Annotated in this window: 54 protein-coding genes (1 of these 54 cut by a window edge); 39 read left to right on the forward strand and 15 right to left on the reverse strand. The window is 70.5% G+C overall.

What is annotated here, in order from left to right; translation table 11 throughout:
- Both NVV32_RS00275 and NVV32_RS00280 read left to right on the forward strand, forming a co-directional pair.
- A protein-coding gene (locus tag NVV32_RS00275) for a phosphoketolase family protein (RefSeq protein ID WP_422390964.1) crosses the window boundary here: on the forward strand, positions 1-503 show its final stretch. 1,882 nt of this gene lie to the left of the window's left edge; only the last 503 of its 2,385 coding nucleotides appear in the window; the start codon falls outside the window, past its left edge; its stop codon occupies positions 501-503.
- 34 nt (positions 504-537) lie between these two features.
- The gene (locus NVV32_RS00280) at positions 538-1,002 is read left to right on the forward strand and encodes an SRPBCC family protein (RefSeq protein ID WP_055766033.1); all 465 of its coding nucleotides are present in this window, start codon (positions 538-540) and stop codon (positions 1,000-1,002) included.
- A 188-nt stretch (positions 1,003-1,190) separates the two neighbouring features.
- On the opposite strand, the gene NVV32_RS00285 is transcribed toward NVV32_RS00280, so the two are convergent.
- Positions 1,191-1,892: a FadR/GntR family transcriptional regulator gene (locus tag NVV32_RS00285; protein WP_422390965.1), complete on the reverse strand. Its 702-nt coding sequence runs from the start codon at positions 1,890-1,892 to the stop codon at positions 1,191-1,193.
- A gap of 139 nt (positions 1,893-2,031) precedes the next feature.
- Here NVV32_RS00285 and NVV32_RS00290 point away from each other — a divergent pair, with 139 nt between their 5' ends.
- The 3 genes from NVV32_RS00290 to NVV32_RS00300 are packed head-to-tail and all read left to right on the forward strand — an operon-like array spanning position 2,032 to position 6,168.
- Positions 2,032-3,396, forward strand: a complete 1,365-nt coding sequence (locus tag NVV32_RS00290; RefSeq protein ID WP_055766027.1) for an SLC13 family permease — start codon at positions 2,032-2,034, stop codon at positions 3,394-3,396.
- A gap of 40 nt (positions 3,397-3,436) precedes the next feature.
- Positions 3,437-4,660 carry a CaiB/BaiF CoA transferase family protein gene (locus NVV32_RS00295; RefSeq protein WP_055766024.1) on the forward strand — a complete coding sequence of 408 codons (1,224 nt, stop codon included), beginning with the start codon at positions 3,437-3,439 and terminating at the stop codon, positions 4,658-4,660.
- Complete coding sequence (locus NVV32_RS00300) at positions 4,657-6,168, forward strand: carboxyl transferase domain-containing protein (RefSeq protein ID WP_422390966.1); 1,512 nt, start codon at positions 4,657-4,659, stop codon at positions 6,166-6,168. Before NVV32_RS00295 ends, NVV32_RS00300 begins: the two co-directional genes overlap by 4 nt.
- A 30-nt stretch (positions 6,169-6,198) precedes the next feature.
- Here NVV32_RS00300 and NVV32_RS00305 read toward each other — a convergent pair whose 3' ends face one another.
- A complete protein-coding gene (locus tag NVV32_RS00305; RefSeq protein ID WP_055766018.1) occupies positions 6,199-7,308 on the reverse strand; it encodes a GTP pyrophosphokinase in 1,110 nt (369 codons plus the stop codon).
- 65 nt (positions 7,309-7,373) lie between these two features.
- Between NVV32_RS00305 and NVV32_RS00310 the strand changes: the two genes are divergently transcribed.
- Positions 7,374-8,243, forward strand: coding sequence for an alpha/beta hydrolase (locus NVV32_RS00310; RefSeq protein WP_422390967.1), 870 nt, complete (start codon positions 7,374-7,376; stop codon positions 8,241-8,243).
- A gap of 60 nt (positions 8,244-8,303) precedes the next feature.
- Here NVV32_RS00310 and NVV32_RS00315 read toward each other — a convergent pair whose 3' ends face one another.
- The 3 genes from NVV32_RS00315 to NVV32_RS00325 are packed head-to-tail and all read right to left on the reverse strand — an operon-like array spanning position 8,304 to position 10,712.
- Entirely contained in the window at positions 8,304-9,092 is a 789-nt protein-coding gene (locus NVV32_RS00315) for an isocitrate lyase/PEP mutase family protein (RefSeq protein ID WP_422390968.1), read from the reverse strand.
- Positions 9,085-9,726 (reverse strand): alpha/beta hydrolase, encoded by a 642-nt coding sequence (locus NVV32_RS00320; RefSeq protein ID WP_422390969.1) that lies wholly within the window; start codon positions 9,724-9,726, stop codon positions 9,085-9,087. Before NVV32_RS00320 ends, NVV32_RS00315 begins: the two co-directional genes overlap by 8 nt.
- An 8-nt stretch (positions 9,727-9,734) precedes the next feature.
- The gene (locus NVV32_RS00325) at positions 9,735-10,712 is read right to left on the reverse strand and encodes a ring-cleaving dioxygenase (protein WP_422390970.1); all 978 of its coding nucleotides are present in this window, start codon (positions 10,710-10,712) and stop codon (positions 9,735-9,737) included.
- Positions 10,713-10,874: 162 nt separating this feature from the next.
- On the opposite strand from NVV32_RS00325, the gene NVV32_RS00330 reads away from it, so the two are divergent.
- From NVV32_RS00330 to NVV32_RS00350, 5 genes are all read left to right on the forward strand, one after another.
- The gene (locus NVV32_RS00330; RefSeq protein WP_055766007.1) at positions 10,875-11,357 is read left to right on the forward strand and encodes a PGPGW domain-containing protein; all 483 of its coding nucleotides are present in this window, start codon (positions 10,875-10,877) and stop codon (positions 11,355-11,357) included.
- 177 nt (positions 11,358-11,534) lie between these two features.
- Positions 11,535-12,455 carry a carbohydrate kinase family protein gene (locus NVV32_RS00335; RefSeq protein WP_055766002.1) on the forward strand — a complete coding sequence of 307 codons (921 nt, stop codon included), beginning with the start codon at positions 11,535-11,537 and terminating at the stop codon, positions 12,453-12,455.
- 46 nt (positions 12,456-12,501) lie between these two features.
- Positions 12,502-13,029 (forward strand): YbhB/YbcL family Raf kinase inhibitor-like protein, encoded by a 528-nt coding sequence (locus NVV32_RS00340; protein WP_422390971.1) that lies wholly within the window; start codon positions 12,502-12,504, stop codon positions 13,027-13,029.
- Positions 13,030-13,162: 133 nt separating this feature from the next.
- Positions 13,163-13,972 carry an HAD family hydrolase gene (locus NVV32_RS00345; RefSeq protein ID WP_422390972.1) on the forward strand — a complete coding sequence of 270 codons (810 nt, stop codon included), beginning with the start codon at positions 13,163-13,165 and terminating at the stop codon, positions 13,970-13,972.
- A complete protein-coding gene (locus NVV32_RS00350; protein ID WP_422390973.1) occupies positions 13,950-14,795 on the forward strand; it encodes a glycerophosphodiester phosphodiesterase family protein in 846 nt (281 codons plus the stop codon). Before NVV32_RS00345 ends, NVV32_RS00350 begins: the two co-directional genes overlap by 23 nt.
- A gap of 241 nt (positions 14,796-15,036) precedes the next feature.
- On the opposite strand, the gene NVV32_RS00355 is transcribed toward NVV32_RS00350, so the two are convergent.
- The 3 genes from NVV32_RS00355 to NVV32_RS00365 form a co-directional block, all read right to left on the reverse strand.
- A complete protein-coding gene (locus NVV32_RS00355; protein ID WP_422390974.1) occupies positions 15,037-16,503 on the reverse strand; it encodes a glycoside hydrolase family 43 protein in 1,467 nt (488 codons plus the stop codon).
- Between the two features lie 159 nt (positions 16,504-16,662).
- Entirely contained in the window at positions 16,663-17,664 is a 1,002-nt protein-coding gene (locus tag NVV32_RS00360; protein WP_082471161.1) for a phosphotransferase, read from the reverse strand.
- Between the two features lie 28 nt (positions 17,665-17,692).
- Positions 17,693-19,021, reverse strand: coding sequence for a uracil-xanthine permease family protein (locus NVV32_RS00365; protein WP_082471160.1), 1,329 nt, complete (start codon positions 19,019-19,021; stop codon positions 17,693-17,695).
- Positions 19,022-19,118: 97 nt separating this feature from the next.
- On the opposite strand from NVV32_RS00365, the gene NVV32_RS00370 reads away from it, so the two are divergent.
- Together NVV32_RS00370 and NVV32_RS00375 are read left to right on the forward strand one after the other, a co-directional pair.
- Positions 19,119-19,973: an SDR family NAD(P)-dependent oxidoreductase gene (locus NVV32_RS00370; RefSeq protein WP_055765993.1), complete on the forward strand. Its 855-nt coding sequence runs from the start codon at positions 19,119-19,121 to the stop codon at positions 19,971-19,973.
- Positions 19,970-21,337 (forward strand): aldehyde dehydrogenase family protein, encoded by a 1,368-nt coding sequence (locus NVV32_RS00375; RefSeq protein WP_055765990.1) that lies wholly within the window; start codon positions 19,970-19,972, stop codon positions 21,335-21,337. Before NVV32_RS00370 ends, NVV32_RS00375 begins: the two co-directional genes overlap by 4 nt.
- A 22-nt stretch (positions 21,338-21,359) precedes the next feature.
- On the opposite strand, the gene pgm is transcribed toward NVV32_RS00375, so the two are convergent.
- On the reverse strand, positions 21,360-22,991 hold the full coding sequence (gene pgm, locus NVV32_RS00380; protein ID WP_055765987.1) for a phosphoglucomutase (alpha-D-glucose-1,6-bisphosphate-dependent): 1,632 nt from the start codon (positions 22,989-22,991) through the stop codon (positions 21,360-21,362).
- Positions 22,992-23,100: 109 nt separating this feature from the next.
- Between pgm and NVV32_RS00385 the strand changes: the two genes are divergently transcribed.
- On the forward strand, positions 23,101-23,268 hold the full coding sequence (locus NVV32_RS00385; protein ID WP_157365700.1) for a hypothetical protein: 168 nt from the start codon (positions 23,101-23,103) through the stop codon (positions 23,266-23,268).
- Positions 23,269-23,365: 97 nt separating this feature from the next.
- Complete coding sequence (locus NVV32_RS00390) at positions 23,366-24,601, forward strand: glycerate kinase (protein WP_422390975.1); 1,236 nt, start codon at positions 23,366-23,368, stop codon at positions 24,599-24,601.
- Here NVV32_RS00390 and NVV32_RS00395 read toward each other — a convergent pair.
- The 3 genes from NVV32_RS00395 to NVV32_RS00405 all read right to left on the reverse strand — a co-directional run bounded on the left by NVV32_RS00395 (position 24,598) and on the right by NVV32_RS00405 (position 29,182).
- The gene (locus NVV32_RS00395; RefSeq protein WP_422390976.1) at positions 24,598-26,121 is read right to left on the reverse strand and encodes a long-chain-fatty-acid--CoA ligase; all 1,524 of its coding nucleotides are present in this window, start codon (positions 26,119-26,121) and stop codon (positions 24,598-24,600) included. The genes NVV32_RS00390 and NVV32_RS00395 overlap by 4 nt on opposite strands.
- A 145-nt stretch (positions 26,122-26,266) precedes the next feature.
- Positions 26,267-27,730, reverse strand: a complete 1,464-nt coding sequence (locus tag NVV32_RS00400; protein WP_422390977.1) for a peptide MFS transporter — start codon at positions 27,728-27,730, stop codon at positions 26,267-26,269.
- A complete protein-coding gene (locus NVV32_RS00405; RefSeq protein ID WP_422390978.1) occupies positions 27,731-29,182 on the reverse strand; it encodes an amidase in 1,452 nt (483 codons plus the stop codon).
- Positions 29,183-29,281: 99 nt separating this feature from the next.
- Here NVV32_RS00405 and NVV32_RS00410 point away from each other — a divergent pair, with 99 nt between their 5' ends.
- From NVV32_RS00410 to NVV32_RS00425, 4 genes are all read left to right on the forward strand, one after another.
- Entirely contained in the window at positions 29,282-29,608 is a 327-nt protein-coding gene (locus NVV32_RS00410) for a rhodanese-like domain-containing protein (RefSeq protein WP_422390979.1), read from the forward strand.
- Entirely contained in the window at positions 29,605-30,543 is a 939-nt protein-coding gene (pheA, locus tag NVV32_RS00415) for a prephenate dehydratase (RefSeq protein ID WP_422390980.1), read from the forward strand. The genes NVV32_RS00410 and pheA overlap by 4 nt, the downstream gene beginning before the upstream one ends.
- A gap of 71 nt (positions 30,544-30,614) precedes the next feature.
- Positions 30,615-31,589 carry a DNA topoisomerase IB gene (locus NVV32_RS00420; RefSeq protein WP_422390981.1) on the forward strand — a complete coding sequence of 325 codons (975 nt, stop codon included), beginning with the start codon at positions 30,615-30,617 and terminating at the stop codon, positions 31,587-31,589.
- A gap of 93 nt (positions 31,590-31,682) precedes the next feature.
- Positions 31,683-32,030 carry a hypothetical protein gene (locus tag NVV32_RS00425; RefSeq protein ID WP_055765965.1) on the forward strand — a complete coding sequence of 116 codons (348 nt, stop codon included), beginning with the start codon at positions 31,683-31,685 and terminating at the stop codon, positions 32,028-32,030.
- Here the strand turns inward: NVV32_RS00425 and NVV32_RS00430 are convergent.
- Positions 32,027-33,160: a diacylglycerol/lipid kinase family protein gene (locus NVV32_RS00430; protein WP_055768932.1), complete on the reverse strand. Its 1,134-nt coding sequence runs from the start codon at positions 33,158-33,160 to the stop codon at positions 32,027-32,029. The two genes, NVV32_RS00425 and NVV32_RS00430, sit on opposite strands and share 4 nt — an antisense overlap.
- A 67-nt stretch (positions 33,161-33,227) precedes the next feature.
- Here NVV32_RS00430 and serS point away from each other — a divergent pair, with 67 nt between their 5' ends.
- Together serS and NVV32_RS00440 are read left to right on the forward strand one after the other, a co-directional pair.
- Positions 33,228-34,508, forward strand: a complete 1,281-nt coding sequence (serS, locus tag NVV32_RS00435; RefSeq protein ID WP_055765961.1) for a serine--tRNA ligase — start codon at positions 33,228-33,230, stop codon at positions 34,506-34,508.
- A gap of 44 nt (positions 34,509-34,552) precedes the next feature.
- The gene (locus NVV32_RS00440) at positions 34,553-35,389 is read left to right on the forward strand and encodes an HAD family hydrolase (protein ID WP_422390982.1); all 837 of its coding nucleotides are present in this window, start codon (positions 34,553-34,555) and stop codon (positions 35,387-35,389) included.
- 143 nt (positions 35,390-35,532) lie between these two features.
- Here NVV32_RS00440 and NVV32_RS00445 read toward each other — a convergent pair whose 3' ends face one another.
- Both NVV32_RS00445 and NVV32_RS00450 read right to left on the reverse strand, forming a co-directional pair.
- Positions 35,533-36,162 carry a hypothetical protein gene (locus tag NVV32_RS00445; protein ID WP_422390983.1) on the reverse strand — a complete coding sequence of 210 codons (630 nt, stop codon included), beginning with the start codon at positions 36,160-36,162 and terminating at the stop codon, positions 35,533-35,535.
- A 143-nt stretch (positions 36,163-36,305) separates the two neighbouring features.
- Entirely contained in the window at positions 36,306-36,872 is a 567-nt protein-coding gene (locus NVV32_RS00450; protein WP_055765953.1) for an inorganic diphosphatase, read from the reverse strand.
- Positions 36,873-37,055: 183 nt separating this feature from the next.
- Between NVV32_RS00450 and dacB the strand changes: the two genes are divergently transcribed.
- The 18 genes from dacB to NVV32_RS00540 all read left to right on the forward strand — a co-directional run bounded on the left by dacB (position 37,056) and on the right by NVV32_RS00540 (position 55,872).
- Complete coding sequence (gene dacB / locus NVV32_RS00455) at positions 37,056-38,495, forward strand: D-alanyl-D-alanine carboxypeptidase/D-alanyl-D-alanine endopeptidase (protein WP_422390984.1); 1,440 nt, start codon at positions 37,056-37,058, stop codon at positions 38,493-38,495.
- A gap of 80 nt (positions 38,496-38,575) precedes the next feature.
- Positions 38,576-39,706 (forward strand): zinc-dependent metalloprotease, encoded by a 1,131-nt coding sequence (locus NVV32_RS00460; RefSeq protein WP_422390985.1) that lies wholly within the window; start codon positions 38,576-38,578, stop codon positions 39,704-39,706.
- Entirely contained in the window at positions 39,699-40,802 is a 1,104-nt protein-coding gene (gene tilS / locus NVV32_RS00465; RefSeq protein ID WP_422390986.1) for a tRNA lysidine(34) synthetase TilS, read from the forward strand. The genes NVV32_RS00460 and tilS overlap by 8 nt, the downstream gene beginning before the upstream one ends.
- Positions 40,803-40,805: 3 nt before the next feature.
- Positions 40,806-41,357, forward strand: a complete 552-nt coding sequence (gene hpt, locus NVV32_RS00470; protein WP_055765946.1) for a hypoxanthine phosphoribosyltransferase — start codon at positions 40,806-40,808, stop codon at positions 41,355-41,357.
- 177 nt (positions 41,358-41,534) lie between these two features.
- Positions 41,535-43,592: an ATP-dependent zinc metalloprotease FtsH gene (gene ftsH / locus NVV32_RS00475; RefSeq protein ID WP_055765943.1), complete on the forward strand. Its 2,058-nt coding sequence runs from the start codon at positions 41,535-41,537 to the stop codon at positions 43,590-43,592.
- A gap of 66 nt (positions 43,593-43,658) precedes the next feature.
- The gene (gene folE / locus NVV32_RS00480; RefSeq protein ID WP_055765939.1) at positions 43,659-44,276 is read left to right on the forward strand and encodes a GTP cyclohydrolase I FolE; all 618 of its coding nucleotides are present in this window, start codon (positions 43,659-43,661) and stop codon (positions 44,274-44,276) included.
- A 13-nt stretch (positions 44,277-44,289) separates the two neighbouring features.
- Positions 44,290-45,201 carry a dihydropteroate synthase gene (gene folP / locus NVV32_RS00485; RefSeq protein WP_422390987.1) on the forward strand — a complete coding sequence of 304 codons (912 nt, stop codon included), beginning with the start codon at positions 44,290-44,292 and terminating at the stop codon, positions 45,199-45,201.
- Positions 45,198-45,695 (forward strand): dihydroneopterin aldolase, encoded by a 498-nt coding sequence (folB, locus tag NVV32_RS00490; protein WP_422390988.1) that lies wholly within the window; start codon positions 45,198-45,200, stop codon positions 45,693-45,695. The genes folP and folB overlap by 4 nt, the downstream gene beginning before the upstream one ends.
- Positions 45,692-46,186, forward strand: coding sequence for a 2-amino-4-hydroxy-6-hydroxymethyldihydropteridine diphosphokinase (folK, locus tag NVV32_RS00495; RefSeq protein WP_422390989.1), 495 nt, complete (start codon positions 45,692-45,694; stop codon positions 46,184-46,186). Before folB ends, folK begins: the two co-directional genes overlap by 4 nt.
- Before the next feature lie 6 nt (positions 46,187-46,192).
- The gene (locus tag NVV32_RS00500) at positions 46,193-46,678 is read left to right on the forward strand and encodes a DUF3180 domain-containing protein (RefSeq protein WP_055765929.1); all 486 of its coding nucleotides are present in this window, start codon (positions 46,193-46,195) and stop codon (positions 46,676-46,678) included.
- Positions 46,671-47,186: a PH domain-containing protein gene (locus tag NVV32_RS00505; protein WP_422390990.1), complete on the forward strand. Its 516-nt coding sequence runs from the start codon at positions 46,671-46,673 to the stop codon at positions 47,184-47,186. The genes NVV32_RS00500 and NVV32_RS00505 overlap by 8 nt, the downstream gene beginning before the upstream one ends.
- The gene (locus tag NVV32_RS00510; protein WP_422390991.1) at positions 47,183-49,003 is read left to right on the forward strand and encodes a PH domain-containing protein; all 1,821 of its coding nucleotides are present in this window, start codon (positions 47,183-47,185) and stop codon (positions 49,001-49,003) included. Before NVV32_RS00505 ends, NVV32_RS00510 begins: the two co-directional genes overlap by 4 nt.
- Positions 48,990-49,931 (forward strand): Rossmann-like and DUF2520 domain-containing protein, encoded by a 942-nt coding sequence (locus NVV32_RS00515; RefSeq protein WP_055765920.1) that lies wholly within the window; start codon positions 48,990-48,992, stop codon positions 49,929-49,931. The genes NVV32_RS00510 and NVV32_RS00515 overlap by 14 nt, the downstream gene beginning before the upstream one ends.
- A gap of 185 nt (positions 49,932-50,116) precedes the next feature.
- Positions 50,117-51,049 carry a pantoate--beta-alanine ligase gene (gene panC, locus NVV32_RS00520; RefSeq protein ID WP_422390992.1) on the forward strand — a complete coding sequence of 311 codons (933 nt, stop codon included), beginning with the start codon at positions 50,117-50,119 and terminating at the stop codon, positions 51,047-51,049.
- Between the two features lie 103 nt (positions 51,050-51,152).
- Positions 51,153-52,610: a lysine--tRNA ligase gene (gene lysS, locus NVV32_RS00525; RefSeq protein WP_422392072.1), complete on the forward strand. Its 1,458-nt coding sequence runs from the start codon at positions 51,153-51,155 to the stop codon at positions 52,608-52,610.
- A 2-nt stretch (positions 52,611-52,612) separates the two neighbouring features.
- A complete protein-coding gene (locus tag NVV32_RS00530; RefSeq protein WP_055765913.1) occupies positions 52,613-52,825 on the forward strand; it encodes a hypothetical protein in 213 nt (70 codons plus the stop codon).
- 81 nt (positions 52,826-52,906) lie between these two features.
- The gene (locus NVV32_RS00535; RefSeq protein WP_422390993.1) at positions 52,907-53,242 is read left to right on the forward strand and encodes a histone-like nucleoid-structuring protein Lsr2; all 336 of its coding nucleotides are present in this window, start codon (positions 52,907-52,909) and stop codon (positions 53,240-53,242) included.
- 122 nt (positions 53,243-53,364) lie between these two features.
- Complete coding sequence (locus NVV32_RS00540) at positions 53,365-55,872, forward strand: ATP-dependent Clp protease ATP-binding subunit (RefSeq protein ID WP_055765906.1); 2,508 nt, start codon at positions 53,365-53,367, stop codon at positions 55,870-55,872.
- Positions 55,873-55,960 lie beyond the last annotated feature (88 nt).

Raw genomic sequence — 55,960 nt, forward strand, 5'->3', positions numbered from 1 at the left:
TCCCGACCCTCGAGGTGATCGCCGCGGCAGGCCTGCTGACGGCAGGGATACCCGGGCTGAAGATCCGCGTGGTCAACGTCGTCGACCTCATGCGCCTGCAGGACTCCACCGAGCACCCGCACGGCCTGTCCGCACGCGAGTTCGATACCCTGTTCACCACGTCGAAACCGGTCATCTTCGCCTACCACGGCTATCCCTGGCTCATCCACCGGCTCACGTACCGGCGGAACAACCACCCGAACCTGCACGTTCGGGGCTATAAGGAGGAAGGCACGACGACGACGCCGTTCGACATGGCGATGCTGAACCAGATCGACCGGTTCCAGCTGGCCATGGACGTGATCGACCGCGTGCCGACCCTCGGAGCGACCGAAGCGCGGTTCCGCCAGGACCTGCAGGACCAGCGGCAGCGTGCCTGGCAGTACACGCGCGACGCCGGGAAGGACCTGGAGTCCATCACCGGCTGGACGCTCGACGAATCTTCGCCGGACGACGCGAAGTAAAACCCGTCGCCCACAACGAGAAGGAGCACGCTGAATGACCGACACGAGCATTTCCGCAACCCGGACCATCGACGCACCCGCCGGCACCATCTTCCATTTCCTGTCCGACCCCGCGCATCACGCGGCCCTCGACGGGTCCGGCATGGTGCAGTCGGACAGCAAGTCCGACCGCATCACCGGCTCCGGGCAGGTGTTCACCATGAACCAGACGTGGGACAAGATGGGGGGCGACTACCAGACGGACAACCACGTGATCGGCTACGACGAGAACAAGCTCCTCGCCTGGAAGACGGCGCCGGCGGGTGAGGAGCCCCCGGGATGGGAGTGGGTCTGGCGCTTCGAGGCGACCGGCCCCGGGTCGACGGACGTCTCGGTCACCTACGACTGGTCCGCGGTCACCGACAAGGAGCTGCTGAAGACCATCGGCTTCCCCGCGGTGTCGCAGGACGCCCTCGAGGGTACGCTCGCGAATCTCGCGGCGCAGGTCTCCGAGGCCTGATCGTCCCTCCGCACGGACGACGGCGGCCGGTCCCCTTCCGGGGGCCGGCCGCCGTCGCGAGCGGGTCGGCATCGATCGCCCCGAGCGAGCGGCGTCCGCCGGCCCGAGCGGCCCACCGATCCGCCGGGGCAGGATGTCGGCTGGAGGCATCGGTGCGGACCGCGGCCGCTTCCAGCCCGAGGTCTCCGCTATTTCAACAGCGCGACATCCGAGACGAGCTCGATGTGCCGCTGCATCGCCGCGGCTGCGGCGGCTGCGTCCTGCGCCCGGATGGCATCGGCGATACCCCGGTGCGAGGCGAGCGACTGCTCGGGCCGGCCCGGCTGTGCGAGGGACTCGAGGCGGGTCTCCAGGACCATCTCCCCGATGAACGCCATGAGTTGCGCCATGACCGGGGAGTGCGCCGCGGCCGTGACGGCCTGGTGGAAGAGCTCGTCCCCGTGCGCGCCGCGGTCGCCGTCGTCGATCTCCGCCTGCATGGCCGCCAGGGCGGCGTCGATCGCGGCGAGGTCCGTCTCCGTGCGCCGTTCCGCGGCGAGGGCTGCGAGCTTCACCTCGAGGGTGCTGCGCGCCTCGACGATGTCGGGGAGCCTGCTCCGGTGCTCCCGGAGGCCCTTGATGACGCTGGCCACGCTCGCACGATGCCGCAGGACCGCCCCGGTGCCGTGCTGGACGTCGATCACGCCGAGCACCTCGAGCGCCACGAGCGCCTGCGCGAGGGTGGCGCGGGAGACGCCGAGCCGCTCGGCCAGGTCCCGTTCCGCCGGCAGCAGGTCCCCGGGCTGGAGTCTGGCCGATTCGATGTAGCCCAGGAGCTGTTCGACGAGTTGCTCGTACAGCCGCGGCCGTGCCAGGCGCCCCAGTGGTTGCGGGTTGGCGGCGTCGCTCATTCTGACTCTCCCCGGGGTAGTGGTGCGCTCATGCTACCGGCCAGTGATTGACAGGGACACCCACTCTCCTACAGGCTAGGCCAGTGATCCTGTGCCACAGGTCACACCCCGCCCGTCCGTCGCACGCTGGAGGATCACGATGTCCGCTCCGCTCCTATCGATCATCATCCTCGCGGCGATGTTCCTGATAGCCACCCTGCTCCCGATCAACATGGGGGCCCTCGCCTTCGTCGGAGCCTTCCTGCTGGGAGCCGTCGTCCTCGGCATGGAGACCGACGACATCATCGCCGAGTTCCCCGGCGGCCTGTTCCTCACCCTGGTCGGGGTCACCTACCTGTTCGCGATCGCGCAGAACAACGGCACCATCGACCTGCTCGTCAACGCCGCCGTCAAACTGGTCCGCAACCGCGTGGCGCTCATCCCCTGGGTCATGTTCCTCATCACCGCCGTGATCACGGCGGTGGGGGCGCTCGGCCCGGCCGCCGTCGCCATCATGGCCCCCGTGGCGCTGGGCTTCGCCGCCCGCCACAAGATCTCCCCGCTGCTCATGGGCATGATGGTCGTGCACGGCGCGCAGGCCGGCGGATTCTCGCCCATCGCGGTATACGGCGTGATCGTCAACGACATCGTCGGCGAGTCCGGATTCGAGTCCAGCCCGCTGGCCGTCTTCCTCTCCAGCTTCATCTTCAACCTCCTGATCGCCGTGGTCCTGTTCATCGTCCTCGGCGGCCGCAGCCTCCTGACCTCCCGTATGGGCCAGTTCGTCGAGGAGGCCGCCGAGGCCCGTTTCAGCGCGAGCCCCGGGATGCGCCGGGCGGACGTCGCCTACAAGGGCACGGGCAGCGGCACGTACGGCCCGCGTGATCCCGCGGGCGACGGCGTCGTCGCCACCAAGTCGCGCGAGGACCGCATCTCCCAGCCGATGACCATCCTCGGCCTGATCGCCCTCGCCGTGATCGCCCTCGGATTCAAGGTCGACGTCGGGTTCGTGGCCATCACGATCGCCGTGGTCCTCGCCCTCATCTCGCCGAAAGCCCAGAGCGGAGCGGTCAACAAGATCGCCTGGTCCACCGTGCTGCTCATCTGCGGGATGCTCACCTTCGTCGGCGTCCTGACCGAGGCCGGGACGATCGAGTACGTGTCCGACGGTGTCGCGGGCCTCGGAGCGCCGCTGCTCGCCGCACTCCTCATCTGCTACATCGGGGCCGTGGTCTCCGCCTTCGCGTCGTCGACCGCGATCCTCGCCGCCCTGATCCCGCTGGCCATCCCGTTCCTCGAGACCGGTGCCGTGAGTGCGGTCGGCGTCGTCTGCGCCCTCGCGGTGTCCTCCACGATCGTCGACGTCTCGCCGTTCTCCACCAACGGCGCGCTGGTCCTGGCCAACGCACCGGAGGGGACGGACAAGGACCGCTTCTACAAGCAGATCCTCGGGTACGGCGCGATCGTCGTCGTCGCCGGACCGATCATCGCCTGGCTCGTCCTCGTGGTGCCCGGCTGGCTCTGATCATCGCCGTCCACGTCCCGTCCCCGACCCGGAGGTTCCCATGAGCGCCGACCCAACCACCCACGACGCCGCCGGGCGGGGCGGACCCCTGGCCGGCCGCCTCGTCGTCGATCTCAGCCGGGCCCTCGCCGGACCGCACGCGGGCATGATGCTCGGCGACCTCGGGGCACGCGTCATCAAGGTCGAGACGCCGGGAACCGGCGACGACACCCGGGGCTGGGGCCCGCCCTTCGTCGGTCCCGAGGACGACCGCCAGTCCACCTACTTCCTGTCCTGCAACCGCAACAAGGAGTCCATCGCGCTGGACCTCAAGAGCGACGACGGACGCGGGGTCCTGACGGAACTGCTGCGGCGCGCCGATGTGGTGATCGAGAACTTCCGGACGGGAGTGCTCGACCGTCTGGGGTTCTCGACGGACGCGATGCTCGAGCTCAACCCGGGCCTCGTGATCCTCTCGATCACCGGATTCGGTCATGACGGTCCGGAGGCGAAGCGCAGCGGCTACGACCAGATCGTCCAGGGCGAGGCCGGGCTCATGTCCCTCACGGGGGCGGACCCGGAGAACCCGCAGCGGGTCGGCGTGCCCATCGCCGACCTGCTCTCCGGCATGTACGGGGCGTACGGGGCGGTCGCCGCCCTCCTCGAACGCGAGCGGACGGGCCGTGGCCAGGTGGTGCGCACGTCACTGCTCGCCTCGATCATCGGCGTCCACGCCTTCCAGGGCACGCGGACCACCGTGGCCGGCGAGGTCCCGCAGGCACAGGGCAACCATCATCCGTCGATCGCCCCCTACGGACTCTTCAGCTGCCGCGGCGGCAAGGTGCAGATCAGCGTGGGGAGCGAGAAGCTGTGGGCGGCGTTCACCACGGCCTTCGGCATCGACGCCACCAGGCCGGACTTCGCGACGAATGCGGACCGCGTGGGCCACCGGGACCTCCTGATCGGCGTCATCGAGGACGCCTTCTCCGCCTACGAGGCGGAGCCGCTGCTCGAGAAGCTGAACGCGGCGGGGATCCCCGCAGGGAAGGTCCGCACGCTCGACGAGGTGTACGCGTGGGAGCAGGTCCACTCGCAGGGCCTCCTCACCACCGTGCAGCACCCCGTGCTCGGGGACATCGACCTGCCCGGGGCGCCACTGCGGTTCTTCGACGGACCGGTCGAGACCACGCTCACGGAGCACGCGGCACCGCCACTGCTCGACGGCGACGGCGAGGCGATCCGCGCCTGGCTCGCACGCCCCGTCGCGGAGGACGCACGGGCGTGAGCGGGGAGACCCGACGACCGCATCTCACGGCGCGGGAACTGATCGATGCGGTGCTCGACGCCGGATCCTTCACCTCCTGGGACGCGCCGGTGACGGGACCCCCACCGGGAGCGGGAGCGGGCTACGCGGAGGAGCTGCGGCGGGCGCGCGAGAAGAGCGGCGCGGACGAGTCGGTCCTCACGGGGGAGGGGCTGATCCACGGCCGGCGCGTCGCCGTCATCGTCTCCGAGTTCACCTTCCTCGCCGGGTCGATCGGGAGCGCGGCCGCACACCGCATCACGGCTGCCGTGCAGCGGGCGACGGCGGAGGGCCTGCCGCTGCTCGCGGGTCCCGCTTCGGGCGGGACGCGCATGCAGGAGGGGACCCCCGCGTTCCTCTCGATGGTGGACATCACCGGTGCGGTCCGTGCCCACCGCCAGGCGGGCCTGCCCTACCTCGTCTACCTCCGGCATCCGACGACGGGCGGCGTGATGGCGTCCTGGGGATCGCTCGGTCACGTCACCGTCGCCGAGCCCGGGGCGCTCCTCGGCTTCCTCGGACCGCGCGTGTACGAGGCACTGTACGGCGCCCCGTTCCCGCCGGACGTGCAGACCGCGGAGAACCTGTTCGACAAGGGACTGATCGACGCCGTCGTGCCGCCCGGACAACTCGCGGGCATCGTGGATTCGGCCCTGACCGTGCTGCTCGCGGACTCGTCGGCGGTTCCCGCCGTGCCGTCGACGGCGTCCGTCCGCCCCGGCGCGCAGTCCGCCTGGGAGTCCATCCTCATCTCGCGGAACCGGCGGCGCCCGGATCTCCGCCGCCTGCTCGCCTACGGAGCGCGGGACGTCCTCCCGCTCAACGGCACGGGTCAGGGCGAGAAGGATCCGGGCCTGCTGCTGGCGCTGGCACGCTTCGGCGAGCAGCCCTGCATCGTCCTCGGGCACCAGCGGCCGCGCCGGGAGGGCGAGTCGGCCATGGGTCCGGCGTCGCTCCGGGAAGCGCGCCGCGGCATGAAGCTCGCCGAGGAACTCGGGCTGCCCCTGCTCACGGTCATCGACACCGCCGGCGCCGATCTCTCGAGGGAGGCGGAGGAGGGCGGACTCGCCGGGGAGATCGCGCGGTCCCTCCACGACCTCATCGGCCTCGCCTCACCCTCGGTCTCGGTGCTCCTCGGCCAGGGAGCCGGTGGTGGGGCGCTCGCGCTGCTGCCCGCGGACAGCACCATCGCCGCCCAGCACGCCTGGCTCTCGCCGCTGCCGCCCGAGGGGGCCAGCGCCATCGTCCACCGCACGGTGGACCGTGCTCCCGAGATGGCGGAGGCGCAGGGCGTGAAGGTCGCGGTCCTCGTGGAGCGGGGCGTCGTCGATCACGTGGTGGACGAGCGGCCGGACGCGGCCGAGGAGGGCCGGGCATTCTGCGAGCGGATGGCCAGGGCGATCGAGTACGAGCTCGCGCGGGTCAGGGGCCTGCCCACGGAGGACCGGCTGGGCCGGCGGGCCGGGAAGTACAGGGCAGGGGGCGGCTGACCGTCATCCGACCCCTGCGACGGCAGGGTCCTAACCGCCCGGGTGCTGGGCCCGGTAGATCTCCATCTGGCGGTGCCTGCGCTGCAGGCTGTCGCGGCGGGAGGTGCTCTCGGCATCCTTCGGTTCCGCGGTGAGCTCGATGTGGCGTTCGCCGTAGTGCCACAGCAGCATGTCGTCCAGGAGGCGGTCCGGGCCCGGGGAGTACCGGTGGTCGAGGGCCTTCCGCACCGTCGTGATGGTGTCCGCCTGCAGCAGCGCGACGAGTTCCAGCGTGGTGCGCAGCCCGTGCGCGGCCAGGAGTTCTGCCGCCCACCCCCAGTTGTCGTCCGATTTCCGGTCCACGTGGGGGAGCAGGGTCTGCCAGATGTCACGGATCCGGTTCGGGGTCAGGGGTGCGCTGCCCTCACCGTCCTCGTCCCAGAACCCGGTCACCGTCTCGTAGCGCTCGTGCAGCTCCGCGAACGCGGACTCCACGGTCTCGAGCATGGCCGCCGTGCCGGTGAACTGCCGGTCGAAGTAGGGGCTCCACGCCTTCGGGTTGGAGGCCTTGAAGCGGATGTCGTGCTCGATCTCGGACCAGGCGTGGGCCAGGACCGTGCGGACCTGCACCTCGAAGAGGTAGCTGCCGGCGGCCTTCGTCTCGGGGTCCACGGCCTGCTGGAAGGCCCGCACCACGTCATTGTGGATGGTGCGCATGATGAGGTGGCGGCTCGAGTACCCGTAGGTGCCTGACTCGATGGAGCCGATGTCCTTCTCCCGGTCACCGCGGCAGTCGAACTCGTTGCGCTGGCGCTTGAGCAGGTTCGCGGCGAGGTCCACCTCGTGCGGGAGCGTGGTGATGATCCGCACGCCCACGAGGTCCGTGAGGTTGCGCATCGGATCCGGGAAAACCAGGGTCGGCGGTGCGCCGACCTCGGTGGAGGGCAGGGTGCGCGAGGCCTTGTCGCGGAAGGACTCGACCGTCTTGGTGCGCGCCGTGACGAACAGCGGCTTGAGGTCGGTGCCCTCGAAGATGGCCGCGATGCTGTCCCGCATGGCGGTGGTGACCCGGTCCAGGGCTGGCCGCACGCGTTCGAACTCGCGCGTATGCGCCTCGACCCCGGGCCGCAGCCGCTCGTCGAGATCATCCCATGCGCCCATGCACCATGCCTTTCCGAGGAGAGCCTTCATCGTAGCCAACCCGGCCGACCGTTACGCTGTCGCCTGTGCATCCGGTTGACCCTGTGGGGCGTCGCTCCGTCCTCGCCCTCCTCGCGGCCGCCGCCGCGGGCGTCCTCGCCGCCTGCGGCATCAGGAACGGGCCGAAGATCCCACCGGTCACTGCGCAGCGCTTCGCGTACGGGAGTGATCCGAGCCAGTTCGCCGACCTCTACCTCCCGGCTGACGGTGCCACGGTGACCGGGGTGATCGTCATCATCCACGGTGGATACTGGCGTTCCACCTACGGCGCCGAGCTGGGCGAGCCGCTGGCCCAGGACCTGGTGACCCGCGGCTACGCCTGCTGGAACCTGGAGTACCGCCGCGCGGGCAACGGCGGTGGCTGGCCGGAGACGTTCGACGACGTCGCGGCGGGGATCGACCATCTCGCGGTCGCCGCTTCGGAGCACGGCCTGGACCTGGGCTCCACGACGGCCCTCGGCCACTCCGCCGGCGGCCACCTCGCGGTGTGGGCGGCCGGGCGTGCGGGACTTCCCGCGGGTGCGCCCGGCGCGGGGACACCGACGGTCCCGCTCACCGCCGTCGTCAGCCAGGCCGGGGTGCTCGACCTCGCCGCAGCTCGGGACCTCGGGCTCAGCGACGGCGCCGTCGAGAACCTGCTCGGCGAGCCGGAGGACACGGAGCGCTACCGCCTCGCCGATCCGATGTCGGCGGTCCCGCTTCCCGTGCCCGTGGTCGCCGTCCACGGCAGGAAGGACACCACGGTACCGTCCAGTCAGTCGGAGGCCTATGTCCGGGCGGCGACGGCGGCGGGCGGCACCGCGGACCTCGTCATGGTGCCAGGGGACCACTTCGCGATCATCACGCCGGGCTCAAAGGCGTGGGACGCCGTCGTCGCGCAGCTGCCGCGGACCTGAGGGACGGAAGGACCCCGGCCCGCCGGTGGAGGCGGACCGGGGTCCTGTGGGACCTGCGCCCTAGTTGAGCGGCAGCGTGCCCTCGGGCAGCTGACCGTCGGCGAGCAGCTCGCGCGCGGAGTTCGCGAGGGCGGTCAGCGCGACGCGCTGCGTCCACGGACCGTAGGAGATCCGGGCGACACCGAGCTCCTGCAGGCGTGACGGCGCGAGGCTGCCCGGCACGTTGATGACGCTGAGCCGCTGGGGTCCGAAGGCCTCCACGAGCGTCGTCACGGCGTGCTCGTCAAGGAGCCCGGGCACGAAGACGTTCGTGGCACCGACCGCGAGGTAGGCCTTGCCGCGCTCGACCGCGTCGGCCAGGACCTCGGCAGGGTCGCGGTCGCCGGCCTTCACGAAGGCATCGGTGCGGGCGTTCAGCACGAAGTCGATGCCCTCGGCGCGGCCGGCTGCGATGACGGCTTCCATCTGCGCGACGGCGTCGGCGAGGGGACGCATCTGGTCCTCGATGTTCGCGCCCACGATCCCGACGCCGATCGCCCGGCGGACGGTGTCCCCGGGATCGCCGTACCCCGATTCCAGGTCCGCCGAGACCGGCAGGTCGGTGGCGGCGGCGATCCGGCCGACGGCGGCGATCATCTCCTCCACGGGGATGTTCTCGCCGTCCTCGTAGCCGAGCGAGGCCGCGATGGAGTGGCTGGCCGTCGCCAGGGCCGTGGTTCCCGGGATGTCCGCGATGGTCTTCGCGCTGATCACGTCCCACACGTTGACCACCTGCAGGATCTCGGGGGCGGAGTGCAGGCTGGCGAGTGCTGTGGCCTTGGCGGACAGGGCGCTGGGTGCTTCAGTCATGGGTGACCTTCCGGGTGAGCGAGGTGATCCAGGCGGCTGCGCCGTCGACCTCGGTGGGGTGGATGCCGTGCCCGCCTTCGCGGACGTTCCGGCGTACTTCGGCGCCGCGGCTCTCGAGGATCGATCCCACGCGGACCGCACTGTCCAGGGGCGCCATGGCGTCTGCCGAGCCGTTGAAGAGGGCGATCGACGACCCGGACAGGTCCGTGTCGATGCTGCGTCCCTCCAGCGGGTACATCCCTGAGAACGCGACGGCGTCGGCCACCATTCCCGGGTGGAGCAGGGCCGTGGCGAGCGCGATGTTCGCGCCGTTCGAGAAGCCGACGGCGATGAGCCGGCGGTCCCCGAGCGCGTAGTGCTCGCGGGCCCAGCCGATGAACGCTGCGAGCTCGCCGGCGCGCAGCACGACGTCGTCGACGTCGAAGACCCCTTCGCCGAAGCGGCGGAACCACCGGTTCATGCCGTGTTCCCGGACGGGTCCGCGCGGGGCGAGGTATCCCGCGCCGGGCGCGAGGCGCTCGGCGAGGGGCAGGAGATCGTGTTCCGTGCCGCCCGTTCCGTGCAGGAGCAGCAGCACCGGGGTGTCTGCCGCTCCCTCGTGGAACAGGTGCGGCCAGGTGTGGGTCGTGGTCATGGATCCCCCTACTTGAAGAAGGCCTGGACGGCGGGGTTGTTCTCGCCGGGCACGTCGATCTTCGCGACGGCGTGCGAGATGGCCGCGCGGTTGGGCTCGAGCCACGGCGGGAGCTTGAGGGAGCGTCCCAGTTCCAGCAGCGGTTCGTCGATGTCGAACCCCGGTGTGTCGGTGGCGATCTCCAGCAGCGTCCCCCCGGGTTCGCGGAAGTAGATCGAGGTGAAGTACTGGCGGTCGAGGATGGCCGTCACGCCGTAGCCGCGCTCGGCCAGCTCCTGGCGCCACATCTCCTGCGTCGCCTGGTCGGGAACACGGAAGGCGATGTGGTGGACGGTGCCGCCGGCCACGAGGCCGCGCTCGCCGCGGGTATCGGTGACGACGTCGACGACGGTCCCGGGTTCGCCGTCGTGGGTGCTGAGGCGGTAGCGGCCGTCCTTCTCGGACAGGATCCTCATCCCGAGGTCATGCGTGAGCGTCTCGAGCGTGCCCGTGGGGTCCTGCACGGTCAGGACCGACGAGTGCTGGCCGCGCACGGCGTACTCGGCCGGGACGGACTTCGAGTCCCAGGGATCGCGCGGATCCGCGAGGGAGGAGGCGACGAGGTCGATCTGGAGGCCGTCCGGGTCACGCAGGGAGAGGCGCTCCTCCTCGGACGAGGCCCGCGAGATGGTCGACTCGACGTCGATGGCCTTGAAGTGCTCCTGCCACCAGCCGAGTGTGCCCTGCGGCACGGAGAACGCCGTGGTGGTCGACTGCCCGCTGCCCACGCGTCCGCTGCGGATCCCCTGCCAGGGGAAGAACGTGAGGAGCGAACCGGGCCTGCCGGACTCGTCGCCGTAGTAGAGGTGGTAGGTGCCGGGATCGTCGAAGTTGACGGTCTTCTTGACCAGCCGCAGCCCCAGCCCCCTGATGTAGAAGTCGATGTTCTTCTGCGGGTCACCGGCGATCGCGGTGACGTGGTGAAGGCCTTCGGTTCGAGCAGTCACACTGTCCTCCTTGGTTCGGGCCGGTCGACGTGCGCCGGTATGTCCATGCAAACACATGTATCTCGCCGATTGTTCCCGTGCTGTTCGCCCGGCGGGGGTGGTGCCGGTTAGGCAGCCTGCTGTCCGTCGTCAGTGCCCAGCTACCTGTGTCATCCTGTGTCCATGGCAGCGAAAGAGCGGGTCCCGGGCTGGGTCCGCCGCACCGTGATCGAGGTGGTCGGCTGGACCCTCGTGGTACTCGGGATCGCCGCGCTCGTCCTGCCCGGGCCGGGTCTGCTGCTCCTCGCCGCGGGCCTCGCCGTCCTGTCGCAGCAGTACCACTGGGCTCGCCGCTACCTGAAGCCGCTGAAGGCCAACGCGTTCCACGCCGCAGCGCTGGGCGTGAAGACCATCCCCCGCATCGCGGCCAGCTGCGCCAGTGCCCTCGTGATCATGAGCCTCGGCATCGTGTGGATCCTTCAGGTCCCCGTCCCGGGATGGTGGTTCTTCGAGGACAAGTGGTGGCTGTTCGGTGGATCGGGGACGGGCATCAGCCTCGTCGTGTCCTCCGTGATCGCCCTCGCGCTCATCGCCTACAGCGTGCGGCGGTTCCGCGGGAAGCCGGTCCCGGCGACCCAGCGGGTCCTGCGGGCCAGGACGGACTAGCCCCACCGAGGAGCCGCCGTAGGAGATGAAGGGCAGCGGTGCGCCGATCACCGGCCTCATCCCCGTGACCACGGCGATGTTCCAGGGTGCCAAGGATCAGGGGCCGGGTCCGGGAGGTTCCACGGGTGATTCAGGAACTCCGGGCAGTGGGCATGCCGTGGCTGGTACGTTGAACCCGTGCTCACCGTGATCGGGGAAACCCTCATCGACGAAGTCGTCAGCGACACCGCCTCCATGCGCGCGCACGTCGGCGGCAGTCCGATGAACGTGGCCGTGGGCCTCGCCCGGCTCGGTCACCCCGCCCAGTTCGTGGGGCGATTCGGCGACGACGAGTACGGCCGGATGATCCAGCAGCACCTCCGCGACAACTCGGTGCCCTTCCCTGTCGGCCCGGATGCCCACCCCACCAGCGTCGCCACCGCCCGGCTCGATCCGGCGGGCGGTGCATCCTACGACTTCCAGCTCATCTGGGACCTGCCGGGACTCGCGGACCGGAAGGACAGCCTGCTCGACGGGACGAGCCTGCTGCACACCGGCTCCATCGCCACGATGCTCGCGCCCGGGGCCACGGACGTCCTGGCACTGGTCACCGCGGCGCACCCGCTGGTCACGGTCACCTACGACCCCAACTGCAGGCCGACCATCATCCGCGACGCCGTCGTCGCGCGCGAGCAGGCCGAGACCTTCGTGGCGCTCGCCGACGTCGTGAAGGCGTCCGACGAGGACCTCGCCTGGCTCTATCCCGGCCGGACGCCCGAGGCATCGGCCCGGGCCTGGCTGGAGACCGGCGCCGCCGTCGTCGTCGTGACCCGGGGCTCGAAGGGACCGTGGGGCGTGTGCCGCGCCGGCGAGGTCTCGGTGCCGGCGCCGTCGACGAGCGTGGTGGACAGCGTGGGCGCGGGGGATTCCTTCATGGCGGCGCTGCTCGGGGCGCTCGTGGACCTCGAGCTCGACGGCGCCCATCGCCGGGACGAGCTGCGACGAATGAACCTCGGGCAGCTCACCGGCATGCTGCAGTACGCGGCGCGGGCCGCTGCGATCACCGTGTCGCGAGCGGGCGCCAACCCGCCGTCGCGGCACGAGATGGCGCAGCCCTGAGCCGGAGGCGGCCCCCTACCCGACCGATCACCAGAGGAGCACAGCGATGACCCGCGACCCGTACGCAGACCTTCCGCAGATCCCCGAGTTCGAGCTCACGAGCGAGGACATCACGCACGACGCGCCCCTCGACGCGGCGCAGGCATCCGGCATGATGGGCGCAGGCGGCGAGGACCGGTCCCCGCAGCTCAGCTGGAGCGGCTTCCCCGACGGCACGAAGAGCTTCGCCGTCACCGTCTACGATCCCGACGCCCCGACCGCCAGCGGTTTCTGGCACTGGGCAGTGGCCAACCTGCCCCTGAGCACCACATCCCTCCCGGCCGGTGCCGGCACGGACGGATCCGGCCTGCTGCCCGAGGGCGCCGTGCAGTTGCGGAACGACGGCGGGTTCGCCGGCTTCGTGGGTGCCGCACCTCCTGCCGGGCACGGCCCGCACCACTACCACGTGGTGGTGCACGCGGTGGACGTCGAGACGCTCGAGATCGCCGCCGACGCGACGCCGGCGTACCTCGGCTTCACCCTGTTCTCGCACGCCATCGGTCGTGCCCGGCTGGTCGGCACGTTCGAGCAGTAGCAGCCGTCCTCCCCGAGGAGCGGGGACGACGCCGGGAGCGGCCGTCCCGTCCGTCGGGCGCCACCCCGTCGAACGGCCGGGGAAGGGCCCCTTCCGCGCCGGTAGGGTGGGAGCAGAACCGAAGGAGTCACCGATGCGCCTCGTGGCGAGCGATATGGACGGTACCGTCGTGGGGAACGACGGCAGAATGAGCGAACGCACCATCCGGGCGTTCCGGGCCTGCGCGGAGTCCGGCGTCGACGTCGTCTTCGTGACCGGTCGGCCGCCCCGGTGGCTGCAGCCCCTCAAGGACCAGCTAGGTCACACGGGGACCGTGATCTGCTCGAATGGCGCGCTCACCTACGATCTCGAGGGCGAGTGCGTCCTCGAGGCGACCCTGCTGGACCCGGAGGACATCTACGCCGCGCGGGACATCATCCGCGGGCTCTTCCCCGCCGCGACCTTCGCCGCGGAGACCGTCTCCGGCTTCAAGGTGGAGACGGGCTTCGCGGACGAGGCCACCTCGGAGCTCCTCGGCGGTATCACCGCCCAGCCCTTCGAGGAGTCGCTGCCGGGCGAGCAGATCGTGAAGTTCCTGGCCCGCGAGAAGGACATCTCACCGGACGCCTTCCTCGCCGCAGTCCGGCCGGCCGTCGCCCACCTGGTCTCGACGACGCACTCCGCGCCCACCGTCGCCCTGCTCGAGATGGCCGTACCCGAGATCAACAAGTCCGTCACGCTCGCCCGGTACGCGGCCGAGCGCGGCATCGACGCGGCGGACGTCGTCGCGTTCGGGGACATGCCCAACGACATCCAGATGCTCGACTGGGCAGGGTCCGGCTATGCCATGGCCTCCGGGCACCCGGATGCGCTGGCGGCGGCCAACCTGGTGGCACCACCGTTCGACGAGGACGGCGTGGCCCAGGTGCTGGAGGAGAGGCTTGCGGCACTCCGGACGGCCTGAGACCCGCCGCTACCCCTACCTCGACACTCCGCCCGGACCCTCCGGACGGCCCCGGCCGATCGCCCTCTCGCACCGCGGCTTCGCGCCCGACGGCGGCGAGAACACGCTCGCTGCCTTCGAGCGGTCCGTCGCCCTGGGATTCGCCCACCTCGAGATCGACGTCCGGGCGTCGCGGGACGGCGTGGTCATGGTCTTCCACGACGAGCACCTGGACCGGGTGACCGGCGCCCACGGGCCGATCGCGGACCGCACGGCCGAGGAGCTCCGGCAGCTCCAGGTCCAGGGACACGGGGGCATCCCCGCGCTCGAGGAGGTCCTCGCGCGCTGGCCGCAGCTCCGCCTGAACATCGACGTCAAGAGCGACGACTGCATCCGCCCCCTCGCCGAGCTCGTCGATCGCCTGGACGCCCACGACCGCATCCTCGTGGCGTCCTTCTCCGACCGCCGCCGCCGGCGTGTGCTGCGGCTCCTCGCCAGGCCGACGGCGTCCTCCGCGGGCATGCTCGTGAATGTGCTGGTGAAGCTGCTGGCGCCGGTCGGGCTCGTCGGGATGGTCGCGCGCCGTGCCGGGGTGCAGGCGCTCCAGGTCCCGGAGACCTACCGGGGCATCCGCGTGGTGACCCGCCGGTTCGTCGCGGCGTGCCACGCCGCCGGCCTGCAGGTGCATGTCTGGACGATCAACGGTCGGGAGGACATGGACCGGCTGCTGGACCTCGGCGTCGACGGGCTGGTGTCCGATGCCGCCGACGTCCTCGCGGCCTGCCTGGATGCCCGCTCCTCGTGGCCGCCGGCCGCGACAGCGCCCGACGCCGGGCTCCCGTAGCAGCCCGACCCGAGAGCCACCGTGGCTGCTGCACCTTCCGTCGCAGCGCACGTCCGGCGGGTGCGGGAGCGCAGGACGCGCTGACCCTCCGGGAGGTAAGGGGGCGACATGCGGGAGCCCGGTCGCGGCCACTCCCGCAACCGGGCTCCCTCGGTATCGGTGCATCAGCGGGGTATCGCGCCCACCGCCGATGCACCGAGCCTGGTGCCTGCGGCGCCCGTCGCGCGGGCGCCGCAGGAGTCTAGGTTCGGCCCTTGCCGGGCTTTGCGTCGACGCTCAGTTCCACGGGCTCGGTGGTGGCCGTTCCATGGGCGTTCGAGAAGGTCGCCCGGAACAGGCGTCCGTCGTCGGCGGTGCGCGCCTTCTTCACCTCGGCCGTCGAGGTGTAGGTGCCGTCGTCGTCGCGTTCCGCGCGCTGCGTGACGTCCGCCGGCTGCCACGTCACGCCGTCGTCGTCGGAGCTCTCCCAGACGGCCACCGGTTCGGGCGTGCCCACGGCGCTCGCCGTGAGCCGGGCCTTGTGGCCGTCGCGCACGGTGACGTCGACCGGCAGGGACGCGAGCTCCGGCACCTCGACGGTCTGATCCACCGTGGGCCAGCCGTCCTCCCAGCCCATCTTCTGCAGCCCGAGCGTCGGGATGTAGGGTGCCGCCGCGTTGTTCCGGTCGTAGTAGTGGAAGGCGAGGTAGTCCTCGAACACGGACTGGCCGCCGAGTCCGTTCATGGCGCCGTGCGATTCCATCAGGATGGTGCCACCCCCGCCGGCCATGTCCCGGCCCTCCCTGTCCAGGTAGGGCCCCGTGATGGACTCCGAGCGGCCCACGGCGATCTTGTAGGTGGAGTCGGCCCCACGGCAGCAGAAGTCGAAGGAGGTGAAGAGGTAGTAGTAGCCGTCGCGGTGCGTGATGTACGGCGCTTCGATCGGGTTGCCGGGGATGAAGCGATCCGCGAGGTTGACCGTCAGCGACTGCCAGTCCTCCACGGGCTTGCCGCTCGGCCACTCGAGCGGGACCAGGAAGATGCCGTACCAGAAGGAGCCGATGGACATGAAGGGCTTGCCGTCGGCGTCCTCGACGATCCCCGCGTCGATGGCGTTGAAGGTCTTGTCCGGGTTGGCGGGATCGAGTCCCTCCACCGGCGAATCGACCACGAGGCCCTGGTCCACCCACTCGTAGTCCGGGTCCTCTGGGTCGAGGGTGGTGTTCGTCGCCAGGGCGGTGAGGGAGTTGTTCCCGCCGAACTGTGACGCCGAGTAGTACAGGTAGAAGGTGCCGTCGTTCTCGTAGATCTCCGGAGCCCACAGGTTCTCCGGGAGCACACCGCCTGCGTAGCGCTCGTCGATCCAGGCCGGGATCTCGTCCCACACCGTGCCGCGGTACTCCCAGGTGGTGCCCTCGTCCTTCGAGGACCACATCTGGATGGTGCCGCCGTTCTCGCGGGCCAGCAGGCCGGTGGAGTAGACGTACCAGGTGCCGTCCTCGTCGATGATCAGGGCGGGGTCGTGGATGGGGGAGGTCTCACCGACCACGGACTTGCCGCCCACGAGGTCATCGAGGCTGCCCGCGGCCGACTGCCGGGTGAGCGAGGCGGGGGCGGGAGGATCTTCGGGGCCTGCGGAGGCGGGCATCGCGGCGCCGGCCAGGGCGAGCGCCAGAACGGCGACGATACTGGCGGGGCGCGACCAGAGTGCGGGACGTGACGCCATCATCACGTGGTCCTTTCGACGGGGAGAGGACGGGCCCGACGGTCCGCGGCCCGTTTACATCGTTGTCTACATCGTTGTAGAACAGTGCCACGAGCTGGTGCTGGCAGTCAAGGATCCAATGCCGAGGACGGGAGGGAGCGGCCCCCTCCTCCTGTCCGCTGATCAGGTCGTGAGGACCGGGTCCGTCAGCGTCCGCAGGTAATGGAGCGCGGCGGGGGCATAGGCGCGCATCGAGTCGTCGTCGGCGTACACGAGCAGGCGGAGCCAGGAACCGTAGCGATGCACGCGGCCCAGTCTGAGCGCGGGTTCGACGGCGGTGCGCAGCTCGGACAGGGGGGCGTAGGACGTCCAGTGGTCGAGGTACGCATCGATGACGGCGAGGATCCGGGGGTCGTCCGCCGTCGTGCTCCACTGCTCCCGCATCTGCGTGACGGGGACCAGCAGGGCACTGAAGGGATGCGCCCAGTAGGCGTCCGCGAAGTCGAAGAACCGCAGGGGGTCGGTGCTGGATCCGGGCAGGAAGCAGTTCCTCGCGTGCAGGTCGTTGTGGTCGAGGGAGAGCGGGACGCCGACGCCGCGCAGTACCTCGACCGCCTCCTCGATGGCGGGCAGCCGGCGCACGACGTCGTCGGCCTCCTCCGGTCCGAGGTACAGGGGGTGCTCGGGCGGCAGGCCGGTGTGGAGGAGGAGCTGGTTCTCCACGAAGTTCGAGGCGACGTCCGGGTTCATGACGACGAGGCCCGCCTGGGACAGCCGCTCCCCGTGCGGGGCGACAGCCTGCTGGAGGCCCGCGAAGTCACCGGTGATCCGTGCCCACACGGACGCGTCGTCGGACCCGACGCTGTCCAGCGTGGCCCCGTGGTCGGCCGTCAGCAGCCAACCGCGTGACGGTTCGATGGCGAGGGGCGCCGCCACGTGGTCCGGGGCCAGTTCGCCGAGGAGCGACATGATGGAGGCCTCCGCGAACTGGCCGAGGTTGTTCTCCTTGAACCACAGCCTGCCGTGGTCGGTGGGTACGGTCAGCTGGGTGGACCAGAACCGGATGCGCGGCTGCTCCGTGGGCCCGAGGCGCGTGACGCCGAAGGACCCGAGGACGAGGTCGATCCACTGGTCCGCCTGCTGCCGCCATTCCGGCGAGGCCCAGACGGCACGCGGATTGTTCATGCCTGTGATTCTGCCATCCGGTGCGGGTTCAGCCGAGCTTGGAGGGCCTGCTGCCGTGGTCGCGCGATTCGAGCTCCTCCGGCCCGGCGACGTGCTCGCTGCCGCGCACCCGGGCGACCGCCGTCATGCCGTGGAAGATGACGAGCGCCGCAGCGGTTCCCAGGGCGATGCCCGCGAAGGTGAGGTCCCCCATGACCCAGGTGAAGTCGGCGATCCCGATCACGAGGGCGACCCCCGCCGTGGAGAGGTTGATCGGATTGGAGAAGTCCACGCGGTTCTGCACCCAGATGCGGACCCCGAGGATGCCGATCATCCCGTACAGCACCACACCGGCGCCGCCGAGGACTCCGGGCGGCACGGTGGCGATGAGCGCCCCGAACTTGGGGAACAGGCTGAGGAGGATCGCGACGACCCCCGCCACCCAGTAGGCCGCCGTCGAGTAGACGCGTGATGCCGCCATCACGCCGATGTTCTCGGCGTACGTGGTGGTGCCGGAGCCGCCACCTGCTCCGGCGATCATCGTGGCGAGGCCGTCCGCCATGAGGGCCCGGCCGGTCATCGGGTCGAGGTCCCGGTCCGTCATGGCGGCCACGGACTTCACGTGACCGATGTTCTCCGCGACGAGCACGAGCACCACGGGGATGAACAGTCCGACGACGGACAGGTGGAACTCGGGCGCCGCGAAGTCGGGGAGACCGACCCACGCGGCGTCGTTGATCGCCGCGAGGTCCACCTCACCCCGGAGGAGGGCGACGGCGTACCCGGCGAGGACGCCGACCAGGATGGAGAGCCGCCCCAGGATGCCTTTGAAGAGGACCGTCACGAGGAGGATGGCGATCACGGTGACGAGCGCCGTGACGGGCGCCTGCTCGAAGCTGGCCTTCGCCGTCGGCGCAAGGTTCAATCCGATCAGGGCCACGATGGCGCCCGTGACGATCGGCGGCATGGCCACCTGGATCCAGCGCGCCCCCGCAGTGTGCACGATGAACCCGATGATCGCCAGTGCGGCACCGGCCATGATGATCCCGCCCAGCGCCCCGGCGGGCCCGTGCTGCGACTGCGCCGCGGCGATGGGCGCGATGAACGCGAAGCTCGAGCCGAGGTAGCTCGGTATGCGGTTCGCGGTGATGACGAGGAACAGGAGGGTGCCGATGCCCGAGAACAGCAGGGTGGTGGACGGCGGGAAACCCGTGATCAGCGGCACCAGGAACGTCGCGCCGAACATCGCGACCACGTGCTGCGCGCCGATGCCGACGGTCCGGGGCCAGGAGAGGCGCTCGTCGGGAGCGACGAAGCCGCCGGGGGTGACGTTCCTGCCGTCCCCGTGCAGGGTCCAACCGATACCTCGTGTGCTCATGGGGGTGCCTTCCGGGTGGGTCGGGGGTTCCGGCAAATCCTATCGGCAGCGCGTGACGGGGGTGTTACGTTGCTTGTCAGCGAGCAAAGGGGCAGACATGGCATTCACGGTCCGCGGACGCACCGTGCTGGTCACGGGTGCAGGCATGGGCATGGGCAGGCTGTACGCCGAGCGGGCCGCGCGGGACGGGGCGGGCGCCGTCGTGCTGTGGGACATCGATGCACGGGCGCTCGAGGACGTGGTGGCGCACCTCGCCCCGCACGGCGCCACCGTCCACAGCTACATGGTGGACGTCGGATCCGTGGAGTCGATCCGGGCAGCTGCCGCCGCGGTCCTGAACGACGTCGGTGTCCCCGACGTCCTGGTCAACAACGCCGGGATCGTGCGCGGCGCGTACTTCTGGGAGCACGACCACCTCGCGGACATCGACCTGACCCTGCGCGTCAACGCCGCCGGTCCCATGCACGTCGCACGGGCCTTCCTGCCGGCGATGATCGGGCAGGGACGTGCAGGCAGGATCCTGAACGTTGCATCGGCGTCCGGCACCCTGTCCGTCCCGCGGATGAGCGTCTACGCGGCGTCCAAGTGGGCCGTGATCGGCTGGAGCGATTCACTGCGCCTCGAGCTGCGGGCCGCGCGTCATCCCATCGCCGTCACCACCCTGATTCCCAGCTACATCAGGACCGGCATGTTCGAGGGTGCCCGAGGCCCGTTCATGACCCCGCTCATGGAGCCGGAGTACGTGGTGGACCGGGCCTGGAACGGCATGCTCGGCGGACGCGCCCGGGTCCAGCTGCCCTGGACCGTGCAGCTCGCGGGCACGCTCCGCGCTGTGCTGCCGCAACCCGTCTGGGACGTCGTCGCGGGCCGCGTCCTCAGGATCTACAGCTCCATGGACCACTTCACCGGGCGCCAGGACGGCCCCGCCTCCGAGACGAAGGACACGCCATGAACGCCACTGCACTCCTCGACGGCCGACGCCGGTACTTCGACACCGGTGCCACACGGCCCGCGACCTGGCGGCGCGGGCAGCTCGAGGCCCTCCGCCGCCTGCTCGTCGACCGCGAGGAGGACTTCACGGCCGCCCTCGAGGCGGACCTCGGCAAGAGCCGCACGGAGGCGTTCCTCTCGGAGATCGCCGTCGTGCGGGCCGAACTGGACTTCGCCCTCAAGCACCTCGACCGGTGGATGGCGCCGGAGAAGATCCCCGTGCCGGGCGGCCTGCGCCCCGGGCGCGCGTGGACGCAGGCGCGCCCGCTCGGGGTCGTGCTGATCATCGGGCCGTGGAACTATCCGCTGCAGCTGGTCCTGGCCCCCCTGGTCGGTGCGCTCGCGGCGGGCAACACGGCGGTGCTGAAACCCAGTGAACTGGCCACCGCGACCTCCGCCGTGCTCTCCCGCCTCGTGCCGCTGTACCTCGATGCCGAAGCGGTGTCCGTGGTGGAGGGCGGGGTGGAGGCCAGTACCGATCTCCTCGCGCAGCCCTTCGACCACGTGTTCTACACGGGGGGCGAGCGGGTGGGGAAGATCGTGATGAAGGCCGCTGCGGAACACCTCACGCCCGTCACGCTCGAGCTCGGCGGGAAGTCCCCGGCCGTCGTCGTCGGCGGCGACCTGCGCGCTGCGGCGAGGCGTATCGCCTACGGCAAATTCATGAATGCGGCGCAGACGTGCGTGGCTCCCGACTACATCCTGACCACGCCGGCCGCGGCCCCGGCCCTGGCCGACGCCCTGGGCGATGCGATCCGGGACTTCTACGGCAAGGATCCGCGGATGTCGGGGGACTACGGCCGCATCATCAACGAGCACCACTTCGACAGGATCGTCGGGCTCCTCGACGGCGGGAGGGTCGTCTCCGGCGGCCGCCACGACCGCGCCGATCGGTACATCGAGCCCACGGTGCTGCGGGACGTTGATCCGGCGTCACCGCTCATGCAGGAGGAGATCTTCGGCCCGCTGCTGCCCATCCTCGAGGTGGAGGACCTCCAGGCCGCGATCCGCTTCATCGGTGCACGACCCCACCCGCTGGCCGCCTACCTCTTCAGCGATCGCGACGATCACCTGGCGGCGTTCACCCAGCAGGTCCAGGCAGGCGGGCTGGGGCACAATGTCTGCACCATCCAGCTCGCGGTCCCCGGCCTGCCCTTCGGTGGCGTCGGAGCCAGCGGCACGGGCAGCTACCACGGCCGGCAGTCCTTCGTGACCTTCAGCCACCTGCAGCCCGTGTTCTCGAAGCCGTCGGGACTGGACACCCTGCGCCTCGCCTACCCACCCTTCGGGCCGGTCAAGCGGGCCCTGCTGCGCCGGCTCCTCTAGGGCCGGCGCAGGGCCCGCCGGGTCAGCTGATGACGCCGTCCACGAGGGCCTTCGCCTCGGCCTGGACCTGCTTGAGGTGCTCCTCGCCGCGGAAGGACTCGGCGTAGATCTTGTAGACGTCCTCCGTCCCGGACGGGCGGGCCGCGAACCAGGCGTTCTCCGTGGTCACCTTCAGGCCGCCCACGGGGGCACCGTTGCCGGGCGCCTCCGTCAGGCGGGCGGTGATCTCCTCGCCCGCGAGGGTCGTGGCAGTGACGTCCGACGGCGAGAGCTTGCCGAGGGCGGCCTTCTGCTCGCGCGTCGCTGCGGCGTCGATGCGCGCGTAGACCGGCGCGCCGAAGCGTTCGGTCAGCGCGCCGTAGTGCTGTGACGGCGTCTTCCCCGTCACGGCAGTGATCTCCGAGGCGAGCAGCGCCAGCAGGATGCCGTCCTTGTCCGTGCTCCACGGTGACCCGTCGAGGCGCAGGAAGGACGCTCCGGCGGACTCCTCGCCGCCGAACGCCAGTTCTCCGCTGAGCAGGCCGGGGACGAACCACTTGAAGCCCACCGGGACCTCCTGCAGCACGCGGCCGAGATCGGCGGCGACACGGTCGATGATCGAGGACGAGACGAGGGTCTTGCCGATCACGGCGTCGGGACGCCAGTTGGGCCGGTTCGCGTACAGGTACTGGATGGCGACGGCGAGGTAGTGGTTGGGGTTCATGAGTCCGGCGTCGGGGGTGACGATGCCGTGGCGGTCGGCATCGGCGTCGTTCCCCGTCGCGATGTCGAACGTGTCCGCCTGCTTGATGAGCGAGGCCATGGCGTACGGGGAGGAGCAGTCCATCCGGATCTTCTCGTCCCAGTCGAGCGTCATGAACGCCCACTGGGGGTCGACCGTCGGGTTGACCACGGTGAGGTTCAGGTTGTGGCGCTCGCCGATCGCGCCCCAGTAGTCCACGGCGGCGCCGCCCATGGGATCGGCGCCGATGTGCACGTTCGCGGAGCGGATGGCGTCGAGATCCAGGACCGAGGGGAGGTCGTCGACGTAGTGCTGCAGGAAGTCGTAGGTGCTGATGCCCTCGGCGGTCCGCGCCTGGGCGATGGGCATGCGCCGGACATCGCGGAGGCCGCCCTCGAGGAGGTCGTTGGCGCGGTTCGCGATCCACGTGGTGGCATCGGAGTCGGCGGGGCCTCCGTGCGGTGGGTTGTACTTGAAACCGCCATCGGCCGGGGGATTGTGCGAGGGGGTGATGACGATCCCGTCGGCCTGCTCCGTGCGCGTCGCGTTGTACCTGAGGATGGCGTGCGAGACGGCCGGGGTGGGGGTGTAGGCGCCGCGGGCGTCGACGAGGACGGCCACGTGGTTGGCCGCGAGGACCTCGAGGGCCGTGTTCTGCGCGGGCTCGGACAGCGCATGGGTGTCCTTGCCCATGAACAGGGGCCCGGTGATCCCCTGCCCCGCGCGGTACTCGACGATCGCCTGCGTGATCGCCGCGATGTGCCCCTCGTTGAAGGAGGACTTGAGGGAGGACCCGCGGTGCCCGGAGGTCCCGAAGGCCACGCGCTGCGCGGGGTCCCCGAGATCGGGTTCGACGTCGAAGTACGCGTCGAGCAGTTTGGTCACGTCGACGAGGTCGGAGGGGAGGGCCACTGTGCCCGCTCGGTTAGCCATGGCCCCAGCATCTCAAAGAACGCGGCCGATTACACCCGGTGTCGCTGATCGTCAGTAAGCTGAGGATCAGCACCCGGCCAGGGTGGAGACGCGAACGGAAGGAAGCACCATGAGCGACGGTCCCAGCGACACCCCCACCGGCGATCCCGAGGAGCAGGGCGCCGAGAAGGCCGGCAACCTCGACGAGCAGCTCGCCGGTGGTTACGGCGGACCAGGCACGGAGGACGAGGTGGCCCCGGACTTCGAGGCGGACAACGGCAGCGGTCCCACCGGCTGACGCCGATGGGGGCGGCGACGCCCGGAGCCGTGTGACCGCGCCGGACGGCGGCCGACATGGTCCGACGCGTCGCAGGGCCCGCGGTTAGGGTGGACGGGTGATCACGCCCGCGCAGCCCCGCCCGCTCAGGATCGTCCTCGCTCCCGACTCCCTCAAGGGCAGCCTCCCCGCAGCGGAGGCTGCCCTCGCCATGTCGCGGGGCGTCACCTCCGCCGCGGCCCGTCTCGGACACCCGGCGCCTGACGTCGTCCTCGCCCCCCTCGCCGACGGTGGGGAGGGGACACTGGACGCGCTGCTCGCGGCCTGGGGCGTCGAGCCCCGGACGGTCGCCTGCCATGACGCCGCCGGCCGGGCCTGCGCCGCCCGGTACGGCATCACCACCGGGGGAAGCGGCTCCACTGCCGCGGATGGCGCTGCCGGTGCCGCGGACGACGCAGCGGATGATGCGGTGCGCGGTGTCCTCGAGGCCGCCGAGGCCAACGGCCTGCCCCTGGTCGCGGACCTGCCGCTGGATGCCCTGACGGCCACGAGCTTCGGGGTGGGCGAGATCGCGGCGGCACTACTCTGCGACGGGGCGGAGGAGATCCTGCTGTGCATCGGCGGCTCCGCGACCACCGACGGCGGCACGGGACTCCTCTCCGCCCTCGGCGCACGTTTCCTCGACGCGGACGGCGACCCGCTCCCGCCCGGCGGCGGCGCACTGGCGACCCTCGCCTCGATCGAGCTGGACGGACTCCATCCGCGGGCCCGCGCTGCACGGTGGCGCATCGCCGTCGACGTCGACAACCCCCTGTGCGGGCCCCGCGGTGCCGCAGCGGTCTTCGGTCCGCAGAAGGGCGCGTCGCCGGACGACGTCGCCGTGCTCGACCACGGCCTGGCGCACCTTGCACGCATCCTGCGCGATCTGACGGGCGTCGACGTGCTGGAGCTGCCGGGCGCCGGGGCGGCCGGGGGACTGCCCGCCGTGCTCGTGGCGCTGCTCGGCGCGGAGATCGTCCCGGGGTCCGCGCTGGTCGCGGACGCCGTCGGCCTCGGGGCCGCTCTCGCCGACGCCGACCTCGTGCTGACCGGGGAGGGTTCCTTCGATGCGCAGTCCCTCGGCGGCAAGGTGGTCCAGGCCGTCGTCGCGAACGCCCCGGCCGGCTGCGCCGTCGTCGCGATCGCGGGACGGGTTCAGCTCACGCCCGCGGAGGTCCAGGACGCCGGGCTGGCGGCGGCCTTCTCCCTGGCGACGGGTCCGGTGCGGCTCGAGGAGCTGATGCAGGACGCCGGGGCGCTCATGGAGGGGGCCGCCGCGCACGTGTACGGCGTGTTCGGTGCGGCGCGGACCTAGACCGAGATCTCCCGCTTCAGGATCTTGCCGGTGGGGCCCTTCGGCAGGGCGTCCACGAGCACCACCCGGCGCGGGTACTTGTAGGCCGCGACGCGCTCCTTCGCGAACTCGACGACCTCCGCGGCGAGGGTCTCCTTCGCGGCGTTGTCGGCCGGGGCGTACCCGGCCTTGAGGCCGATCACGGCGACGATCTCCTCGCCGTGCAGCGGGTCGGGCACGCCGATCACGGCGGCCTCGGCGACGGCGGGGTGCTCGTAGAGCACTTCCTCGATCTCGCGCGGATAGACGTTATACCCGCCGCGGAGGATCACGTCCTTCTTGCGGTCGACGATGAACAGCAGGCCGTCCTCGTCGACGCGGGCGAGGTCTCCGGTGCGGAACCAGCCGTCGGGGATGGCCGCGGAGGTCGCGTCCGGATTCTTCCAGTAGCCCTTCATGACGCAGTGGCCGCGCACGGCGATCTCGCCCACCTCGCCCTGCGGCAGCTCGGCGCCGTCGGGATCGATGATGCGTACGTCCACACCCTCGACCGGGGTGCCGATGGAGCCGGGCTTGCGCAACGCACCCACGCGGTTGAAGCTGACGATCGGCGACGTCTCGGACAGCCCGTACCCCTCGAGGAGATCGGCCTTGAACACGCGCTCGAACTCGTGCAGTACCTCGACGGGCAGGGCCGAGCCGCCGGAGACGGCGACCCGCACGGAGGAGAGGTCGGTGTCCTGGACCGCCGGATGCCGCAGCATCGCGATGTACATGGTGGGCACGCCCTCGAAGATGGTGACGCGGTCCCGGGCGATGATCTCCAGCGCCTTGCCGGGTTCGAAGCGCGGCAGCAGCGTGACCGTCGCGCCGGTCAGCACGGCGGCGTTCAGGGCGCAGGTCTGGCCGAAGATGTGGAAGAACGGCAGGCCGCCGAACAGCACCTCGCCCTCGGCCGTGCCCATCAGGTCGCGGGAGATCTCGGTGTTCCGCGAGAGGTTGGTGTGCGAGAGCGTCGCGCCCTTCGGCCGTCCCGTGGTCCCCGAGGTGTAGAGGACGACGGCGGTGTCCTCGCCGTCGAGGTCGACGACGCCGGGGGTGGGCTCGGCCGCGGAGACGCTCTGCATGAAGGCACCGCTGTCCACGGTGACCACCGTGACCTCGTCGCCGCGCTCCGTTCCCGATGCCTCCGCCCCGGACTGCGCCTCCGCGATGATGCCCTCCCAGGCGAAGACCAGCCGGGCCCCCGAGTCCGTCAGGTGGTAGGCGACCTCGCGTCCCTTGAGCAGCGGGTTCAGCGGCACGACGACGGCCCCGACGCGCAGGATGCCGTAGTAGACGAAGGCCATCTGAGGGATGTTCGGCATGATCAGGGCGACGCGGTCACCGCGCCGGACACCATGGCCGGCGAGGAGGGTCGCGACCTTCTGGCTGAGTACTTCGAGGGCTCCGAAGGTGACTTCGACGTCGTCGAGCTTGATGGCCACCGCCGCGGGGCTCCTCGTTGCGGTGGCGACAAGATTGTTGGCGAGGTTCGACACGCGATCTCCTTTGATCCTTCGACGACTGCCGGGCCGGCCGCACGCCGCACGTACGGTGTCCGTTCCGGTGCTCCCGGTACGGATGTTACCGGTGGGTAGAAGTCTGTGGGATCAGGGGCGGCCGCGCAACAGGGCCCGCCGGAGCCTAGCGGACGCCGCTCATGGCCTTCCGGATGGCGGGTGCTCCTGCGAGGAGGGCGCCGCCGAGCACGATCGCCGTGATGCCGCTGAAGGCGAAGTAGGGCACCTCGGTCTCCTCGGAGTAGAACCCGGCGAGGATGCCGGACACCGTGGTCCCGAGGGAGATGGACAGGAAGAAGAGGGCCAGCATCTGCGTGCGGAACGCCTCGGGGGCGAGCTTGGTGGTCACGGACAGACCGATCGGGGAGATGAACAGCTCCGCCCAGGTGAACAGCAGGAGGATCGCGGCGAGCCCGAGCAGCGGCGTGCTGTTCGGTCCACCACCGGCGAAGGGGATGAAGGCGAGGAACGCCAGGCCCATCACCATGAGTCCGAAGGAGAACTTCACGGGCGACGACGGCTGGCGACTCCCGAGGCGCGTCCACAGGGCCGCGAACACACCGGCGAAGACGATGATGAAGACGGGGTTGATCGACTGCACCATGCCCGGCGGCATCTCCCAGCCGAAGAGATCCCGGTCCAGGCGGCTCTCGGAGTACAGGGCGACGACGGTGAACTGCTGCTGGAACAGCGACCAGAAGGCAGCGCTCGCGACGAAGAGCGGCATGAAGGAGTAGACGCGGCGCCGCTCGACGGCGGTGACCTTGCGGCTGAGCAGGATCACCGCGAAATAGGCGACGGTCGCGACGATGGCGGCGAAGGCCATCACGTCGGCGAGGTTCTCCGCGTTCAGGAGGCCTGTGCTCACGACCACGCCCAGGAGCACGAGGACGGCGGCGGTGATGATGATCCAGCGGCGGTACTCGGCACGCGGGAGGGGATTCTCGACCTCGTGCGCGGTGACCGGCAGGTTCTTCCGGGCGAGCGCGTACTGCACGAGGCCCGCGGCCATGCCGACCGCCGCGAGGCCGAAGCCCACATGGAACCCGTAGGCGTCCCACGCCAGATTGGTGAGCAGCGGTCCCACGAGGGCACCGATGTTGATGCCCATGTAGAAGATGGAGAAGCCCGCGTCGCGGCGGTCGTCGCCGGGCGCGTACAGCGTGCCGACGAGTGACGACGCGTTCGCCTTCAGGCCGCCCGAGCCCACGCCTACCAGGACCAGCCCGACGGCGAGGCCCACGACACCGGGGAGCAGCGCGAGGGCGATGTGCCCGCCCATGATGATGATCGCCGAGACGAAGAGCACGCGCTCGGAGCCGAAGACGCGGTCGGCGAGCCAGGCGCCCAGGATGGTGGAGAGGTAGACCCCGCCGCCGTAGGCCCCGACGAGTCCTGCAGCAGTCACCTCGTCGAAGCCGAGGCCGCCCTCGGCGAGCGTGTAGGTCATGTAGTAGAGCAGCAGCGCCTGCATGCCGTAGAAGGAGAACCGCTCCCACAGCTCCACGCTGAACAGGTTCGCCAGCATGCGCGGGTGTCCGAGGAAGGTCGACCCGCCGGTGCGGGCGGTGCGCTGGGAAGTGCTCATCTACTCCATGGTGCCACTGGCCACGAGAGCTGGGAAATCACCATCGGCATACCGCACGGCCTCGATCTGTGCCGTTGCGGCGAGCAGCTGCGCCTCCTCACCGGGCCGCCCGATGAGCTGCACGCTCATGGACAGGCCGTCCGGCAGGCGGAGCGTGGGGACCGTCACGGCAGGCAGGCCGCAGACGTTCACCATGGAGGTGTAGGGAGAGTATCGGCACTGGCGGAGGTAGTCGGTGTCGCCGTCGGCGTCGGTGTACCACCCGATCGGGCGCGGTGTCATCGCCACGGCGGGAGTCAGGATCATGTCGTGGTCGGAGTACTGGCGGATCGTCTCGTGCTCGAACTGCCGCAGCACGTCGACGGCGGCCGCGAGGTCCGCGGCGCTGCGGCCCAGCGCGCGGCGGCGGAGCACGCGGGTGATGTCCGTCAGCCGGTCCTCGCGGTCCGCGGGGAGGGGGGCGGTGGCCAGTCCCGCGGTCCACACCAGCTGGAAGGCGTCGTGGTAGCGACGGTCGTAGGTCAGGGCGGTCTCGACGACGTCGTGTCCGGCCCGCTGCAGCATCCCGATACCGGCGTGGAGCGCGTCGGTCGCGGCACTGTCCAGCCCGAGGTCGCCCAGGACGTCGCCGGCTCCGGCGAAGGGGGAGGCGGTGCTGACGCCGATCCTGAAGCGCCCTTCCGCCCGCAGCGCCGCGTCGAGGAAGGAGCCGGGATAGCGGGAGGCGGCGCTGGTGGGCCGGTAGTTCGGTTCCTGGACCAGGACATCGAGGAGCAGCCCGGCATCCGCGGCCGTATGGGCGAGTGGACCGGCGACCACCAGCTGTCCGAGGTCCGCCTGCGCCGATCCCGAGGGCACCCGGCCACGGTTCGGCTTGAGCCCGACGAGACCGGTGGCCGCCGCAGGGATGCGGACGGAACCGCCGCCGTCGGTCCCGGGCGCGAAGGGGACCATGCGCGCGGCGACGGCGGCCGCACTCCCGCCGCTCGATCCTGCGGGGCTGAGCCGGGGGTCCAGGGGATTGCGGGCCGGCGGGGCGATGCGGTTCTCGCTGTAGCAGCTCAGACCGAACTCCGGGACCTGCGTCTTGCCGAGGCTGATGGCGCCGGCCCGCCGGAGGACGGACGCCAGCGGCGCATCCTTCTCGGCGACGGCGTGATCGAGGGCGGCCGTGCCCAGCGTGGTCCGGACACCGGCGACGTCGGTGAGGTCCTTGTGGGCGATCGGCACGCCGTGCAGCGGCCCGAGAGTGACGCCCGAGGCGTGCAGCCGGTCGGCGTGGTCGGCGGCGCGCAGCGCGTCGTCGTGCGTGACCGTGACGAACGAGCCGAGGTCCGGATTCAGGGCGTCGATGCGCCGGAGGAAATGCTCGGTCACCTCCCGGGCACTGACGGCGCCGCGGGCGAGCGCGTCACGGAGCGTGAGGGCGGGCAGGTCGTGCAGTTCGCTCATGGGCACTCCAGGGAAGGCGGGGATCCTCCCACTATAGGAGCCGGCCCGCAGGGGTCCGTAGCAATGGCGTCCCCTGCCGGTGCGTGGAAAGGTAGGCGCATGAGCGATCTCCAGAACGTACCGGTGACGGCAGTGCCCAGCGACGCGCGCATCCTCGATGTCCGTGAGGACTACGAGTGGGAGGCGGGCCACGTGGACGGCGCCGTCCACATCCCGCTCGACCAGCTGCCCGCGCGGTTCGGCGAGCTGGATCCCGACGAGGACCTGCATGTCATCTGCCGTGCCGGCGGGCGCTCGCAGCGCGCTGCGGAGTGGCTCGAGGGCAACGGCTACACGGCGATCAACGTGAGCGGCGGCATGGGTGCCTGGGCCGACGCCGGCAAGCCGATGGTCTCCGAGACGGGCAGCGAGCCCGCGGTCCTGTGACGCAGCCGTCCTCGTACACCTACCTGGGGCCTGAGGGTACCTTCACCGAGGCCGCACTCCTGCAGGTGCCGGGAGCCGGAGAGTCACGCCGCGTACCGGCGTCCACCGTTGCGGCGGCGCTCGACGCCGTACGGTCGAAGGCGGTGGACGCCGCGATGGTGCCCATCGAGAACTCGGTCGAGGGAGGTGTCAGCGCGACGCTGGACGCCATCGCGGTCGGCGAGCCCCTGCGGATCCTGCGTGAGGAACTCGTGCCCATCACCTTCGTGCTCGCCGCGCGGGCCGGAACCGCACTCGGGGCCGTCCGGCGGATCGCGACCCACGGGCACGCCTGGGCGCAGTGCCGTGCCTGGGTGGACGCCACCATCGCCGATGCGGAATACTTCCCGTCGTCGTCGACCGCTGCTGCCGCCTACGGGCTCGTCGACGGTGACGACTCCTATGACGGCGCCATCTGTTCGCCCCTCGTGGCCCAGCGGCTCGGGCTGGCCGTGCTCGCGGAGGACATCGGGGACGTGGCCGACGCCGTCACGCGGTTCGTGCTCGTCGGCCGACCGGACGCGCTCCCGCCCCGGACCGGGGCGGACAAGACCACGCTGGTGATACCGCTTCCCAGGGACCACCCCGGGGCGCTGATGCAGATCCTCGACCAGTTCGCCGCGCGCGGGGTCAATCTCAGCCGGATCGAATCGCGGCCCACCGGGCAGTTCCTCGGCGACTACTTCTTCAGCGTGGACGCGGACGGCCATGTGGAGGACGCGCGGGTGGCGGACGCGCTCAAGGGCCTGCACCGGATCAGCCCGGGCCTCCGCTTCCTCGGGTCCTACGCGCGGGCCGATCACCGGACCCCCGCCGTCGAGCGCCACACCTCGGATGACGCCTTCGCGTCGGCGGACCACTGGCTCGGGGGGATCCTCGGGGGCCGACCGAGGTAGGCGCGTTCCTGCGGCCCATTACACAGTAGGCTTACCATCGACGGTCCCCCACTCGAAGGCTGGTTCTCCTGATGGCTCGATTGCGCCGCAGCAACACGCGCAGGCCCGGTATCTCCCGCCGCCGGCACGGCAAGGGTTTCAGCTACCGAGCGCCCAGCGGCGAGCTGCTGCAGGACCGCGCCGAGCTCGAGCGGATCAAGGAGCTCGTGATCCCGCCGGCCTGGAAGGACGTGTGGATCGCGCCGTACCCGAACGGGCACGTCCAGGCGATCGGCACGGACGATGCCGGACGGCGCCAGTACATGTACCACCCGGCCTGGCGGGAGCAGAAGGACCGCGAGAAGTTCGACCGCGCACTCGATTTCGGCGCGAAGCTGCCGAGCGCCCGTCGCGCCATCACGCAGCACCTGCGGAGCGACGGCGTCAGCCGGGAGCGGGCCTTCGCAGCAGCCCTGCGGATCGTCGACTCCGGTGCGCTCAGGATCGGCTCCGCGCAGTACGCGGAGACCAACGGATCCTTCGGGGTGACCACGCTGCTGGTGGAGCACTGCACCATCGACGGCGGCCTGATCGTCTTCGACTTCCCCGGCAAGAGCGGCCAGCACTGGGACACGCGCCTCGAGGACGAGGACCTGGCCGAGGCGCTGCGGCCCATGGTGGAGCGTGAGGAGGCCGACACGGTCCTGGCCTACCAGTCGGAGAACGGCGTGTGGCACCACGTGGACGGCTCCCAGCTCAACGAATTCCTCCGCCAGGTCACGGGCGGCCCCTTCACCGCGAAGGACTTCCGGACCTGGCAGGCCACGGTCGTCGCCGCGATGGCACTCGCGAAGGAGGACCTCGGGGCGACCACCCGGACGGCCCGCCAGAAGGCGGTGAGCGCCACCATGAAGGCCGTGGCGGAGCACCTCGGCAACACGCCGACGGTTGCCCGCACCTCCTACGTGGACCCGCGGCTCGTGGACCGCTTCATGAGCGGTGAGGTCATCCCCATCGGTACCTACTCGGCCTCGGAGAAGGCCGTGCAGGAGCTGCTGCGCGACTGAGCGCACCAGCGCCCGTTTCAAACCATCCCGTCGGTCAGTACGCTGGCACCGGGCGCCCAACGAGGAGCGCATCCTTCGACGAAAGGCAGCATCATGACCGAGAACGCCCATGGTGGACACATCGTGAACCCCAACGAGGGTGACGGCTCGACGTCGGATCCCAACTGGCAGGGTGACATCGGGGACCAGGGTAACGACCTGCGCTTCGCAGAGGAGCAGGCCCTGATCAACGAGCAGGCCGATCGCGCCGACCGCGATCCCTCGGAGGCCGTCGCGGCCGCCGAGCAGGAGGGCCACTACACGAGCACCGAGCCGGCAGGAGCCTCCGGCGGATACACGTCGTCCCAGGACGCCGCGGAGGAGGGCGAGTACACCGACAAGGACAAGCCCCTCGTCGACGCGCCCGAGGGCCAGGGCGAGTACACGGACCGCGAGCGCTAGGAGCGGCGCAGCAGCCGCCGCCACCCTTTCTGGAAGTCGGTGAGCGGCAGCACGGAGGACCCCGATGGTCCGGGAGCCGGAGCAGGCACCCGGACCATCAGCGCGTCCGGGTCCACCCGTGCCGTCACCGACGTCGTCGAGCCGGAGGCATCGCCGTCCAGCTGGGTCGCGATCGGTTCCGCGGACCACACGGTCACCTCACGGGCGCGGTAGTAGCTGATCACCGGCGTCGCCCCGCGGTGTCGCAGCAGGATCTTCGCGGCCATCAGCGTCCAGCCGATCAGGCTGCGGGGGCTGAGGACCACCACGTCGAGGTAGCCGTCGTCGATCATGGCATCCGGCACGAAGTCCACGCCCGCCGGCAGCTTCCCGCAGTTCGCCACGAGCAGGCTGCGCACCTTGCGGCTCTGCGGCGGCTGGCCGTCGAGGCTGATGGAGATCCGACGGCGGCGCCCGGGGAGGTGGCGTACGCCCGCCTCGCTGTAGGCGAGCCAGCCCAGCTTGTCCTTCAGGTCCTGCTTCGCGTCCGCCACCACGCTGGCGTCGAATCCCACCCCGCCCATGACGAGGAACGGGTGCTCGGAACTCGTGTGCGTGCGGTCGTTACGCAGGATGATCCGTGCGGCGTCGATGCGCCGCTCGTAGCCGTGCAGCGCGATCCGCAGGCACCCGGCGATGTCGTGGTACGGCAGCCCGAGGTTCCGCACCAGCAGGTTGCCGGTACCGAGGGGCAGCAGCCCCAGCGCCGCGGGCCGGTGGGCGAGGGCCTGTGCGACGGCGCGCACGGTGCCGTCGCCGCCCGCGGCGATGACGAGGTCGGCGCCCGCGTCGAGGGCCCGCTGCGCCTGCCCCGTGCCCGGGTCCTCGACGGTGGTCTCGAGGATCAGCGGCCGCTCCCAGCCCGCATCGGAGCAGGCCTGTTCCACGAGTTCGCGGGTCACCCCGGCCTGCAGCTTGGTCGGGTTGAGGACGAGGGCCACGCGCTGCGGACCCACGGGCGCTGGCACCGGCTCGTGCACCGAGGCCGTGGGGGTCCGGGTCTGCTGCAGCCGACGCACGGACCAGTAGGTCTGCACGGAGGCGACGGCGGCGGAAGCCGCGGCGGTCCCGGCGAGGAGTTTGCGGCGCATGGTCATCCACAATAGCGGCGAGGCCGGGCGATCCGTGGCCGGCGGGGGTTTGGGTAGTCTTGACGCTGTGATCGACGTCAACGACCTCCGCCTGAATCCCGAGCAGTTCCGAGCATCGCAGCGCGCACGCAGGGCGGACGAGTCGCTGGTCGACGCGGTCCTCGCGGCGGATGCGCGGCGCCGTGAGTCGGTCACCGCCTACGAGACGCTCCGCGCCGAGCAGAACGCCTTCGGCAAGCGCGTCGCCCAGGCCAAGGGTGAGGAGAAGCAGGCCCTCCTCGCGGAGGTCAAGCAGCTCGCCACGGCCGTGAAGGCCGCCTCCGCGACCTCCGAGGAAGCCAAGGCCGAGCAGGAGGCGCTGCTGCGGAAGCTGCCGAACCTCGTGCAGGACGGCGTCCCCGAGGGCGGCGAGGACGACTACGTGGTGCTCAGGACGGTCGGCACCCCGAGGGATTTCGCGGCCGACGGGTTCGAGCCCCGGGACCACCTCGAGATCGGCGAGCTGATCGGTGCCATCGACATGGAGCGCGGCGCCAAGGTCTCCGGGTCACGCTTCTACTTCCTGAAGGGTGTCGGTGCCCGGCTCGAGATCGCGCTGCTGCGCATGGCCCTGGACCAGGCCATGGACGCCGGGTTCACGCCGATGATCACGCCCACGCTCGTCCGTCCCGAGACCATGCAGGGGACGGGCTTCGACATAGCGCACGACGCCGAGATCTACCGGCTGGAGGAGGACGACCTCTACCTCGTCGGGACCTCGGAGGTGGCGCTCGCCGGGTATCACTCCGACGAGATCATCGATCTCGGTGCGGGGCCCGTCCGGTACGCGGGCTGGTCCTCCTGCTACCGGCGCGAGGCCGGCTCGCACGGTAAGGACACCCGCGGGATCATCCGCGTGCACCAGTTCAATAAGGTGGAGATGTTCACGTACACGACCGTCGAGGAAGCCGCGGCGGAGCACGAGCGGATGCTGGCCTGGGAGGAGCAGATGCTCGCCAAGGTCGAACTGCCCTACCGCGTCATCGACACCGCTGCGGGTGACCTCGGCATGTCCGCCGCCCGCAAGTTCGACTGCGAGGCATGGGTCCCCACGCAGGGCGACTACCGGGAACTGACCTCCACCTCGAACTGCACCACCTTCCAGGCCCGCCGCCTGAACATCCGCGAGCGCCCGGAGGGGGAGGGCCAGAAGGGGACCCGCGCCGTCGCGACCCTCAACGGCACGCTCGCGACGACGCGCTGGATCGTCGCCATCCTCGAGCACCACCAGAACCCCGACGGCTCGGTCACGGTCCCGGCGGCGCTGCGACCCTACATGAACGGTTTGGAAACCCTCCCGGTCCTGTGAGGATTCTCCTACCCCGGTGTCGGTGCGGTCTGGTTCACTGAAGCATGAGCACTTTGACCAGTGCCGGCATCGATGACCGGCAGGAGAACCGCACACACCACCTGATCGCCCTGGACGTCGACGGCACCCTCGTGGACCACGAGGGAGCCATGACGGAGGAGGTGCGGGACGCCACCCGGGCCGTCATCGACGCCGGGCACGAGGTCATCATCGCCACCGGCAGGTCCCTCGGGGCCACCCTGCCGGTCATCCGGCTCCTGGGGATCACGCGTGGCTACGCCGTCTGTTCCAACGGAGGCGTGACCCTGAGGGTCGACGCGACCCTGGACCAGGGCTTCGAGGTCCTCGACCGCGTGACCTTCGACCCGAGGCCCGCGCTCACGGCGCTGCGGGAACGGCTGCCCTCCGCGAAATATGCGCTGGAGGACGACCGCGGACGGTTCCTCTCCACCGAGAGCTTCCAGGACGCGAGCTTCGGCTCGGAGGCCGAGAGCGTGGGCTTCGAGGAGATGCTCGGGAGCCGGGCGGTCCGCGTGGTGGTCTTCAGCACGGATAGCTCGGCCGAGGAGTTCGGGGCCGCCGTCGCATCCATCGGCCTCCATGGCGTCACCTACTCGGTCGGCTGGACCGCATGGCTGGACATCGCGGCCTCGGGCGTCACGAAAGCCACCGCGCTCGAGGTGCTGCGCCGCCGCCTCGGCACGGATCCCGCCATGACGGTCGCCGTCGGCGACGGCCGGAACGACATCGAGATGCTGCAGTGGGCGGGGCGCGGCGTCGCGATGGGCCAGGCACCCGACGAGGTGAGGTCGGCCGCCTCCGAGGTGACGGGCAGCGTGTACGACGACGGCGCCGCGAAGGTCCTCCGCTCGCTCGTCTGACCTGTCGTGGACGCACGGGGGGACGACGGCCGCTCGACTGTCCTGTGCCTGCCGGCCCATCGTCGCCGAACCGTGCGCTGCCCGGGGCCGGCGGCCGCCGTCGCCGGTCGGGGCGGCGGACCGGGGAAGAGAGCCCGAGGGCTTCAGTAGGCCAGGCTCGCCTCGGGCAGGGATGCAGGACCGTACACGAGGTCGAGCAGGCGCGCGGCGGCGGGCCGGGTGGCCCACTCCTCCATCCAGTGCGAACGGACCACGGCGCGGCTGACGGCCTGCGCGGTGATGCCGAGCTCCTGCGCGACGTACTTCTGCTGTCCGCGGGCTCCGGGTGTCAGGAGATCGAGGACTGCCCATTCCGCGTCGGTGCGCGTGTGGACGATCTGCCCGAGGAGGCGCAGCACGGCCTCGGCCTCCGCGGCGATCCCGGCGTCGGGTCCCTCCACGGCCAGGGGGATCCGCTCGCCGGTCTTCATCGCCCGGTTCACCGCGCGTCGCGCGTACACCAGCCCGTAGCCCTGACCGTCGACGATGCGCTCGGGCAGCGGAGGCGTGAGGCCGCCGACCCCGAGGCCGACGTGCCACCGCCGGTAGCGGAGGGCCCGGAGCGCCGCGTCGACCGCCGTCGTCGCGTCCTCGACGACACCCTGCACCTCGTCCCCGACGGTGCGCTGGAAGGGGACGACCGTGGGCAGGTGGCGCAGGGCCCGCAGGAGGTCGCCCACCATGTCGCCGACATCCCGCGAGTCGCGCTGGTTGATCGTGAGGACGTAGTGCATGGCTCCAGTATGGCGGCTCAGGTGCGCGGACAACCGAACGCGGTTGTATGCCGGCGCGGGAATAGAAGAAGCCCCCGCCGGCGGGATGCGCTGGCGGGGGCTTCGTCGGTACGGGGCACGGGCCCGGAGGGTGGGGCAGGGGCCTAGCGTCCCTCAGGCGTCTCGGTCGCGTTCTTCGCTTCGACATCGACGGCGCGGCCCTGCGGCTCGTCCTGGGCGCTCGCGTCGCCGGCCTCCTGGAAGCGCCGCAGTGATGCCTCGATCTCGGCCTCGGCCGCCTCCCGGCCGGCCCAATCGGCGGCCTCGACCCACTTGCCGGGCTCCAGGTCCTTGTACTTGGTGAAGAAGTGCTTGATCTCGTCGAGCAGGAAGTCCGAGACGTCGGACAGCTCCTTGATGTCGTCGAACCGCGGGTCCACCGGGACGCAGAGGACCTTCGCGTCCCCGCCGCCGTCGTCGACCATGTTGAACACGCCGATGGGGCGCGACTCGACGAGGACACCCGGGATCAGGTCGAAGTCCTGCAGCATCACCAGGGCGTCGAGCGGATCGCCGTCCTCGCCCAGGGTGTTCTCGAAGTAGCCGTAGTGCGTGGGGTACTGCATGGCCGTGAACAGCACGCGGTCCAGGCGCAGGCGGTGCGTCTCGTGGTCGATCTCGTACTTGACGCGCGAGCCCTTCGGGATCTCGATGGTGACGTCGAGCTTCATGGCAACTCCTGTGCTGGGTCGATGGTGACTGCCGGCCGCTGCCGCGCCCTCACGGGGAGCGGCTGCCGGCCGGTCTACTGTTGATCGTCAGCCCTAACATATCGGTCGCTCACCGCTACCGAGGCATTTTTCCGCCGTGACGCACCGCCACGGCGCGTGCCGCGCAGACCGCGAAAGGACACCATGACGCGATCCTTCCGCCTGCTGACCGGACTGCTCCTGCTCCTGGTCATGGCGGCGATCGCGGTCCCCGTCGCCTCGCACGTCGCTCCCGCCGTCCTCGCCGCGGTCGATCCGCCGCCACCCGCGGACCCGCCCGTCACCCCCGCGCCGCAGGTCCCGCCCACCTCCGCCGCCGTGCCCGACGTCGTCACCCCGCTCTCACCCGCCGCGCCGTCCCCGGATCCCGCCGCACTGGGACCCGCGCTCGACGCCGCGCTGGCCCTGTCGGGGCCGGGCTCGTTCGCCGGCACGGTGGTGGACTCGGCGGACGGCACCGTGCTCTACGCGAGGGACGCCGACCGCCCGCAGCCGCCGGCGTCCACCGTCAAGCTGTTCACGGCGGTCGCCGCCCTGACCTTCGGACGCCCGGACGCACGGCTGCAGACCTCGGTGCTGTCCTCGCCGTCGGCCGGCGGAGCGCTCTTCCTCCACGGCGGCGGCGATGTCCTCCTCGCGTCGGGGCCCTCGGTACCCGACGCCGTCGTCGGGCACGCCGGGCTCGGCACACTCGCCGCAGAGACGGCCGCGGCGCTGCCCGCTGGATCGGGGCCGTACACCGTGTTCCTCGATGACAGCCTCTTCGCCGGTGCCAGCGTGAATCCCACCTGGGCGCAGGGTGACATCGAGGCCGGTGAGGTCGCTCCCGTGCACGCGCTGGCCGTCAATTCGTCCTGGCTCGAGGAGGGGCGCACCGGGGGCCCGCGCTCGCAGGATGCCGGACTCGACGCAGCGAACGTCTTCACCACGGCGCTCGCCGCCGCCGCCGCGGACCGGAGCATCACCGTCCAGCCCGACGTGCAGCGGCGGACCAGCCCGGAGGACGCCGTCGCGCTGGCGGCCGTGGAATCGGCTCCGCGCGCGGCGCAGGTGGCCCGCATGCTGGAGGTCTCGGACAACTACCTCGCCGAGGCACTCGCCCGGATCGCGGCACGGGAGAGCGGACGTCCCGCCTCCTTCGGCGGCGCGACCGAGGCCCTCGCCGCGGCTGCGACGCGTGCGGGCGTGGCCGGGGAAGGCCTCGCCTTCGGTGATGCGGCAGGACTCTCCGCCCGGAACGCCGTCTCGCCGGCGCAGGTGGCCGCACTCGTCCGCGCCACCACCACGTCGGCCGATCCCGGGATCGCCGCCGTGGCCGCATCGCTGCCCATCGCCGGGCTGACCGGCACGCTGGCCCCGCGGTTCACCCCGGAGGATCCTGATGCACGGCCCGGCGCCGGGACCGTGCGCGCGAAGACGGGCACGCTGAACGCGGTCACGGCGCTCTCCGGGCACGTGGTGACCGTCGATGGGCGGCTCCTGGTGTTCTCCTTCCTCGCAACCGGGCTGGACGGCAACACGGTCGAGGCGAGGTCCTCGGCCGACCACGCGGCCGCGCTGCTGGCTGCCTGCGGATGCCGCTGACCCGTTCGCCGACAGACGAACCCACGCCTGCTCCACGAGTGCCTCGGCTCGCCGTCAGCAGGGTGTGATCGAATAGGCCCATGCCCAGGAACGAGTCCGCAACGCCCCGCCCGCAGCTGGTCAACTGGGATATCGCGGCGTCGACCGCAGCCTCCCTGACCCCTGCGGGCCCCACCATGAATCCCGCCGACATCGCCCGGGCCGTCCAGAACATGCGAGAGCTCGCGGATGCATCGGTCAGCCATGTCCACGCCATCTCGCGGCTCGACGCCGCCCGTGACCTCCGTGACTCGGAGCTGCTGATCGTCGATCGGGCGTCCTGGGCCAAGGCCAATGCGCAGAGCTTCCGCACCCTGATGGACCCGGCGCTCGACCAGCTCGCTGCCACACGTCCGGATCTGCTGAAGTCCGCCTCGCTGACCCTCGGTGGGAGCGTCACCGGTGCGCAGCTCGGTGCCATCCTCGCCTTCCTCTCGAGCAAGGTGCTCGGGCAGTACGATCCCTTCGTCCCCTCGCGGAACGGCCAGGGCGGCCGGCTCATGCTCGTGGCCCCGAACATCATCGCCGTGGAGCGGGAACTGAATGTGGACCCGTCGGACTTCCGCCTGTGGGTGTGCCTCCACGAGCAGACGCACCGCGTGCAGTTCGCGGCAGCCCCGTGGCTCAAGGACCACATGACCGGACACATCGGCGAGCTCACGTCCGGGCTGATGGACAAGGCGGACTCCCTGTCGGAACGGCTCGGTGCGGCGGTGAAGAACCTCGCCGGCACGCGGTCTAGGATCGCCGGCGGCACCGCGGGCGTGCCGACGCAGGACGTCGGTGTGCTGTCGATCCTGCAGGACCCGGACGACAAGGCGCGCCTGTCCCACCTCACCGCCGTCATGAGCCTGCTCGAGGGACACGCGAACGTGGTGATGGACGGGGTGGACGGCCGGATCGTCCCGTCCGTGAAGACCATCCGCCGCCGGTTCAATGCCCGCGGGAAGTCCCGGGGCCCCCTCGAGAAGGTCATCCGCCAGCTCATGGGCCTGGACGCGAAGATGCGCCAGTACAGCGACGGCTCGAAGTTCGTGCGGAGGGTGGTCGGCCAGACGGGGATGGACGGCTTCAACGCCGTGTGGGAAGCGGCCGACCATCTCCCCACCGAGCGCGAGATCCACGCACCGGACGAGTGGATCGACAGGATGAGCCTGCGCCGCCATGGCTAGGCGCCCGCGCCTCCTGCCGGCGGTCGGTACCGCCCGCAACCTGCTGGCGGCCGGCCTCGAGGGGATCGCGGACGAGGCTCCGACGGGGTCCCCGACCCTGCCCCTCGTCCTGGTCGCGTGCAGCGGCGGTCCCGATTCCCTCGCTCTCGCGGCAGTGGCGGCGCATGCGGCGCACACCGGACGGTGCCGTGTCGGCGCAGTCGTCGTCGACCACGGGCTGCAGCCCGGGAGCGCCGACGTCGCTGCCCGAGCCGCCGAGGCCGCCCGAGGGCTCGGGCTGGACCCCGTGGAGGTGCGGACCGTCGCGGTGGACCGGACGGGCATGGGCCCCGAAGCCGCGGCCCGCACCGCCCGCTACTCGGCGCTGGACGACGCCGCGGCAGCGCACGGAGCCGCCGCCGTCTTGCTCGGCCACACGCTCGACGACCAGGCCGAACAGGTCATGCTCGGCCTCGCGCGCGGCTCGGGCACCCGGTCGCTCGCCGGCATGCCCGGTCGGCGTGGACTCTACCTGCGGCCGTTCCTCGAACTGCGCCGGGCCGATACCGAGGCCATCTGCGCCTTCTACGGGCTGGAGCCCTGGCATGACCCCACCAACGAGGACCGGGCCTTCGCCCGGTCCCGGGTGCGGCGGGAGGTCCTGCCGTTCCTCGAGGACCAGCTGGGGCCCGGGATCGCGCAGGCTCTCGCCCGGACCGCCAGGATCCTCGGTCAGGACGCCGACCTGCTGGAGCAGCTCAGTTCGGAGGCCTACGCCGGGCTGAGGACCGAGGGCGACGACGGCGAGATCCTCCTCCCGGAGGACGCTCTCAGGGCCCTGCCCGCGGCGCTGCGGCAGCGCGTGCTCGCCCTTGCGGCACTCGACCTCGGGGCGTTCCAGCCCAGCTCCGAGCGACTCCGCGCCGCCGAGTCGCTCCTCGACCGCAGGGGGTCCGCCGGTCCGGTGCAGCTGGGCGGGAAGGTGAGCGTCCACCGGCAGGTCCGCGGGCGGGCGGTTCTTCGCGGGGATGCAAGCTATGGCAATCTTGTCCTCAGCAGCAATGGCAGCAACAACGGCCCCGGTGTGCAGCAGTCGCGCCGTCCAACCCAGGAGTAACCGGTGGATTCCAACGACGTCCAGTCAGATCTCAAGCACGTCCTCTACACCAAGGAGGAGATCCAGCAGCGGATCAACGAACTGGCGCAGCAGATCGATGCGGACTACGCGGGACGGGACATCCTCCTCGTGGGCGTCCTCAAGGGTGCGGTGATGGTCATGGCGGATCTGGCCCGCGCACTGCACTCGCACATCACCATGGACTGGATGGCCGTCTCCTCCTACGGGTCCGGTACCCAGTCCTCCGGCGTGGTCCGCATCCTCAAGGACCTCGAGACGGACCTCATGGGCAAGCACGTCCTGATCGCCGAGGACATCATCGACTCCGGCCTGACCCTCTCCTGGCTGAAGGCCAACCTGCTGTCCCGCGGGCCGGCGTCCGTCGAGATCTGCACGCTGCTGCGCAAGCCGGCCGCCGCGAAGGTCGAGATCGACGTGAAATACGTCGGCTACGACATCCCCAACGAATTCGTGGTGGGCTACGGACTGGACTTCGCGGAGAAGTACCGCAACCTCGATTTCATCGGGACCCTGGCGCCCCACGTCTACGAATAGGCCTTCACCGGAGGGCCCGTGACCGGTACGCCGAGAGGGAACTATCGGCACGATCCGCGCGTGGAGAATCTCGGACGGTGTATATGTTGAGGTGCTTAAAGCGCACCCACTCGGCAGTGCGCCCGTACATTCTGACGTGCATCAGCAGGAGGGACAGGGCTTGCTGCCCTGAGACGAATGAAATTCAAGAACATCTTCAAGGGGCCCATCTTCTGGATCGTCCTGGCGGTCGTGGCGCTCCTGCTGGTGCTTCCGTCCCTGTTCGGCACGGGTGCCAACCGCGTGGACACCAACGTGGGCCTGGAACTGCTCCGCGGCCAGACCGTCGAGCAGGCCAAGATCTACGACGGCGAGCAGCGGGTCGACCTCACGCTCAGTGAGCCGTACGAGGACAAGGGCGAGAACGTCCAGTTCTTCTACAGCACGGCGCGGGCCGAGAGCGTGGTCGAGGCCATCAACGATTCCAGCGCGGACGGCTTCACCGACCAGCCCGCCGAGAGCAACTGGCTCCTCAGCCTCGCCGGCCTGATCTTCCCCATCCTGATCCTCGGCGTCATCTTCTGGTTCCTCCTCAGCCGTATGCAGGGCGGGGGATCCAAGGTGATGCAGTTCGGCAAGTCCAAGGCGAAGCTCATCTCCAAGGACATGCCGCAGGTGACGTTCAACGACGTCGCCGGCGCGGACGAGGCTGTCGAGGAACTGCTGGAGATCAAGGAGTTCCTGCAGGAACCCGCGAAGTTCCAGGCCCTCGGCGCCAAGATCCCGAAGGGCGTGCTCCTCTACGGGCCTCCCGGGACGGGCAAGACCCTCCTGGCCCGGGCGGTCGCCGGTGAGGCCGGCGTCCCCTTCTACTCGATCTCCGGCTCGGACTTCGTGGAGATGTTCGTCGGCGTGGGCGCGTCCCGCGTCCGCGATCTCTTCGAGCAGGCCAAGAACAACTCGCCCGCCATCATCTTCGTCGACGAGATCGACGCCGTCGGCCGTCATCGCGGTGCGGGTGTCGGCGGTGGCAACGACGAGCGCGAGCAGACGCTCAACCAGCTCCTGGTCGAGATGGACGGCTTCGACGCCACCACGAACGTGATCCTGATCGCCGCCACCAACCGCCCGGACGTCCTGGACCCCGCGCTCCTGCGCCCGGGCCGGTTCGACCGCCAGATCGGCGTCGAGGCCCCGGACATGAAGGGCCGCGAGCACATCCTGTCGGTCCATTCGAAGGGCAAGCCGATGGCAGGCGGCGTCGACCTCAAGGGCGTGGCGAAGAAGACGCCGGGCTTCACCGGTGCCGACCTCGCGAACGTCCTCAACGAGGCCGCGCTGCTCACGGCGCGTTCCAACGCGCAGCTCATCGACGATCGCGCCCTCGACGAGGCGATCGACCGCGTCATCGCGGGGCCCCAGAAGCGCAGCCGCGTGATGAAGGAGCTCGAGCGGAAGATCACCGCCTACCACGAGGGCGGGCACGCACTCGTGGCTGCCGCGCTGCGCAACACGGATCCGGTGACGAAGGTGACCATCCTCCCGCGCGGCCGTGCCCTGGGCTACACGATGGTCATGCCGAGCGATGACAAGTACTCGGTGACGAGGAACGAGCTGCTCGACCAGCTGGCCTATGCCATGGGTGGTCGCGTGGCCGAGGAGATCGTCTTCCACGATCCCTCGACGGGTGCGTCGAACGACATCGAGAAGGCCACCGGCACGGCCCGCAAGATGGTGACCCAGTACGGCATGAGTGAGCGCATCGGCGCCGTGAAGCTCGGCCAGGGTGCGGGCGAACCGTTCCTGGGACGCGACATGGGCAGCGACCGCGACTACTCGGACCAGATCGCGCTCGTCGTGGACGAGGAGGTGCGCCGTCTCATCGACAACGCGCACGACGAGGCGTACCAGATCCTCACGGAGAACCGCGACGTCCTCGATCAGCTCGCCCTTGAGCTGCTCGAGCGCGAGACCCTCAACCAGGCCGAGATCGCCGAGGTCTTCACCTCGGTCCGGAAGCGCGGCCTGCGCGAGGTGTGGCTGTCCAAGCAGACCCGGCCCGTGCACTCCCTGCCGCCGGTCGTCTCGAAGAAGGAGCGCGCGGAAGCGCTGGAGAGCGGTCAGCCTGCGCCGGAATCCGTCGCCCCCCAGGACCAGATCGCCGACGCCGACATCCCCAGCGGCTTCGACGTCGCCGGATCCGACCTCCCGTCGCCCGAGACGGGCGACGGCCCCGGCGACAGGCGGGACGCGTAGTCCTGTAGCGACAGACCAGCGGTCATGGGGCCGGTGGGCAGTGCCCGAAGAAGGGGAGACGACCCGATGACAGATTTCGACGACGAAGTGGTGGACGCCGCGCTGATGGCCACCGGGTCGCCCGTGGACCAGGAGCGGATCGCCAGGGCCGTCCGCGAGATCCTGGCCGCCATCGGCGAGGATCCCGACCGGGACGGCCTGCTGGAGACCCCGAAGCGGGTCGCGAAGGCGTACGCCGAGATGTTCGCGGGACTCCACCAGGATGCGGCCGAAGTCCTCTCCACCTCCTTCGACATCAACCACCAGGAGCTCGTGCTGGTGAAGGACATCCCCTTCTACTCGACGTGCGAGCACCACCTCGTGCCGTTCCATGGCACGGCGCACATCGGTTACATCCCCTCCGCTGACGGACGCGTGACCGGCCTGAGCAAGCTCGCTCGCCTCGTGGAGGTGTACGCCCGGCGTCCCCAGGTGCAGGAGCGGCTGACCACGCAGATCGTGGATGCGATGATGGAACACCTGAAGCCCAAAGGCGCGATCGTCGTCATCGAGTGCGAGCACATGTGCATGTCGATGCGCGGGGTCCGGAAGCCCGGAGCCAAGACCGTCACGTCCGCCGTGCGCGGCCAGATCCGCGAGACGGCAACGCGCGCCGAGGCCATGAGCCTCATTCTCGGAAGGTAGGAGCCCCGCTTTCATGGATTCACTCGCCGCAGCGCCCGGAACAGGGCCGGCGACCTCGCCGCTGCCCGTCATCCGACCGGTCCGTTCCGCCAGGACCTTCGGTGACCTGCCCACGGACCGCGCGGTGGTCATGGGTATCCTCAACGTCACGCCGGACTCGTTCAGCGACGGCGGCAGGTTCGCCGGCACCGACGACGCCATCGGCCACGGCCTCCGCATGCACTACGGCGGGGCGGACATCATCGACGTCGGAGGTGAGTCGACGCGTCCCGGGGCCCGGGCCGTGCCGGTCGAGGAGGAACTGCAGCGGGTGCTGCCCGTCGTCCGGGCGCTTGTCAAGGCCGGCGCCCTGGTGAGCATCGACACCATGCACGCCGAGACGGCCCGCCAGGCCCTCGACGCGGGCGCGTCGATCATCAACGACATCTCGGGCGTCGAGTTCGATCCGGCCATGCCGGCCCTCGTGGCCGAGCGGGGCGTGCCGTACATCCTGACCCACAGGCGCGGATCGGCGACCACCATGACCTCCCTCGCCGAGTACCACGACGTCGTCGCGGAGGTCACCGGGGAACTCGCCGAGCTCCGTGACCGGTTCGTGGCGGCGGGCGTGGCCGCCGAGCGCATCATCCTCGATCCCGGCCTCGGCTTCGCGAAGACGGACGAACACAACTGGCTGCTCCTGCGCCACCTCGATGCCTTCACCTCACTGGGCCACCGCGTCCTGGTCGGGGCCTCGCGCAAGCGGTTCCTCGGTACCCTGCTCACCTCGGCGGGCAAGGCCGCGACGCCGGGCGAGCGTGACCACGCCTCGCTCGCCGTCGCCACCCTGGCCGCCTCGTCGGGCGTCTGGGGCGTCCGTGTCCACGATCCCGTCACCACGCTCGACGCCGTCAAGGTCGCAGCCGCCATCGGTCCGCGCCCGTGAGTGAGGTCCACGGCGCCACGTCCGACGGCGCGTCCCGGTACGCGGCCGCCGACGCCGGGGGAGTGTCACCCGGGCAGTCCCTGAGGGCCACCTCCGGCCACGTCCCCGGGCTGGCAGGTTCCCCCTCCGGTGCCCTCGACTCGGTGGTGCTGCGCGGCATCTCCGCGAACGGCTACCACGGCGTCTTCGACCACGAGCGCCGCGAGGGCCAGCCGTTCGTGGTCGACATCGTCCTTCACCTCGACCTGCAGCCGGCCGGGACGAGCGACGAACTGGCGCGGACCGCCCACTACGGCGAGCTCGCCGGCCTGGTGCACGGAATCATCGGCGGTGAGCCGTTCGACCTGATCGAGGCGCTGGCCGAGACCATCGCCTCGGCGGTCCTCGCCGCGTTTCCGGTGGCCGCCGTCGACGTGACGGTGCACAAGCCGAAAGCGCCCATCGAGGTGCCCTTCGGCGACGTGGCGGTCACGCTGCGCAGGAGCCGGCCGTGAGCGGTACCGTGCGCTCCGTGCTCGCGCTCGGCAGCAACCTCGGCGCGAGCAGCGACACCCTGGCGCGTGCCGTCGCGGACCTCGTCGAACCGGACAACGTCCGGCTGCACGCCGTCTCACCCGTGGTGCGCACGAAGCCGGTGGGCGGACCGGAGCAGCCGGACTACCTCAACATGGTGATCGAGGTCGAGACGGATCTTGACCCGTACGAGCTCCTCGCGCACTGCCAGGCGGTGGAGGAGAAGTACCACCGCAAGCGCCTCGTCCGGTGGGGTCCCCGCACCCTGGACATCGACATCATCACGTACGGCTCGCTGGTCTCCGACGACGAGGCACTGACCATCCCGCATCCGCGGGCGGCGTCGCGTGCGTTCGTGCTGCAGCCGTGGGCGTGGATGGATGCCGGGGCCCGGCTGGCCGGCCGGCCGGTCGCCGAGCTGGCCGCGGAGGCGGAGGACCTTGCGGGCCTGGTGCCCTTCGAGGGAGTCTAGGACGTTGTGAGCACCCTTCGGTTCCGGTGGCTGGCCCTCGTGGGCCTGGTGGCCGGGCTTGCCGGCTGGCTGGTCAACTGGTTCGCCACCCGCAACGGGTACGGGACGCCGGCCCTCCCGCTGACGTCCCTCGTCACCACGGCGGCGATCATCGCCATCACCCTGGTCTTCGGGCGTCGCGTGCTCCGTTGGCGGAACGGCAGGCGGGACCGTCCCCTCGATCCCCTTCTCGCCCTGCGTACCCTGGTGCTCGCGCAGGCCTGCGCCTATGCGGGGGCCCTCAACCTCGGCTGGCACGCGGGCATCCTCGTGGACCAGGTGGCCCTGGCGTCCGTCCGCTCCACCAGCCTGCCGGTCTGGGGTTCTGTGGCGCTGATGGCGGGCGGGACCGTCATGATTATGGTGGGACTGGTCGTCGAGAACTTCTGCAGGCTGCCGCCCGACGACGACGGCACCGGGGCTCCGGGCCACACCGAGGGGGAATATGCGTAGGGAACCGATCGATCCGTCCGGTCTCGAGTGGACGAGGGTGTCCCCGAAGTACCTCAGGGTCCGCCTGCTCGGCTGGCTCATCGGGTCTCTCGTGTGGATCCTGCTCGCGTCCGTGCCGCTCGTGCTGCGCCTGACCGGTGTCTGGGACTCCTTCCCGCCCGTGTGGCTCGCCTGGGCCCTCCCGGCCGTGGTGCTGGTCAGCGCCGTCTGGCGCGGGATCCTCCTGCCCCGCCAGGTGCGGGCCATCGGGTACGCGGAGCGCGACGACGACCTCCTGGTCCGCCAGGGCGTGTTCTTCCAGCGCACCATGGTGGTTCCCTACGGCCGCATGCAGTACGTCGACGTCGCCGTCGGTCCGATCGAGCGTGCCTTCGGCATCTGCACGCTGAAGCTCCACACGGCGTCCCCCGCGACGAACGCCTTCATCCCCGGTCTGCCGACCGGGGAGGGCGCCCGGCTGCGCGAGCAGCTGTCCGCGCGGGGAGAAGCCAGGCTGGCCGGACTGTGACCGACGGAGAGGCCGTCGCACCGCAGTCGGCGGACGAGTGGCGCCGCGTCCATGTCATCTCCCCGCTCGTGCGCGGCTGGATCGCGCTCGTGGCCATCCTCTACTTCGCGGGCAGGGACTGGTTCGAGGGCCTCTTCGATGCCGACTCAAGGGGTCGGGGGCCGCTGCCCGAGGGGGTCGGCCTGCTGCTCGCGGGCGGCGTGGTGCTCGGCGTCGTCGTCGTCATCGCGGCCGTCTTCCTCGTGTCCTGGTACTTCACCCGCTACCAGGTGACCGCCGAGCACGTCCGGGTGCACTCCGGTGTCGTCTTCCGGCAACAGCGGCAGGCGCGGCTGGACCGGGTCCAGGCCATCGACATCGTGCAGCCGTTCCTCGCCAGGATCTTCGGGCTGGCCGAACTGAAGTTCGAGGTGGCGGACGCGGGGGAATCGGCCGTCCGGCTCGCCTTCCTCAAGCTCGACGACGCGAAGAAGCTCCGCGCCACGATCCTCGCCCGGGCAGCGGGGGTCGAGCCGGACCCCGACCACCCGGAGGAGGTCCCCGAGGCCCCCGAGCGGGAGGTGGTGGTGATCCCTCCCGGCCGCGTCGTCGGAGCCGCGCTGCTCTCCGGCACCACGGTCGCGCTCGTGGTGGCGGCGGCGGTCATCATCACCCTCGGCATCACCCTGGACACGCCGTTCATCGCCACCTCCTTCATCCCGCTGCTGATCGGCGTGGTGGGTGCGTACTGGTCCGCCCTGAGCACCGGCTACAACTTCCGTGCCGCCACGTCACCGGACGGCATCCGCATGCGCTACGGCCTGCTCGACACGCGCTCCCAGACGGTTCCCCCCGGTCGCGTGCAGGCCCTCGGGATCGTGCAGTCCCCGCTCTGGCGACTGAAGGGCTGGTACCGCGTCACGGTGAATGTCGCGGGCTACGGGGCGTCGGCGTCCAACGAAGGCCAGGCCCGGGCCACCCTCCTGCCCGTCGGCACGCGCGACGAGGTCCTGCAGATCCTCGCCCTGGTCCTCCCGGATCCCGGCACCCCGCGGCCCGTCGAGGTGTTCGGTGCCGGCATGACCGGGCGCGACGGCGGGGAGGGGTACGTCACGACGCCGCGCCGGGCGCGATGGCTGGCCCCGCTCGCGTGGCGGCGCAACGGGTTCACCGTGACCGGCACGGCGCTGCTGCTGCGCTCCGGTGTGCTGTGGCGCCAGCTCGTCGTGGTGCCGCACGAGCGGACCCAGTCGCTGTCGATCGACCAGGGGCCCGTGGACCGCCGCGTCCGGGTGGCGAACCTGCAGTTCCAGACGACACCGGGTCCTGTCAGCCCACGCGTCCTCCTCGCCGATGCCGATGCGGCCTGGGACCTGTTCCACGGTCAGTCGGTGCGGGCCGCCGAGGCACGACGCCGCAGCGGTCCGGAGCAGTGGATGAAGCCCGTCAGCCTGCCCGTGGCGCAGACCGTCGACGGGCCGGACCGCCACGTCGAGGTCCGTGCGACGACCGGGCCGGGCGTCCCGGACGCGGCACCGGGGGACTCCGGGCGGACCGCAGCCGTCCCTCTGCCCGGACAGCCCGTCGGCGTCCACGTCGCCGACGGGGATCGGCCGGTGGATGACGCAGCGACGCGGTCCGCGGTGGTGGACGGTGGCCCGTCGACGTCCGGTGGATCACCGGGTGGGCCGGTGGGCCCGTCCGGAGCCACCGATGGCGCGGTCGACCGGCCCGCTGCGCCGGAGCAGGCCGCCGTCATGCCCGAGGTTCCCCGGTACGAACCGGCGGCCCCGCAGGCGTCCCCGTCGCTCGAGGAGGCGCCCGATGGCCGGCGCTGATGCGTCCCGCCGCCCGGGCAGGCTCGGGGTCGGCATCGTCGGCGCCGGCAAGGTGGGTGCCGTCCTCGGTGCTGCACTGCGCTCGGCCGGTCACGCCGTCGTCGGGGTGTCCGCCGTGTCCGAAGCCAGCCGGGAACGCGCCGAGAACCTGCTGCCGGGCGTGCCCGTGCTGGAGGTGCCGGACATCATCGAGCGTGCGGAACTGGTGCTCCTGGCCGTGCCCGACGACGCCCTGGCCACGCTGGTCGAGGGCCTCGCGCAGCTCGGCGTGTGGCAGGCGGGGCAGCTGGTGGTGCACACCTCCGGCCGGTACGGCACCGCGGTGCTCGCCCCGGCACGTGCCGCCGGGGCCATCCCGCTCGCCCTCCACCCGGCCATGACCTTCACCGGGCTCAGCCTCGACCTCGGGCGCCTGCCGGACACCACGTTCGGCATCACGGCGCCGTCGGCCGTCCTTCCCATCGCCCAGGCGCTCGTCGTCGAGATGGGGGCTGAGCCGGTGGTCATCGAGGAGGAATCACGGGCGCTGTACCACGCGGCCCTCGCGCATGCCTCGAACCACCTCGTCACCATCGCCGCCCAGTCCGCACAGCTCCTGGCCGACCTCGGGGTGCAGCACCCCGACCGCATGCTCGGTCCGCTCATGAAGGCCTCGCTCGAGAACGCCCTCTCCGCGGGCGAGGGCGCGCTCACCGGTCCGGTGGCGCGCGGTGACGCGGGCACTGTCCGGATCCACCGGGCGGCCCTCGAGGCGCACGACGCCCCGGACACGCGCCAGGCCTACCTCGGTATGGCCCGCGCCACGGCACTGCGTGCCCTCGAACGCGGCGTCCTGACCCCGGCGCAGGGGGAATCGATCCTCGCCGCCCTCGCCGACGACCCCGGGACGGGCGATCCTCCGGGCCCGGGATCGGACACCGGCGATTGACCGGGCTGACCTGACGGCACCGATCCCGCTGCGCCCCCGTCCGATCGCCCCCACCTGATCCGACGCCGACCCGGATCCGACGGATCTGCCGGACCCGACGGATCCGATCAGTTCGACCAGAACCCAGCGCAACGCCGACGCAGCCTGCCGCACCGCCCGCGCTCCCACCCCCGGAAGGACCCTCCATGACCGTCGACAGCTCTGCCGGCGCCGACACCGTGCCGCTCCTCGTCTCGACTCCCGCAGACCTCCGAGCCGCCACGGCCGCCCTGCTGGAGCAGGTGCGCGCGCAGCGCCCGGCGGGGACACGGCCGTCGCTCGGCCTCGTGCCCACGATGGGCGGGCTGCACGCCGGACACGCGTCCCTCGCGCGCGCCGCGCGGGAGGCGAACGACGTCGTGGTCGCCTCCGTGTTCGTGAACCCCCTGCAGTTCGGCGACCCCGCCGATCTCGAGCGGTATCCCCGCACCCTGGACGACGACCTCCGCCTCCTCGGCGGGGTCGGCGTCGACATCGTCTTCGCCCCCTCGGTCGCGGACATGTACCCGGGCGGCGAACCGCTGGTACGGCTCAGTGCCGGACGCATGGGGGAGGTCCTCGAGGGTGCCTCCCGTCCCGGCCATTTCGACGGCATGCTGACCGTCGTGTCCAAGCTCCTGAACCTCGGCCTGCCGGGAACCGCGGCGGAGTACCGCGCGTACTTCGGCGAGAAGGACGCGCAGCAGCTGGCGATCATCCGCCGCATGGTGCTCGACCTGAACATCCCGGTCGCCATCGAGGGCGTCGCGATCGTGCGCGACGACGACGGCCTCGCCCTCTCGAGCCGCAACAGGTTCCTCGGTGCAGAGGAACGGCGGGCCGCGCTCGTGCTGTCGAGGGTCCTGCACGGCCTCGCCGAGGACGTCCGGAGCGGGCGCGCGCCGGACCTCGACGCCGCGCGCACCGCGGTGTCCGCCGAGCCCTGGGTGGACCTGGACTACCTCGAGGCCATCGATCCGGCGTCGTTCGCCCCCGTCGGGGAGGGCGCCCCGACCACTGCGCCCGTACTCGTCGTCGTCGCCGCCCGCGTCGGTGCCGTCCGCCTCATCGACAACATGCTCCTGCCCGCTGTGGGCTGACCCACACCGTCCGTCCCCGGCGCCCGTGCCCCGGCACGGAGCCGTAAACTTGTCTTCCGTGACCCACGACGACACCGCTCCCGCCGACGACCTCAACGAGCAGATGCGCTTCCGCCTGCAGAAGCGGGCCGCGCTGCTCGACGCCGGGATGGAGCCCTACCCCGTCAAGCCCGAGCGGACGCATTCGCTGACCGAGATCCGCGAGCGGTTCGCGGATCTCGAGACGGGCGAGTCCAGCGGGCAGGAGGTCGCCGTCGTCGGGCGCGTGGTCTTCATCAGGAACTCCGGCAAGCTGTGCTTCGCGACCCTGCAGGAGGGCAACGGCACGAGGCTCCAGCTCATGCTGAGCCTCGCCGAGATCGGCGACGACAGCCTCGCCCGGTGGAAGTCCCTCGTGGACCTCGGCGACCACGTGCAGGTGCACGGCGAGGTCATCAGCTCCCGGCGTGGTGAGCTCTCGGTCATGGCGAAGGCCTGGACCATGGCGTCCAAGGCGCTGCGCCCGCTCCCCACCCTGCACGCAGGACTCAACGAGGAGACGCGCGTCCGCCAGCGGTACGTCGACCTCATGGTGCGTGAGGAAGCGCGCAGCATGGTGCGCACCCGCGCGGCCATCACCCGAACCCTTCGCGACACCCTCCATGCCCACGACTACGTCGAGGTGGAGACGCCGATCCTGCAGCTCGTCCACGGAGGGGCGACCGCCCGGCCTTTCGAGACGCATCTCAATGCCTTCGACCAGAAGATGACGCTGCGGATCGCCCTCGAGCTGTACCTCAAGCGCGCCGTGGTGGGCGGGATCGACCGCGTCTACGAGATCGGCCGGATCTTCCGCAACGAGGGGGTCGACTCCACGCACAGCCCTGAGTTCACGATGCTCGAGTGCTACGAGGCCTACGCCGACCAGTTCGTCATGGCGGACCGCATGAAGGAGATGATCCTCGCGTGCGCCGACCTGCTGGGGTCCCGGACCCTCGAGACGTCGAAGGGGACGGTGGAGCTCGACGGCGAGTGGGCATGGCTCGGCGTCTACCCGGGCCTGTCCGCCGCGGTGGGCCAGGACGTCACCCCCGACACGGGGATCGAGGAGCTGCGGTCCGTCGCCGAGCGTCACGAGGTGTCGCTCGATCCTGCCTGGGGCGCCGAGAAGGTGGTGCTGGAGCTGTTCTCCGAGATCGTGGAGCCGACCCTGATCCAGCCCACCTTCGTCTACGACTACCCGCCCTCGGCGCAGCCCCTGGCGCGCCCGCACCGCGAGGACTCCCGGCTCATCGAGGCGTGGGACCTCATCATCGGCGGGATGGAGCGGGGTACGGCCTTCTCCGAGCTCATCGACCCGGTCGTCCAGCGCCGGCGCCTGACCGAGCAGTCGCGCCAGGCCGCCGCGGGCGACGACGAGGCCATGCAGCTCGACGAGGACTTCCTGCGCGCACTGGAGTACGGTGCACCGCCCATGGGAGGTATCGGTCTCGGTATCGACCGCCTCGTCATGCTTTTCACCGACGTCGGAATTCGCGAGTCGATCCTGTTCCCCATTCTCAAGCCCGAGGCCGGTCAGTAGCCGTGGAATATATCGCCGTCCTCCTACCGTCAGTCTGCTTGGCAGTTCTTTTCTACTTCGTGATCAAGGCCATATTCAATGTCGACCGCTCCGAGCGTGAGGCCATGGCCCGCGCGGAGGAAATCGCGGAGGAAATGCAGGACGCCGAGGACGCCCGGGTCGCGGAATCACGGGAGAAAAAGAATGACGACCAGGAAATCGACCCCCACGCGTAATCTCTTTCTTTGACCTCAATAGATGCGTGGCCCATACTCTTTCTCGGGGGCATCTCTATCGAGTAACCATTAGGAGACATTGTGGCGCAGAAGGTAAAGATCATCCTCATCGACGACATCGACGGCGGAGAAGCCGACGAGACGGTGCGCTTCGGTCTCGATGGCGTCCAGTACGAGATCGACCTCTCCGAGGCGCACGCGTCCGAACTCCGCGAGGCCCTCGCCGCCTACGTCGGGGCCGCCCGCCGCAGCAACCAGACGAAGCAGCGGTCGGGTTCCGCAAGCGCTCCGTCCGCCTCGCGGAACCAGGAAGCCGCGCAGATCCGCGAGTGGGCCAAGGAGAACGGGTACAGCGTCTCCTCCCGCGGTCGCGTGAACAGCGAGATCGTGGAGGCGTACCGCGCAGCTCAGCGCTGACCATCCCCTCCGGGCGTCGGAGCGGAAGCCCCTCCCGGCTTATCTCGCCTGTGGCGAACACGCGCCCAAAGCACACCCCGTGCCCGTAGCATCGAAATACGCGTTAGCTAGGAGTGTGTCTGATGTTCGAGAGATTTACAGATCGTGCCCGTCGAGTTGTTGTGCTGGCCCAAGAAGAGGCCCGCATGCTCAACCACAATTACATCGGCACCGAGCACATCCTGCTTGGCCTGATCCACGAGGGTGAGGGTGTTGCCGCCAAGGCCCTCGAGTCACTCAGCATCTCCCTCGGTGCCGTACGGGAACAGGTGCAGGAGATCATCGGCCAGGGCCAGCAGGCCCCGTCCGGTCACATCCCCTTCACCCCCCGGGCCAAGAAGGTGCTAGAGCTCTCCCTCCGGGAGGCCCTTCAGCTCGGCCACAACTACATCGGCACCGAGCACATCCTGCTCGGTCTCATCCGCGAGGGTGAGGGCGTCGCCGCGCAGGTCCTCGTCAAGCTCGGGGCCGATCTCAACCGCGTCCGCCAGCAGGTCATCCAGCTGCTCTCGGGCTACCAGGGCAAGGAGCCGGCAGCTGCCGGCGGCCCCCAGCAGGAGGGCACCCCGGCGGGTTCGGTGGTGCTGGACCAGTTCGGGCGCAACCTGACCCAGGCTGCTCGGGAGTCCAAGCTCGATCCCGTGATCGGGCGCGAGCAGGAGATGGAACGCGTCATGCAGGTCCTCTCCCGCCGCACCAAGAACAACCCGGTGCTCATCGGCGAGCCCGGCGTCGGCAAGACCGCCGTCGTCGAGGGTCTCGCTCAGGCGATCGTGCGCGGGGACGTCCCGGAGACCATCAAGGACAAGCAGCTGTACACCCTGGACCTCGGGTCCCTGGTCGCCGGCTCACGCTACCGCGGTGACTTCGAGGAGCGACTGAAGAAGGTCCTCAAGGAGATCCGCACGCGCGGCGACATCATCCTGTTCATCGACGAGATCCACACGCTCGTCGGCGCGGGTGCCGCCGAGGGTGCCATCGATGCCGCGTCGATCCTGAAGCCCATGCTCGCGCGTGGCGAACTCCAGACGATCGGCGCCACCACGCTGGACGAGTACCGCAAGCACATCGAAAAGGATGCAGCGCTGGAGCGCCGCTTCCAGCCGATCCAGGTCGCCGAGCCCTCCGTGGCCCACGCGATCGAGATCCTCAAGGGCCTGCGGGACCGCTACGAGGCGCACCACCGCGTCTCGATCACCGACGGTGCGCTGACGAGTGCTGCGACGCTCGCCGAGCGCTACATCTCCGACCGGTTCCTGCCGGACAAGGCGATCGACCTCATCGACGAGGCGGGCGCGCGGCTGCGCATCCGTCGGATGACGGCCCCGCCGGAGCTCAAGGAGATCGACGAGCGCATCGCGGACGTCAAGCGCGAGAAGGAGTCGGCCATCGACTCCCAGGACTTCGAGGGTGCCGCCGCACTGCGCGACAAGGAGCAGAAGCTCCATGACGAGCGGAGCGACAAGGAGCGCCGCTGGAAGTCCGGCGGACTGGACGACATCGCCGAGGTGGACGAGGAGCTCATCGCCGAGGTGCTGGCCAACTCCACGGGAATCCCCGTGTTCAAGCTGACCGAGGCCGAGTCCTCGCGACTGCTCAACATGGAGGCCGAGCTGCACAAGCGGGTCATCGGGCAGAACGAGGCCATCAAGGCCATCTCCCAGGCCATCCGCCGCACGCGCGCCGGCCTCAAGGACCCGAAGCGTCCGGGCGGCTCCTTCATCTTCGCCGGCCCCACGGGTGTCGGTAAGACGGAGCTGGCCAAGGCTCTTGCCGAGTTCCTGTTCGGTGAGGAGGACGCCCTCATCACCCTGGACATGTCCGAGTACTCGGAGAAGCACACCGTCTCGCGGCTCTTCGGTGCCCCTCCCGGGTACGTGGGCTACGAGGAGGGCGGCCAGCTGACCGAGAAGGTCCGCCGCAAGCCGTTCTCCGTGGTGCTCTTCGACGAGGTGGAGAAGGCCCACGCCGACCTCTTCAACTCGCTCCTCCAGATCCTGGAGGACGGTCGCCTGACCGACAGTCAGGGCCGCATGGTGGACTTCAAGAACACGGTGATCATCATGACCACCAACCTCGGGACCCGGGACATCTCGAAGGGCGTCATGACGGGCTTCCAGTCCGGCTCCGACACCACGACGAGCTACAACCGGATGAAGGCCAAGGTGCAGGAGGAGCTCAAGCAGCACTTCCGGCCCGAGTTCCTCAACCGTGTCGACGACACCGTGGTGTTCCCGCAGCTCACGCAGGACGAGATCGTCGAGATCGTGGACCTGTTCCTCGAGCGTCTGAGTGGCCGCATGGCCGACAAGGGCATGACGATCGAGCTCACGCCTGCGGCGAAGGTGCTCCTCGCGACCCGCGGTTACGATCCCGCGATGGGTGCCAGGCCGCTGCGCCGCACCATCCAGCGCGAGATCGAGGACCAGCTGTCCGAGAAGATCCTCTTCGGGGAGATCAAGTCGGGCGAGCGCGTGGCCGTCGACGTCGAGGGCGAGGGTGTGGACGCGATCTTCACCTTCACCCCCCACGGTGCACCCAAGGAGATCGAGGACTCACCGGCTGCGCTCGAGGCGAGCGTCCCGGAGTAGGCGAGGTCCCTGCCAGCACGACGACGGAGCCCGTCCCGGATCACCGGGGCGGGCTCCGTCGTTTCCTGCCGAGTCGATCGGTGCCCGC

This window comes from Arthrobacter sp. N1, assembly GCF_048288285.1.
GTDB lineage: Bacteria > Actinomycetota > Actinomycetes > Actinomycetales > Micrococcaceae > Arthrobacter_D.

What these genes read in the sequence shown, in the direction of transcription:
- NVV32_RS00450 (WP_055765953.1), bottom strand. Translation starts at nt 36,872, where the DNA reads ATGAAGCTCGACGTCACCATCGAGATCCCGAAGGGCTCGCGCGTCAAG.
- NVV32_RS00375 (WP_055765990.1), top strand. Translation starts at nt 19,970, where the DNA reads ATGAACGCCACTGCACTCCTCGACGGCCGACGCCGGTACTTCGACACC.
- NVV32_RS00340 (WP_422390971.1), top strand. Translation starts at nt 12,502, where the DNA reads ATGACCCGCGACCCGTACGCAGACCTTCCGCAGATCCCCGAGTTCGAG.
- NVV32_RS00410 (WP_422390979.1), top strand. Translation starts at nt 29,282, where the DNA reads ATGAGCGATCTCCAGAACGTACCGGTGACGGCAGTGCCCAGCGACGCG.
- NVV32_RS00460 (WP_422390985.1), top strand. Translation starts at nt 38,576, where the DNA reads ATGCCCAGGAACGAGTCCGCAACGCCCCGCCCGCAGCTGGTCAACTGG.
- NVV32_RS00515 (WP_055765920.1), top strand. Translation starts at nt 48,990, where the DNA reads ATGGCCGGCGCTGATGCGTCCCGCCGCCCGGGCAGGCTCGGGGTCGGC.
- NVV32_RS00315 (WP_422390968.1), bottom strand. Translation starts at nt 9,092, where the DNA reads ATGACTGAAGCACCCAGCGCCCTGTCCGCCAAGGCCACAGCACTCGCC.
- NVV32_RS00320 (WP_422390969.1), bottom strand. Translation starts at nt 9,726, where the DNA reads ATGACCACGACCCACACCTGGCCGCACCTGTTCCACGAGGGAGCGGCA.
- NVV32_RS00295 (WP_055766024.1), top strand. Translation starts at nt 3,437, where the DNA reads ATGAGCGCCGACCCAACCACCCACGACGCCGCCGGGCGGGGCGGACCC.
- dacB (WP_422390984.1), top strand. Translation starts at nt 37,056, where the DNA reads ATGACGCGATCCTTCCGCCTGCTGACCGGACTGCTCCTGCTCCTGGTC.
- NVV32_RS00505 (WP_422390990.1), top strand. Translation starts at nt 46,671, where the DNA reads ATGCGTAGGGAACCGATCGATCCGTCCGGTCTCGAGTGGACGAGGGTG.
- NVV32_RS00305 (WP_055766018.1), bottom strand. Translation starts at nt 7,308, where the DNA reads ATGGGCGCATGGGATGATCTCGACGAGCGGCTGCGGCCCGGGGTCGAG.
- lysS (WP_422392072.1), top strand. Translation starts at nt 51,153, where the DNA reads ATGCGCTTCCGCCTGCAGAAGCGGGCCGCGCTGCTCGACGCCGGGATG.
- NVV32_RS00345 (WP_422390972.1), top strand. Translation starts at nt 13,163, where the DNA reads ATGCGCCTCGTGGCGAGCGATATGGACGGTACCGTCGTGGGGAACGAC.
- pgm (WP_055765987.1), bottom strand. Translation starts at nt 22,991, where the DNA reads ATGGCTAACCGAGCGGGCACAGTGGCCCTCCCCTCCGACCTCGTCGAC.
- ftsH (WP_055765943.1), top strand. Translation starts at nt 41,535, where the DNA reads ATGAAATTCAAGAACATCTTCAAGGGGCCCATCTTCTGGATCGTCCTG.
- NVV32_RS00420 (WP_422390981.1), top strand. Translation starts at nt 30,615, where the DNA reads ATGGCTCGATTGCGCCGCAGCAACACGCGCAGGCCCGGTATCTCCCGC.
- NVV32_RS00385 (WP_157365700.1), top strand. Translation starts at nt 23,101, where the DNA reads ATGAGCGACGGTCCCAGCGACACCCCCACCGGCGATCCCGAGGAGCAG.
- NVV32_RS00330 (WP_055766007.1), top strand. Translation starts at nt 10,875, where the DNA reads ATGGCAGCGAAAGAGCGGGTCCCGGGCTGGGTCCGCCGCACCGTGATC.
- NVV32_RS00365 (WP_082471160.1), bottom strand. Translation starts at nt 19,021, where the DNA reads ATGAGCACACGAGGTATCGGTTGGACCCTGCACGGGGACGGCAGGAAC.
- NVV32_RS00445 (WP_422390983.1), bottom strand. Translation starts at nt 36,162, where the DNA reads ATGCACTACGTCCTCACGATCAACCAGCGCGACTCGCGGGATGTCGGC.
- NVV32_RS00355 (WP_422390974.1), bottom strand. Translation starts at nt 16,503, where the DNA reads ATGATGGCGTCACGTCCCGCACTCTGGTCGCGCCCCGCCAGTATCGTC.
- NVV32_RS00360 (WP_082471161.1), bottom strand. Translation starts at nt 17,664, where the DNA reads ATGAACAATCCGCGTGCCGTCTGGGCCTCGCCGGAATGGCGGCAGCAG.
- NVV32_RS00440 (WP_422390982.1), top strand. Translation starts at nt 34,553, where the DNA reads ATGAGCACTTTGACCAGTGCCGGCATCGATGACCGGCAGGAGAACCGC.
- NVV32_RS00540 (WP_055765906.1), top strand. Translation starts at nt 53,365, where the DNA reads ATGTTCGAGAGATTTACAGATCGTGCCCGTCGAGTTGTTGTGCTGGCC.
- NVV32_RS00290 (WP_055766027.1), top strand. Translation starts at nt 2,032, where the DNA reads ATGTCCGCTCCGCTCCTATCGATCATCATCCTCGCGGCGATGTTCCTG.
- tilS (WP_422390986.1), top strand. Translation starts at nt 39,699, where the DNA reads ATGGCTAGGCGCCCGCGCCTCCTGCCGGCGGTCGGTACCGCCCGCAAC.
- NVV32_RS00425 (WP_055765965.1), top strand. Translation starts at nt 31,683, where the DNA reads ATGACCGAGAACGCCCATGGTGGACACATCGTGAACCCCAACGAGGGT.
- NVV32_RS00285 (WP_422390965.1), bottom strand. Translation starts at nt 1,892, where the DNA reads ATGAGCGACGCCGCCAACCCGCAACCACTGGGGCGCCTGGCACGGCCG.
- NVV32_RS00370 (WP_055765993.1), top strand. Translation starts at nt 19,119, where the DNA reads ATGGCATTCACGGTCCGCGGACGCACCGTGCTGGTCACGGGTGCAGGC.
- NVV32_RS00400 (WP_422390977.1), bottom strand. Translation starts at nt 27,730, where the DNA reads ATGAGCACTTCCCAGCGCACCGCCCGCACCGGCGGGTCGACCTTCCTC.
- panC (WP_422390992.1), top strand. Translation starts at nt 50,117, where the DNA reads ATGACCGTCGACAGCTCTGCCGGCGCCGACACCGTGCCGCTCCTCGTC.
- NVV32_RS00280 (WP_055766033.1), top strand. Translation starts at nt 538, where the DNA reads ATGACCGACACGAGCATTTCCGCAACCCGGACCATCGACGCACCCGCC.
- folE (WP_055765939.1), top strand. Translation starts at nt 43,659, where the DNA reads ATGACAGATTTCGACGACGAAGTGGTGGACGCCGCGCTGATGGCCACC.
- folP (WP_422390987.1), top strand. Translation starts at nt 44,290, where the DNA reads ATGGATTCACTCGCCGCAGCGCCCGGAACAGGGCCGGCGACCTCGCCG.
- NVV32_RS00405 (WP_422390978.1), bottom strand. Translation starts at nt 29,182, where the DNA reads ATGAGCGAACTGCACGACCTGCCCGCCCTCACGCTCCGTGACGCGCTC.
- NVV32_RS00430 (WP_055768932.1), bottom strand. Translation starts at nt 33,160, where the DNA reads ATGCGCCGCAAACTCCTCGCCGGGACCGCCGCGGCTTCCGCCGCCGTC.